Annotated in this window: 49 protein-coding genes and 1 pseudogene (2 of these 50 cut by a window edge); 17 read left to right on the top strand and 33 right to left on the bottom strand. The window is 72.7% G+C overall.

The window, feature by feature from the left end:
* Positions 1-424: the final stretch of an ABC transporter substrate-binding protein gene (locus IE251_RS06505; protein ID WP_189751926.1), read on the top strand. Its footprint begins 911 nt before the window's first position; 424 of the gene's 1,335 nt are visible here — the last part of the coding sequence; the start codon falls outside the window, past its left edge; it ends in the stop codon at positions 422-424.
* Between the two features lie 31 nt (positions 425-455).
* Here IE251_RS06505 and IE251_RS06500 read toward each other — a convergent pair whose 3' ends face one another.
* Positions 456-2,219 (bottom strand): hypothetical protein, encoded by a 1,764-nt coding sequence (locus IE251_RS06500; protein ID WP_189751925.1) that lies wholly within the window; start codon positions 2,217-2,219, stop codon positions 456-458.
* Positions 2,220-2,419: 200 nt separating this feature from the next.
* The gene (locus tag IE251_RS06495; protein WP_189751924.1) at positions 2,420-3,805 is read right to left on the bottom strand and encodes an NsdA family TPR-like regulatory protein; all 1,386 of its coding nucleotides are present in this window, start codon (positions 3,803-3,805) and stop codon (positions 2,420-2,422) included.
* Between the two features lie 307 nt (positions 3,806-4,112).
* Between IE251_RS06495 and IE251_RS06490 the strand changes: the two genes are divergently transcribed.
* A complete protein-coding gene (locus IE251_RS06490) occupies positions 4,113-4,778 on the top strand; it encodes a bifunctional DNA primase/polymerase (protein ID WP_229896636.1) in 666 nt (221 codons plus the stop codon).
* 246 nt (positions 4,779-5,024) lie between these two features.
* On the opposite strand, the gene IE251_RS06485 is transcribed toward IE251_RS06490, so the two are convergent.
* Positions 5,025-5,717: an iron-dependent transcriptional repressor DtxR gene (locus tag IE251_RS06485; RefSeq protein WP_030611974.1), complete on the bottom strand. Its 693-nt coding sequence runs from the start codon at positions 5,715-5,717 to the stop codon at positions 5,025-5,027.
* A 639-nt stretch (positions 5,718-6,356) separates the two neighbouring features.
* Between IE251_RS06485 and IE251_RS06480 the strand changes: the two genes are divergently transcribed.
* On the top strand, positions 6,357-7,112 hold the full coding sequence (locus tag IE251_RS06480) for an SIS domain-containing protein (RefSeq protein ID WP_189751923.1): 756 nt from the start codon (positions 6,357-6,359) through the stop codon (positions 7,110-7,112).
* 22 nt (positions 7,113-7,134) lie between these two features.
* On the opposite strand, the gene IE251_RS06475 is transcribed toward IE251_RS06480, so the two are convergent.
* On the bottom strand, positions 7,135-8,523 hold the full coding sequence (locus tag IE251_RS06475; RefSeq protein WP_189751922.1) for a PAS domain-containing protein: 1,389 nt from the start codon (positions 8,521-8,523) through the stop codon (positions 7,135-7,137).
* A 391-nt stretch (positions 8,524-8,914) separates the two neighbouring features.
* Complete coding sequence (pdxH, locus tag IE251_RS06470; protein ID WP_189751921.1) at positions 8,915-9,601, bottom strand: pyridoxamine 5'-phosphate oxidase; 687 nt, start codon at positions 9,599-9,601, stop codon at positions 8,915-8,917.
* 175 nt (positions 9,602-9,776) lie between these two features.
* Between pdxH and IE251_RS06465 the strand changes: the two genes are divergently transcribed.
* Entirely contained in the window at positions 9,777-10,877 is a 1,101-nt protein-coding gene (locus tag IE251_RS06465) for a citrate synthase 2 (protein WP_189751920.1), read from the top strand.
* A gap of 27 nt (positions 10,878-10,904) precedes the next feature.
* Here the strand turns inward: IE251_RS06465 and IE251_RS06460 are convergent, their stop codons facing one another.
* The 12 genes from IE251_RS06460 to IE251_RS06405 all read right to left on the bottom strand — a co-directional run bounded on the left by IE251_RS06460 (position 10,905) and on the right by IE251_RS06405 (position 28,262).
* Complete coding sequence (locus IE251_RS06460; protein WP_189751919.1) at positions 10,905-11,930, bottom strand: isopenicillin N synthase family dioxygenase; 1,026 nt, start codon at positions 11,928-11,930, stop codon at positions 10,905-10,907.
* Between the two features lie 242 nt (positions 11,931-12,172).
* Positions 12,173-12,778: a TetR/AcrR family transcriptional regulator gene (locus IE251_RS06455; RefSeq protein WP_189751918.1), complete on the bottom strand. Its 606-nt coding sequence runs from the start codon at positions 12,776-12,778 to the stop codon at positions 12,173-12,175.
* Complete coding sequence (locus IE251_RS06450; RefSeq protein ID WP_189751917.1) at positions 12,766-13,512, bottom strand: enoyl-CoA hydratase family protein; 747 nt, start codon at positions 13,510-13,512, stop codon at positions 12,766-12,768. Before IE251_RS06450 ends, IE251_RS06455 begins: the two co-directional genes overlap by 13 nt.
* 25 nt (positions 13,513-13,537) lie before the next feature.
* Positions 13,538-15,106: a 4-coumarate--CoA ligase family protein gene (locus IE251_RS06445; RefSeq protein WP_189751916.1), complete on the bottom strand. Its 1,569-nt coding sequence runs from the start codon at positions 15,104-15,106 to the stop codon at positions 13,538-13,540.
* A gap of 23 nt (positions 15,107-15,129) precedes the next feature.
* Entirely contained in the window at positions 15,130-16,290 is a 1,161-nt protein-coding gene (locus tag IE251_RS06440; RefSeq protein WP_189751915.1) for an acyl-CoA dehydrogenase family protein, read from the bottom strand.
* 7 nt (positions 16,291-16,297) lie between these two features.
* The gene (locus tag IE251_RS06435; protein ID WP_189751914.1) at positions 16,298-18,151 is read right to left on the bottom strand and encodes an acetyl/propionyl/methylcrotonyl-CoA carboxylase subunit alpha; all 1,854 of its coding nucleotides are present in this window, start codon (positions 18,149-18,151) and stop codon (positions 16,298-16,300) included.
* Positions 18,152-18,159: 8 nt separating this feature from the next.
* A complete protein-coding gene (locus IE251_RS06430; RefSeq protein WP_189751913.1) occupies positions 18,160-19,758 on the bottom strand; it encodes an acyl-CoA carboxylase subunit beta in 1,599 nt (532 codons plus the stop codon).
* Positions 19,755-21,509: an acyclic terpene utilization AtuA family protein gene (locus IE251_RS06425; protein ID WP_189751912.1), complete on the bottom strand. Its 1,755-nt coding sequence runs from the start codon at positions 21,507-21,509 to the stop codon at positions 19,755-19,757. Before IE251_RS06425 ends, IE251_RS06430 begins: the two co-directional genes overlap by 4 nt.
* Positions 21,506-22,363: a TIGR03084 family metal-binding protein gene (locus IE251_RS06420; RefSeq protein WP_189751911.1), complete on the bottom strand. Its 858-nt coding sequence runs from the start codon at positions 22,361-22,363 to the stop codon at positions 21,506-21,508. Before IE251_RS06420 ends, IE251_RS06425 begins: the two co-directional genes overlap by 4 nt.
* A gap of 84 nt (positions 22,364-22,447) precedes the next feature.
* Complete coding sequence (locus tag IE251_RS06415) at positions 22,448-24,127, bottom strand: NAD-dependent malic enzyme (protein ID WP_189751910.1); 1,680 nt, start codon at positions 24,125-24,127, stop codon at positions 22,448-22,450.
* A gap of 68 nt (positions 24,128-24,195) precedes the next feature.
* On the bottom strand, positions 24,196-25,155 hold the full coding sequence (locus tag IE251_RS06410) for an EamA family transporter (RefSeq protein ID WP_229896635.1): 960 nt from the start codon (positions 25,153-25,155) through the stop codon (positions 24,196-24,198).
* A 146-nt stretch (positions 25,156-25,301) separates the two neighbouring features.
* Positions 25,302-28,262, bottom strand: a complete 2,961-nt coding sequence (locus IE251_RS06405) for an FAD-binding and (Fe-S)-binding domain-containing protein (protein WP_189751909.1) — start codon at positions 28,260-28,262, stop codon at positions 25,302-25,304.
* 156 nt (positions 28,263-28,418) lie between these two features.
* On the opposite strand from IE251_RS06405, the gene serC reads away from it, so the two are divergent.
* On the top strand, positions 28,419-29,537 hold the full coding sequence (serC, locus tag IE251_RS06400) for a phosphoserine transaminase (protein ID WP_189751908.1): 1,119 nt from the start codon (positions 28,419-28,421) through the stop codon (positions 29,535-29,537).
* A gap of 64 nt (positions 29,538-29,601) precedes the next feature.
* Here the strand turns inward: serC and IE251_RS06395 are convergent, their stop codons facing one another.
* On the bottom strand, positions 29,602-29,781 hold the full coding sequence (locus tag IE251_RS06395; protein WP_189751907.1) for a DUF397 domain-containing protein: 180 nt from the start codon (positions 29,779-29,781) through the stop codon (positions 29,602-29,604).
* Positions 29,778-30,647: a helix-turn-helix domain-containing protein gene (locus IE251_RS06390; RefSeq protein WP_189751906.1), complete on the bottom strand. Its 870-nt coding sequence runs from the start codon at positions 30,645-30,647 to the stop codon at positions 29,778-29,780. The genes IE251_RS06395 and IE251_RS06390 overlap by 4 nt, the downstream gene beginning before the upstream one ends.
* A 138-nt stretch (positions 30,648-30,785) precedes the next feature.
* Here IE251_RS06390 and IE251_RS06385 point away from each other — a divergent pair, with 138 nt between their 5' ends.
* Complete coding sequence (locus tag IE251_RS06385) at positions 30,786-31,205, top strand: ATP-binding protein (RefSeq protein ID WP_189751905.1); 420 nt, start codon at positions 30,786-30,788, stop codon at positions 31,203-31,205.
* Between the two features lie 14 nt (positions 31,206-31,219).
* Here the strand turns inward: IE251_RS06385 and IE251_RS06380 are convergent, their stop codons facing one another.
* Together IE251_RS06380 and IE251_RS06375 are read right to left on the bottom strand one after the other, a co-directional pair.
* On the bottom strand, positions 31,220-32,068 hold the full coding sequence (locus IE251_RS06380) for a helix-turn-helix domain-containing protein (RefSeq protein ID WP_189751904.1): 849 nt from the start codon (positions 32,066-32,068) through the stop codon (positions 31,220-31,222).
* Positions 32,069-32,086: 18 nt separating this feature from the next.
* Positions 32,087-32,854: a DUF6879 family protein gene (locus tag IE251_RS06375; RefSeq protein ID WP_189751903.1), complete on the bottom strand. Its 768-nt coding sequence runs from the start codon at positions 32,852-32,854 to the stop codon at positions 32,087-32,089.
* A gap of 175 nt (positions 32,855-33,029) precedes the next feature.
* Between IE251_RS06375 and IE251_RS06370 the strand changes: the two genes are divergently transcribed.
* Together IE251_RS06370 and IE251_RS06365 are read left to right on the top strand one after the other, a co-directional pair.
* Positions 33,030-33,320, top strand: a complete 291-nt coding sequence (locus tag IE251_RS06370; protein ID WP_189751902.1) for a hypothetical protein — start codon at positions 33,030-33,032, stop codon at positions 33,318-33,320.
* A gap of 439 nt (positions 33,321-33,759) precedes the next feature.
* Positions 33,760-34,491: a hypothetical protein gene (locus tag IE251_RS06365; RefSeq protein ID WP_189751901.1), complete on the top strand. Its 732-nt coding sequence runs from the start codon at positions 33,760-33,762 to the stop codon at positions 34,489-34,491.
* A gap of 70 nt (positions 34,492-34,561) precedes the next feature.
* Here the strand turns inward: IE251_RS06365 and IE251_RS06360 are convergent, their stop codons facing one another.
* Complete coding sequence (locus IE251_RS06360) at positions 34,562-36,106, bottom strand: cellulase family glycosylhydrolase (RefSeq protein ID WP_189751900.1); 1,545 nt, start codon at positions 36,104-36,106, stop codon at positions 34,562-34,564.
* Between the two features lie 224 nt (positions 36,107-36,330).
* Positions 36,331-37,308, bottom strand: a complete 978-nt coding sequence (locus IE251_RS06355; protein WP_189751899.1) for a WD40 repeat domain-containing protein — start codon at positions 37,306-37,308, stop codon at positions 36,331-36,333.
* Positions 37,309-37,406: 98 nt separating this feature from the next.
* Between IE251_RS06355 and IE251_RS06350 the strand changes: the two genes are divergently transcribed.
* Together IE251_RS06350 and IE251_RS06345 are read left to right on the top strand one after the other, a co-directional pair.
* On the top strand, positions 37,407-38,081 hold the full coding sequence (locus IE251_RS06350; RefSeq protein WP_189751898.1) for an SGNH/GDSL hydrolase family protein: 675 nt from the start codon (positions 37,407-37,409) through the stop codon (positions 38,079-38,081).
* Positions 38,082-38,177: 96 nt separating this feature from the next.
* Positions 38,178-38,759: a Uma2 family endonuclease gene (locus IE251_RS06345; protein ID WP_229896634.1), complete on the top strand. Its 582-nt coding sequence runs from the start codon at positions 38,178-38,180 to the stop codon at positions 38,757-38,759.
* On the opposite strand, the gene IE251_RS06340 is transcribed toward IE251_RS06345, so the two are convergent.
* On the bottom strand, positions 38,756-39,862 hold the full coding sequence (locus IE251_RS06340; protein ID WP_189751897.1) for a hypothetical protein: 1,107 nt from the start codon (positions 39,860-39,862) through the stop codon (positions 38,756-38,758). The two genes, IE251_RS06345 and IE251_RS06340, sit on opposite strands and share 4 nt — an antisense overlap.
* A gap of 250 nt (positions 39,863-40,112) precedes the next feature.
* On the opposite strand from IE251_RS06340, the gene IE251_RS06335 reads away from it, so the two are divergent.
* Positions 40,113-40,604: a carboxymuconolactone decarboxylase family protein gene (locus IE251_RS06335; protein ID WP_189752164.1), complete on the top strand. Its 492-nt coding sequence runs from the start codon at positions 40,113-40,115 to the stop codon at positions 40,602-40,604.
* 86 nt (positions 40,605-40,690) lie between these two features.
* Positions 40,691-41,686 (top strand): aldo/keto reductase, encoded by a 996-nt coding sequence (locus tag IE251_RS06330; RefSeq protein ID WP_189751896.1) that lies wholly within the window; start codon positions 40,691-40,693, stop codon positions 41,684-41,686.
* Positions 41,687-42,070: 384 nt separating this feature from the next.
* On the opposite strand, the gene thpR is transcribed toward IE251_RS06330, so the two are convergent.
* Positions 42,071-42,643 (bottom strand): RNA 2',3'-cyclic phosphodiesterase, encoded by a 573-nt coding sequence (gene thpR, locus IE251_RS06325; protein WP_189751895.1) that lies wholly within the window; start codon positions 42,641-42,643, stop codon positions 42,071-42,073.
* A gap of 40 nt (positions 42,644-42,683) precedes the next feature.
* Between thpR and IE251_RS06320 the strand changes: the two genes are divergently transcribed.
* The gene (locus IE251_RS06320; RefSeq protein ID WP_189751894.1) at positions 42,684-43,205 is read left to right on the top strand and encodes a GNAT family N-acetyltransferase; all 522 of its coding nucleotides are present in this window, start codon (positions 42,684-42,686) and stop codon (positions 43,203-43,205) included.
* A gap of 38 nt (positions 43,206-43,243) precedes the next feature.
* Here the strand turns inward: IE251_RS06320 and IE251_RS06315 are convergent, their stop codons facing one another.
* From IE251_RS06315 to IE251_RS06305, 3 genes are all read right to left on the bottom strand, one after another.
* On the bottom strand, positions 43,244-44,593 hold the full coding sequence (locus tag IE251_RS06315) for an MFS transporter (protein WP_189751893.1): 1,350 nt from the start codon (positions 44,591-44,593) through the stop codon (positions 43,244-43,246).
* Positions 44,594-44,620: 27 nt separating this feature from the next.
* Positions 44,621-45,058, bottom strand: a complete 438-nt coding sequence (locus IE251_RS06310; protein ID WP_189751892.1) for a MarR family winged helix-turn-helix transcriptional regulator — start codon at positions 45,056-45,058, stop codon at positions 44,621-44,623.
* A gap of 154 nt (positions 45,059-45,212) precedes the next feature.
* The gene (locus IE251_RS06305) at positions 45,213-46,664 is read right to left on the bottom strand and encodes an NCS2 family permease (RefSeq protein ID WP_189751891.1); all 1,452 of its coding nucleotides are present in this window, start codon (positions 46,662-46,664) and stop codon (positions 45,213-45,215) included.
* A gap of 150 nt (positions 46,665-46,814) precedes the next feature.
* Here IE251_RS06305 and IE251_RS06300 point away from each other — a divergent pair, with 150 nt between their 5' ends.
* The 3 genes from IE251_RS06300 (at position 46,815) to IE251_RS06290 (ending at position 49,856) form a co-directional block, all read left to right on the top strand.
* Complete coding sequence (locus tag IE251_RS06300) at positions 46,815-47,078, top strand: DUF2530 domain-containing protein (protein WP_078844333.1); 264 nt, start codon at positions 46,815-46,817, stop codon at positions 47,076-47,078.
* A gap of 140 nt (positions 47,079-47,218) precedes the next feature.
* Positions 47,219-49,615: an HAD-IC family P-type ATPase gene (locus IE251_RS06295; protein WP_189751890.1), complete on the top strand. Its 2,397-nt coding sequence runs from the start codon at positions 47,219-47,221 to the stop codon at positions 49,613-49,615.
* Between the two features lie 61 nt (positions 49,616-49,676).
* Positions 49,677-49,856, top strand: coding sequence for a hypothetical protein (locus tag IE251_RS06290; RefSeq protein ID WP_189751889.1), 180 nt, complete (start codon positions 49,677-49,679; stop codon positions 49,854-49,856).
* A gap of 52 nt (positions 49,857-49,908) precedes the next feature.
* Here the strand turns inward: IE251_RS06290 and IE251_RS06285 are convergent, their stop codons facing one another.
* The 3 genes from IE251_RS06285 to IE251_RS06275 all read right to left on the bottom strand — a co-directional run bounded on the left by IE251_RS06285 (position 49,909) and on the right by IE251_RS06275 (position 54,859).
* Positions 49,909-50,691 carry a DUF5707 domain-containing protein gene (locus tag IE251_RS06285; protein ID WP_189751888.1) on the bottom strand — a complete coding sequence of 261 codons (783 nt, stop codon included), beginning with the start codon at positions 50,689-50,691 and terminating at the stop codon, positions 49,909-49,911.
* 155 nt (positions 50,692-50,846) lie between these two features.
* Complete coding sequence (locus tag IE251_RS06280; protein ID WP_189751887.1) at positions 50,847-51,605, bottom strand: calcium-binding protein; 759 nt, start codon at positions 51,603-51,605, stop codon at positions 50,847-50,849.
* A gap of 125 nt (positions 51,606-51,730) precedes the next feature.
* Positions 51,731-54,859: a sacsin N-terminal ATP-binding-like domain-containing protein gene (locus IE251_RS06275; protein WP_189751886.1), complete on the bottom strand. Its 3,129-nt coding sequence runs from the start codon at positions 54,857-54,859 to the stop codon at positions 51,731-51,733.
* A 324-nt stretch (positions 54,860-55,183) separates the two neighbouring features.
* Here IE251_RS06275 and IE251_RS06270 point away from each other — a divergent pair.
* Positions 55,184-55,579 (top strand): annotated as a pseudogene (locus IE251_RS06270) (ATP-binding protein); the annotation flags it as partial.
* Positions 55,580-55,585: 6 nt separating this feature from the next.
* Here the strand turns inward: IE251_RS06270 and IE251_RS06265 are convergent.
* Both IE251_RS06265 and IE251_RS06260 read right to left on the bottom strand, forming a co-directional pair.
* Positions 55,586-56,053 carry a GNAT family N-acetyltransferase gene (locus IE251_RS06265; protein ID WP_189751885.1) on the bottom strand — a complete coding sequence of 156 codons (468 nt, stop codon included), beginning with the start codon at positions 56,051-56,053 and terminating at the stop codon, positions 55,586-55,588.
* 29 nt (positions 56,054-56,082) lie between these two features.
* Positions 56,083-56,534, bottom strand: the end of a protein-coding gene (locus tag IE251_RS06260) for a DUF3027 domain-containing protein (RefSeq protein ID WP_189751884.1). It continues 475 nt past the right edge of the window; only the last 452 of its 927 coding nucleotides appear in the window; the start codon falls outside the window, past its right edge; the stop codon is at positions 56,083-56,085.

The raw sequence follows: 56,534 nt of genomic DNA, 5'->3' as shown, positions 1-56,534 counted from the left end.
CATCACCGGCTGGTACCCGGCCGCCTCCGATCCGCGCTGGGCCCCGATGCGGAAGGTGATCAGCGAGGCGGCCTTCGACGACGACCGCATCGACCCCGCCGACGCCGGGGTGCAGACCACCTGGATCGCCTACACCGTGCTCCGGGCCGTCCTGGAGAGGATCGGCGACGGCGAGGTGAGCGCCGACGCCGTGCGGCGCACCCTCAACGACGGGCTGCGGGTCTCCACCGGCGGCCTCACCCCCACCCTGATCTGGCCCTACGCGGGCAGGCTCGCCGCGGTCGGCTTCCCGCGGCTGGTCAACGCCGACGTCACCCTCCAGGTGGTCCGGGGCGGCCGGCTGGTCGCGGCCGGACAGCGCGTCGGCGACAAGAAGGGGGTCGCCGACATGACCCCGGTCCTGGCGCGGGCCGAGGTGCCCTGACGGGCCCCGGCGCCGGGGCCCGCCGGGGGCGTCACAGCTGGGTGGGCTGGCGCTGGGTCAGGCCGTACTGCCGGGCGATCGCGTTCCACAGCGGGGCCGCCTTGCCCTTCTGCTCGGTCGCGGTCTTGCTCTCCCGGTTGCCCGCCTGGGTCTCGCCGGTGGAGCGGGCCTGCCCCTTGTGGCAGCCCTTGTGCCCCTTGACCTGGTCGGCCCAGGCCGCGTAGTGGTTGTCGGCCGCGGCGGACGCCTGCCAGGCCCTGGTCAGGGCGTCCCTGAGCTGGCCCTGGGAGTGCAGCTTGTCCGTGGGCAGCTTGTTCAGCCGGGTGACCAGCTCACCGCGCTGCCGGGCCGCGTCCCGCAGGTCGGCCGCGGCCTGGTCGAGGTTGTCGCACTTGCGGACGTCGGCCACCGCCTGGATCACCGCGGCCCGGCTGCTGCCGCTGTCCGCGAGCAGCTTGTCCAGCTCCACCGCCTGCTGCCGGGCGGGGTCGGCGCTGGGCGAGGCGGAGGCGGAGTCCGTACCGGCCGGGGACGCGGCCACGACCGGCGTGTCGTCCCCGCCCGCGTCCTTGCCGTCGCCGCCGCCGGCGCTGAGCAGGGCGCCGGCGCCCACGCCGACCACGATCAGGCCCACCGCGGCGGCGGCGATCAGCGGCACCCGCGACCGGCCGCCGCGCCGCCCGCCGCCGTCGTCCGGCCCGTGGTCGTACGACGGCTGCGCCGGGCGGTACGCGGACGGCTCCGGGCCGGGGTAGGCGTCCGGCCGCTGGACGACCGGGAGCTGCTGGGTGGAGCCGGCCGGGCCGTCGCCGCCCGCGGGGCCGCCGCGGAAGAGGTTGTCGAACTCGGCGGGCGGCTGCCGGTCCGCGGCCGGCACCGGCGCCTGGATCTGGGTCTCGGCCGCGTAGGGCGGGATGTACTGCGTGGCCTCCGCGTCGGCGGGCGCGGGCCCCGGCTGCCGGGGCGTCCGGCCGAGGTAGCGGGTCTCCTCGGCGCCCGACTCCGGCGGGAGCGCGCCGGAGGCCACCGGCGGGATGTACTGGGTGGCCGCCTCGTCACCGGGGCCGGCGGGACCCGCGCCGACCGGCGGGAGGTACTGCGTGGCACCGTCGGCCGGCGCGGCCTGCACGGGCGGTATGTACTGGGTGGCGCCCTCGTCGGCGCCGCCCTGGGCGCTGACCGGCGGGAGGTACTGCGTCGCGGCGTCGGCCGGCGGGGGCAGCGGGGCGCCCGCGGCGGACGGCGTCGGCGCGCCGGGCGACGCCTGATACGGCTGCCCCGGGTACGGCTGCTGGTTCTGCTGGGGCTGGTACGGCTGCTGGGAGTGCTGCCCGGGATGCGGCTGCTGTGCCTGGTACGGCTGCTGGGACTGCTGTCCCGGATACGGCTGCTGGGGCTGCTGGTACGGGTCGGGCGCGCCGTAGCCGGGCTGCGGGGGCGTGCCGTAGGCGCCGGGGCCGGCGGCGTGGGTGTCGCCGTAGCCGGGTGCCTGGCCGCCGTACGACGGGGCCGGGGCGCCCTCCGGGGGCAGCGGGCCGGGGCCCGCGGCGGACGGGGACTGCTGTCCGGGGCCGGTCCACTGCTGGGCCGCCGCCGGGGGCCAGCCCTGGCCCGGCGGGGGCGTCTGCTGCCCGGGGCCCCGGGAGCCGTCCCAGGACTGTCCGCCGGCCGGGGCGGCGGGCTCGGGCGGCGCGGTCGTGCCCGGCAGCAGGGGCTCGCCTCCGTCCGAGGGCAGCACGATGCCTTCGCGCGCGGGCCGCGCCGAGGGCTCCTCGCCCTGTCCACTCTGCGTCACCGGGACTCCTACTAATGGGGGACCTTGTGAATCGTCGGCACACGCTACCGGGTCCCCCGAGCCGGGTGCCACGCAGCTCAGGACGTGATCTGCCGTGCTGTGACGGCGATAACAGGGCCGGCCCCGCGGCGCGCCGCGCACGGCACCCGGCACCCACCGGGTGCCGTTCCCGTGCGTTCACCTTGCCGCGGGGCCGTTGTTCACGCGGCCTGCTGGAGTTCGAGGCGGGCCCCGAACTCCCGTACCACCGCCTCCTCCCGGAACGGCTCCAGACGCTGCTGGAGGTCGTCCAGATACTCGGCGCCCCGGTTGGAGCGCAGTGTCTCCAGCAACTCCACCGCTCTCAGGCCGGTGTTGCAGGCCTGCTCGATCTCGCGCTGCTGCACCTGGGCGGTGGCGAGCAGCACATAGCCGATCGCGCGGCGGCGGGCCCGGGAGGCGGGGTGCCCGGCCAGCGACTGCTCGGCGTACCGCGCCGCCTGCTCGGGCTGTCCGAGGTCACGGTGGCAGTGCGCCAACTCGTCGGCCAGGTATGCCTGGTCGAAGTGCGCGATCCACGCCGGGTCGTCGCCGTCGGCGGCGTCGGCGCGCTCCAGCGCGGTCACCGCGCGCCCGCCGGCCGCCTGTGCCGCGCGCGCGTCGCCGAGCAGGGCGTGCCCGCGCGCTTCGGCGGCGTGGAACATCGCTTCCGCGCGCGGGGTGACATGCCCGCGCGCGCCCTCCTGCGCCGCCCGCGCCAACTGGGCGATCTCGCGCGGGTTCCCGAGCTGCGCGGCGAGGTGGCTCATGGAGGCGGCCAGGACGTACCCGCCGTACCCGCGGTCGCCGGCGGCCTGGGCGAGGCGCAGCGACTGGATGTAGTACCGCTGGGCCAGGCCCGGCTGGCCGGTGTCCACCGCCATGTACCCGGCCAGTTCGGTCAGCCGGGCGACGGTGGCGAAGAGTTCGCGGCCGACCGCCTCCCGGTAGGAGCCCGCGAGCAGCCCGGACACCACGCTGTTGAGGTAGTGCACCACGACCGGGCGGACGTGCCCGCTGCCGTACTGGTGGTCGAGGTCCACCAGCGCCTGGGTCATGGACCGCACGGCGGCCACGTCGGACTGGCCCACGCGCGGGCCCGCCTGCCGGGCCACCTGGGTGTCCGGCGCCGAGATCAGCCAGTCCCGGCTGGGCTCGACCAGCGCGGAGGCGGCGACGGAGGAGCCGGACAGGAAGTCCCGGCGCCCCACGTCGCTGCGCCACAGCTCGCAGACCTGCTCGATGGCTCCCAGTACCGTCGGCGAGAACTGGAGGCCGACCCCCGAGGCGAGGTTCTTGCCGTTGGCCATGCCGATCTCGTCGATCGTGACCGTCCGGCCGAGCTTGCGCCCGAGCGCCTCGGCGATGATCGCCGGGGCCCGGCCCCGCGGCTGCTGTCCGCGCAGCCAGCGGGCCACGGACGTCTTGTCGTAGCGCAGGTCGAGGCCGTGCTCGGCGCCGCACATGTTGACCCGCCGGGCCAGCCCGGCGTTCGAGCACCCCGCTTCCTGGATGAGTGCTTGCAGCCGTTCGTTCGGCTGCCTCGCCACGAGAGGCCTTGCGGCCATGTGTGTACCCCCTGCGTTGCGGTCCCCTTGGAGCGTGTTGTCCGACCCTGCGGAGCCCGCGGCTCCGTCCCGGTCGGTCCGGTCGGGACGATCACTGCCCAGTAGACATACCGTCAATGCGCGACATATGCGGTTTGCCGGAAGTAATGGAGGATGCCGGCCCACTCCCTGGCTACCCCGCCCACGCCCGGCTCCCTCGTGCGCGCCCCCGGCCGTGCCTCCATGCGCCCCGACCGCCGGAACGATGCTCCTCCCCGCGCGCGCCCCGGGGCCGTAACTCCAGGTGGGCAGGGGAGTTGAGAGGAGCGTGGAAGAGACGATCGCGGGCGCCGAGAACACGCAGATGGCCGGTCAGATTCCGCGGCAGCGCGGGACATCGCTGCTGGAGACCGCCGTACGCTACGCCGAGGAGCGGCACTGGGACGTGGTGCCGGGCACCTGGCTGGAGACCGCCGGCGGCACGCAGCGCTGCTCTTGTGGTGAGGCCGCCTGCCCCGCGCCGGGCGCGCACCCCGCGCGCCCCGACTGGGCGACCCACGCGACCGGCAGTGCGACCGTCGCGCGCCGGATGTGGCAGCAGCAGCCGGCGGCGTCGATCCTGCTGCCGACGGGCCGGACGTTCGAGGCGTTGTCCGTCCCGGAGAGCGCCGGGTTCCTGGCGCTCGCCCGGATGGAACGGATGGAGCTGACGCTCGGTCCGGTCACGCTGACCCCGGACCGGCGGATGCAGTTCTTCGTGCTGCCGGGGGCCTCGGCGAAGGTGGCGGACCTGGTGCGGCGGCTGGGCTGGTCGCTGCCGTCGCTGGACCTGGTGGCGCTGGGCGAGGGCGCGTACGTGGCGGCGCCGCCCACCCGGTTCGGGTCCCGGGGCGCCGTGCAGTGGGCCCGCCGCCCGACCCCGGCGAACCGCTGGCTGCCGGACGTGGAGGAACTGATCTCGCCGCTGGCCTACGCCTGCGGAAGGGACCGCTGACCCGTTCCCCTGTCGAACACGCGCCCTGAAAGTCCGTTTTCGCGGTCAACACCCCTCATATGAGTGACACCGCGCGATGAATGATCGCCGTGTGTGAGGGGATCTTCCTGGCAGGAGGCGGACCGCTCGGGGAAAAGCCGGTCCGAGGGGGATGACCCTGAGAGCTCGGGGCTCCGGGTCAGCAACAGGGGAGGACAGGCCCCGGCGCCACACGGCGCCGGGGCCCCTGCTCGTACCGGACCCGGCTCAGCGCTTGGCCACGAACACATGGGAGGCGACGTCCGCCTCCAGCTCGGCCGCCTCGCCGCCGCTGCCCACGAGCACACCGCCGGGCGACTCGGTCACGCTCACCACCGAGCCGGGCTGCACGCCCGCCCGCCGCAGCGTGTACATCAGCTGGGCGTCCGTCTGGATCGGCTCCCCGATACGGCGTACGACGACCGTCTTGCCGTCCGTGCCCGCGTCCAGGTCGGCCAGCGAGACCATGCCCTCGTCCAGGAACGGGTCGGCGCCGTCCTTCTCGCCCAGCTCCTCCAGGCCCGGGATGGGGTTGCCGTACGGCGATTCGGTGGGATGCCGCAGCAGCTCCAGCACGCGCCGCTCCACGGCCTCGCTCATCACGTGCTCCCAGCGGCAGGCCTCCGCGTGCACCTGCTCCCACTCCAGCCCGATCACGTCGACGAGCAGGCACTCGGCCAGGCGGTGCTTGCGCATCACGCGCGTCGCCAGCCGGCGCCCCTCCTCCGTGAGCTCCAGGTGCCGGTCGCTGGCCACGGACACCAGGCCGTCGCGCTCCATGCGCGCCACCGTCTGGCTCACCGTCGGCCCGCTCTGGTCCAGCCGCTCCGCGATGCGGGCGCGCATGGGGACGACGCCTTCCTCTTCGAGTTCGAGGATGGTGCGGAGATACATCTCCGTGGTGTCGATCAGTCCGGACATACGTGCCCCTCGATTACCTCTGCCGGCAGCCCCGGCGCGTGCGCGGCCCCCCTGTACATCAATTCTGCCGGATCCCACTGACAACCGGGCGGCACCAGGGAAACGGGGCTGTTCGAAGGGGGCACGGGCCGTTGTCGGAGACGAGCGCGCGGGGCGGTCGCGCCCACGCGGGCCGATCGTAGCGCGGCGCCGTCCCCGTCGCCGGGTCCGGTCACCCGGCCGACTACGGGCACGGGGACGCGGGTCGCCACCGCGAAGCCACCACCGGGTCCGGGCCCGGGACCGGACGCCACCGCGCGGGGCGGCCGTCGGACAGCGGACGCGGGGGCAGGCACCCGGCGTGCGGACGGCACTGCTCCCGCCCCTGGGGCGCGGGGCCCGGAACCGTTCGCCACCGCGCGGGACACGACGTCGGACGGCCGGGCTGTCCCGGCGGGCGGGGCCGTCGTACGCCGGTGCGGGCCCATGGCCGGCTGCCTGCGCGCAGGGCAGGCGTCGGGCGGCCGGACGCCCACGGCAGGCAGGGCCGTGGGGCGCCGTCGTGGGTCCCCGCCGGGCGCGTGCCTTCGGCCGTATTGACACCGCGATGGTCCAGACCGCACCGTGATCCGCGACACAGACGCTGCGAAGGGGCACCGCATGAGCGACGGCACGCCTGCCGACCTGTTCTTCGACGCCGCCATCGGCCTGCTGCAACGGGTCCGCGACGAGGAGGCCGAGGCGATCGCCGCGGCCGGCGCCCTGCTCGCCGACACCGTCGCGGCCGGCGGCCGCCTGTTCGCGTTCGGCGCCGGGCACTCCTCGCTGGCCGCCCAGGACGTCGTCTACCGCGCGGGCGGCCTGGCCCTGATGAACCTGCTCGCCGTCCCCGGAGTCGTCGGCGTCGACGTCACCCCGGCCACCCTCGGTTCCGCCCTCGAACGGGTCGACGGCCTGGCCGGTGCCGTCCTGGACACCTCACCGGTGCGCCCCGGCGACGCCCTGGTGATCATCTCCCTCTCCGGCCGCAACGCCCTGCCCGTGGAGATGGCCCTGGGCGCCCGCGCCCACGGTCTGAAGGTCATCGGCGTGACCTCGGTGGCGTACGCCGCCGAGACCACGTCCCGGCACGCCTCCGGCACCTTCCTGAAGGACCACTGCGACATCGTCCTGGACTCCAAGATCGCCGTAGGGGACGCGGAACTCACCCTGGACACCATCCCGGCGCCCTTCGCCCCCGCCTCCACGGTCGTCACCACCGCCCTGCTCCAGGCCGTCATGGCGACCACCGCCGCCGCCCTCGCCGACCGCGGCATCGAGCCGCCGCTGCTGCGCTCCGGCAACGTCGACGGCGGGCACGAGTGGAACGGCCGGGTGATGGCGCAGTACGGCGACCGGATCTTCTACCGCCGCTGACCCCCGGCTCACCCGGGGTGGCCTACCCGCGCACGGCCTCCGCCAGGTCCAGGGCCGCCGCGATCCGTACGGCGACGTCCTCGGCGTAGGCCGTGTCGGCGCGCTCGAAGCGGCTGCGGCCGGCGCCGCGCAGGAAGGTCAGCACGCCCAGTGTCCGACCCCGGCTGCGCAGCACCGCGCACAGCGCGTGCACCGCGTCGTCGGGCCACTGCCGCTCCAGCGCCCACTCGCGGGCCCGCTCGGCCGGCACCTCGCCGGCCTCCGCGCGCACGGTCCCGGCGCGCCGCACGCACTGCCGCGCCGGGTGGTCCTCCGGGTAGCGCACGGGCAGTCCGGCCGCGCCCGTCAGCAGGCTCGGACCCGGCGCCCCGGCGGGCGTGGCGGCGAGCCGGACCAGCCGGACCGGCTCCGCGTCGCCCTCGCCCGGCGTGCTCGGGCCGTCCGCCAGCCGGTCGACCAGGGCGTGGTCGGCGAACCCGGCGAGGGCGAAGTCCAGATGGACGGTGGCCGCCTCCACCGGGTCCTCGCACTCGGCGGCGGCCCGGGCCGCGCGGTGCAGCTGGTTGGAGCGGAACCGCAGCAGGGCCGCCTCCTGCTGGTCCTGCCTGGCCTCGGTGACGTCCTGGAACAGCCAGCCGACGCCGAGCGGCACCGGCTCCTCGGCGAGCGGCGAGGCCAGCCGCAGGAACCCGTTGCGCCAGCAGCGGCGCCGCTCGCCCTCGGGTGTGCGCACGACGACCCACATCTCGGCGGGGGCGGGCGGCGCGCCTTCGGCCAGGACGTGCGTCAGCGCGGCCTCCAGCTCCTCCGCGCCCTGCGCCAGCAGTTCGCCGAGCGGCCGGCCCAGCGCCGAGGTCCGTCCGACGCCCAGGGCACGTGCCGCGTAGGCGTTGACCACGGCGGGCCGCAGATCGGCGTCGACGAGGACGACCCCCCAGGCGGCGTCCTCGAACAGCGCCTCGCTCAGCGCGATGGACCGCTCCAGGTCGATCTGCGCGTGCACCTCGCTGAACGCGCAGTACACCCCCGCCGGTTTCCCGTCGGGCCCGCGCACGGCGGCCGACTGGGTGCGCACGAGGATCCGCCCGCCGTCCTTGGTCACCAGCGCGAACTCGTGCACCTGACGGCCCGGCGCGTGCATCGCCGACATCAGCCGGGCCTGCACCTCCTCGGCGTCGGCGCTGCGCACCGCCCACCCGGCGAACCCGTGCCGCCCGACGGCCTCGTCGGCCGTCCAGCCGAGGATCCGCTCGGCCTCGCGGTTCCAGTGCGTGACGACCCCGTCGGCGTCGAACGCGCACAGCGCCGCGTCCATCCCGTCGAGCAGTGCGGCCAGCAGGTCGGAGCCCGGCTCACCCGGCTCGTCCGGCCCCAGCTCGTCCGTGGCCCCACTCCGCCGCGAAGCACTCACCTGGACCCCCTGGAAACTGCCTGCGCGCCTGTGCATACGGCGCCCGGTTCCCTCACCGGCCTTCATTCAACTGGAACGTGACCCAGCCCACACCCTGTTCCCGCAAGAAAAAACAGTTGAGTGCGTCCCGGGTGCTTCCTAGGCTGTCGGTACACGAGAAGGGAGGTGGTTCGGCAGATGTATGAGAACCGGACGCGTGAGGTGGCTGCGGGCTAGCGGCCCGACACCACAGCATGTGCGGTGCCGGACCAGCGTGTGAGAGATACGCGCAGCCGGCCCAATCCCAAGCAGTCACCCGACCCGCGGGCTGCCGGTACGTCCGGCCGGCTCCTCCTCGGAGGAACCCAGCCCGCGGGTCGTCTGCGTTTCCCGCGTACGTCGCCCCCGGGGGTCAGGGGCTGAGGCGCTCCACCGTCCAGGTGCCGTCCGGCCGGGCGGTGTAGCGCAGCCGGTCGTGGAGGCGGTTGGCGCGGCCCTGCCAGAACTCGACCGTCTCCGGGATGACCCGGAAGCCGCCCCAGTGCGGGGGCACCGGGACCTGTTCGCCCTCCGGGTAGCGGGCCTCGAGTTCGGCGTAGGCCGCGTCCAGTTCCGAGCGGGAGGCGATCACCGTGGACTGGGCACTGGCCCAGGCGCCCAGCTGGGAGCCGTGCGGGCGGGTGCGGAAGTAGGCGGCGGTCTCGTCGCGGCCGGTGCGCCGGGCGGTGCCGGTGACGATGACCTGGCGGGCCAGCGGGTGCCAGGGGAAGAGCAGCGAGACGTGCGGGTTCCCGGCGAGGTCGAGGGCCTTGCGCGAGCCGTAGTTGGTGTAGAAGACGAAGCCCTCGGTGTCGTACTGCTTCAGCAGGACCGTGCGGGCGCTGGGGCGGCCGGCCGCGTCCACCGTGGAGACGACCATGGCGTTGGGCTCGTAGAGCGTGCCGTGCAGCGCAGCCCGGGCCGCGTCCTCGAACCAGCGGGCGAACTGGTCCATCGGATGGGTGGCGAGGTCCTCCTCGGCGAGGCCGTCGGCCCGGTACTGCTTGCGCATGGCAGCGGGGTCGAGAACGGGGTCCGGAAGCGGGTCGCGATCGGTCACGCGGTCATCTTGCCGTATAGAACGGGTATGGCACTCGGTGTCGTGTGGTCTCCCCAACCGTGGCACCGGGCGTTATCGTGCTGCTCCCTTTGCGGTTGGGTTGACCATGGGTGACCGTCGGCGCGCCGAGGCATCAACGGGATGACCGCCGCCACACTTCACGAGGAGCCGCCTGATGTCCGATTTCGTACCCGGACTCGAAGGAGTCGTCGCGTTCGAGACGGAGATCGCCGAACCGGACAAGGAGGGCGGCGCCCTGCGCTACCGGGGCGTCGACATCGAGGACCTGGTCGGTCACGTCTCGTTCGGCAACGTGTGGGGACTGCTGGTCGACGGCGCCTTCAACCCCGGTCTGCCGCCCGCCGAACCGTTCCCGATCCCGGTGCACTCCGGTGACATCCGGGTGGACGTGCAGTCGGCCCTCGCCATGCTCGCGCCCGTGTGGGGCCTCAAGCCGCTGCTCGACATCGACGAACGCCAGGCCCGCGAGGACCTGGCCCGGGCCGCGGTCATGGCCCTGTCCTACGTCGCCCAGTCCGCGCGCGGGCAGGGCCTGCCGATGGTGCCGCAGCGGGAGATCGACAAGGCGGCCTCGGTGGTGGAGCGGTTCATGATCCGCTGGCGGGGCGAGCCGGACCCCAAGCACGTCGCCGCCGTCGACGCCTACTGGACCTCGGCCGCCGAACACGGCATGAACGCCTCCACCTTCACCGCCCGGGTCATCGCCTCCACGGGCGCCGACGTCGCCGCCGCGCTGTCGGGCGCGGTCGGCGCGATGTCCGGTCCGCTGCACGGGGGCGCGCCCTCCCGGGTGCTCGGCATGATCGAGGAGATCGAGCGCACCGGCGACGCCCAGGCGTACGTCAAAGGGGCCCTGGACCGGGGCGAGCGGCTGATGGGCTTCGGGCACCGGGTGTACCGGGCCGAGGACCCGCGGGCCCGGGTGCTGCGGCGCACGGCGCGGGAGCTAGGGGCGCCGCGGTTCGAGGTGGCCGAGGCGCTGGAGAAGGCCGCGCTGGAGGAGCTGCACAACCGGCGGCCGGACCGGGTGCTGGCCACCAACGTGGAGTTCTGGGCGGCGATCGTGCTGGACTTCGCCGAGGTGCCGGCGCACATGTTCACCTCCATGTTCACGTGCGCCCGCACCGCGGGGTGGTCCGCGCACATCCTCGAGCAGAAGCGCACGGGACGGCTGGTGCGGCCCTCCGCCCGGTATGTGGGGCCGGGGCCGCGCAGCCCCCGGGACATCCAGGGGTACGGGGACATCGCCCACTGAGCCGCGGCCCCTGCCCCGGGGAACCGGTCAGGCGGGCGTCAGCAGGTTCCCGTGGTGGCGCTCCGCCACCAGCGGGTGGGCCCTCAGCTTGCCCTTGAGTTCGTTGTAGCCGTACTCGGCGTACAGCGGGTTCGCCGGGTCGGTGGTGATGCCGGGGGCCTCGGCGGCGTGCGGGAAGGGCAGCGGGTCGATCCGCGCGTCCAGGCGGGGGTTGTAGAAGAACGGCACCGAGTAGCGCTCGGTGGCGCCGGGCGGGCTGACGACGCGGTGGTTGGTGGCCAGCAGATAGCCGTTGGTCGCCACCTCCAGCAGTTCGCCGAGGTTGACGACGAAGGCGCCCTCGATGGGCGGCACGTCGTGGAAGCGGCCGTCCTCGCGCTGGACCTGGAGGCCGCCGACGGTGTCCTGGAGCAGCAGGGTCAGGAAGCCGTAGTCCTTGTGGGCGCCCACGCCCTGCTCGGTGCCGTCGGCCGCGCTGCCGGGGTAGCGGACGAGCTTGAGGTGCGGGTGGGCGTGCTCGCCGAAGACCGGGTCGTAGAAGCCGGCCGGGGCGCCGATGGCGGTCAGCAGTTCGCGCAGCAGCCGGTGGGCGACCCCGCTCAGCCGGTCGATCCAGGCGAGCGCGGCCGTGCGCAGTTCGGGCAGGGCGGCGGGCCACTGGTTGGGGCCCTGCAGCCACCAGTACGGCGGCTCGTCCGGTCCCGGTGTCCGGGCGGGGCGCTCGGCGCCGATGTCGAGCTGGTCGCGCCAGTCGCGGGCGCCGCCGGTGCGCTCGTCGCCGGTGCGGGTGTAGCCCCTGAAGTGCGGGGAGTTGACGTTGTCGAGGGCGAGCCGGTCGGCCTCGGGGAGGGCGAAGAAGGCGCGCATGGCGGTGAGCAGCGCGTCCGTCTCGGCCCGGGTCACGCCGTGCCCGACGAGCTGGAAGAAGCCGACGTCGTGGGCGGCGCTGTGCAGCTGGGCGTGGAGCAGGGCGCGGGCCTGGGGGCCTCGGTCGGCGGCCGACAGGTCGATGATCGGGAGCTGGTCGTACGACATCGCTGTGTGCGTGGTCATGGTGCGTCCGCGGGTGTACGGGGCACGGCCGGCCGCCGAGGGGTACGGGCGGCCCCCGGTGCCGGAAAAAGGGAGAAAAAAAGGGAGATACAGGGGGCTGTCAGGCGGAGAGGTGCCGACAGCCCATGCTCGTGACGCGCACGTAGTCCACGTGGCGGCGGCGGACGAGCATCGGAAGCATGGGCCAAGGGTAACGCGCCGCGTGAGAAGTGCCGCCGTACGGTCTTCTCGGCCCGGCCTGCTCAGTCCAGCGCGCCGTCCAGCAGCGCCGCCCACTGCGCGACGACCCGTTCGCGGCGGGCGGTGTCGTCGGTGAGGAGGTTGGCCAGGCCCAGGCCGCGGGCCATGTCGAGGAGGCCCTGGACGGTCTCGCGGACGCCGGGGCGGGACTCGTCGGCGCCGAGGAGTTCGACGGCTATGCGGTGGGTCTCGCGGCCCACCCGGGCCTCCAGCTCGGTCACCCGCGGGCGCAGCTGCTCCTCGTCGGAGGCGGCGACCCACAGGTGCAGGGCGGCGCGGAAGAGCGGGCCGGTGTAGAGGTCGACGAGGGCCGACACGACGGCCCGGCGGTCGGCGGGGCCGTCCGGGAACAGGGCGCGCAGCGCCAGCGAGCGCTCCTCGGAGACGTACTCGACGGCCGCGGTGAAGAGGTCTTCCCGGGTCGGGAAGTGGTGCTGGGCGGCGCCCCGGGAGACACCGGCGCGTTCGGCGACGACGGCGACCGTGGAGCCCGCCCAGCCGCGCTCGGCGAGGCAGGCCACGGCGGCCTCCAGGAGCCGCTGCCGGGTGGCCCGGCTGCGGTCCTGCTTGGGTACGCGCTCGCGTTCGGTCGTACTCACACCACCCATGCCGCATCACGTCTTTCCAGGAAGGCCGTCATCCCCTCCCGGGCCTGGCCGGAGGAGAACAGCCGGGCCGTCAGCGCGGTCAGCCCGTCCGCGTCCCGGTCGAATGTCTCCAGCACCCTAGCCGTGAGCAGCCGTTTCGTCTCGGCCAGGGCCTCGGGGGAGGCCCGGCGCAGGCCGTCCAGGACGGGGGCGAGGGCGTCGTCCACGTCGTCCGCCGCCGTCGTCAGCAGGCCCAGCGTCACGGCCTCGGCCGGGCCGAAGCGTTCGCCGGTGAGGTAGTAGCGGGCCAGGGCGCGGGGGTCGGCGCGCGGGAGCACCGGCAGGGAGATCACGGCGGGGGCGACACCGATGCGCACCTCGGTGAAGGCGAAGGTGGCCGCGGCGGAGGCGGCGGCGATGTCGCAGGCGGCGAGCAGGCCGAGGCCGCCGGCGCGGACATGGCCGGTGACCCGGGCGACCACCGGTTTGGGCAGCTCCACGATCCGCCGCAGCAGGGCCACCAGGGCGGGCGGGGCGGGCGGGTCGCGCAGGTCGGCGCCGGCGCAGAACGTCGTACCGGTGTGGGTGAGGACCACGGCCCGCACCCCGGGGTCCTCGCCGCAGTCGGCCAGGGCGTCGGCGAGCCCGGTGACGAGGGCCGCGGACAGGGCGTTGCGGGTCTCGGTGGCGTCGAGGCTGAGCGTCTCCACGGCACGCGCGCGGGTGCGGCCGATGGACACGGCGGGGTCGGTCATGTGCGCTCCCTGAGCTGCCGGCCGGTCATGTGTACTCCCTGAGCTGCCGGCGCAGGATCTTGCCGGAGGCGGCGCGGGGGACGGTGTCGGTGAAGGTGATCCGGCGGACGCGTTTGTAGGGGGCGACGCGTTCGGCGACGAACTCCAAGACCTCGTCCTCGGCCGGGCCGTCGGCGCCGGGGCGGCGGACGACGAAGGCGTGCGGGATCTCGTTGCCGTCCTCGTCGCGGGCGCCGATCACGGCGGCGTCGGCGATGCCGGGGTGGGTGAGCAGCAGGGCCTCCAGTTCGGCGGGGGCCACCTGGTAGCCCTTGTACTTGATGAGTTCCTTCACCCGGTCCACCACGAACAGCCAGCCGTCCGCGTCGGTGTGTCCGACGTCCCCGGTGTGCAGCCAGCCGTCGGGGTCGATCAGGGCGGCGGTGGCGTCGGGGCGGCCCAGGTAGCCCTTCATCACCTGCGGGCCGCGGATCAGGATCTCGCCGGGTTCGCCGGGGCCGAGGTCGCGGCGGGGGTCGTCCAGGGAGACGATCCGCATCTCGGTGCCGGCGATGAGCCGTCCGACCGTGCCGGCGGGGGCCTCGCGCAGCCGGTCCAGGGGGACGGCATGGGTGCCGGGTGACAGCTCCGTCATGCCGTACGCCTGGCCGATCGGGGGCAGGCCGAGCCGTTCGGAGCAGGCGTGGGCGAGCCGGGCGTCCAGCGGGGCGGCGGCGCTGATGACGTACTTCAGGGACGAGAGGTCGTAGCGGCCGACCGCCGGGTGCTTGGCGAGGGCGAGGACGATCGGCGGGGCCACGTACAGGCTGGTGATGCGGTGCTTGTCGATGGCGGCGAGGAAGGTCTCCAGCTCGAAGCGGGGCAGGACGACGACGGTGGCGCCCTTGCGCAGCGGCCCGTTCATCAGCGCGGTGAGGCCGTAGATGTGGAAGAACGGCAGGACGGCGAGGACGCGGTCGCCGGGGCCGGCCGGGATGGCGGAGTCCAGCTGGGCGAGGTTGGTGGCGATCTGCCGGTGGGTGAGCAGCACGCCCTTGGGGGTGCCGGTGGTGCCGGAGGAGTACGGCAGTACGGCGATGTCCTCGGCCGGGTCGATGGCGGCCCGGGGTTCGGGGGCGGTGGTGTCGAGCAGGCCGGTCAGCGAGCGGTGGCCGGGCGCGCTGTCGCACACGAGGATCTCCCGGACGCCGCCCGCGAGCCCGGCGGCCCGGCGGGCGGTCCGGAGCAGCGTGGAGACGGTGACGATCCAGCGGGCCGCGCTGTCGCGCAGCTGCCGGGCGAACTCCTCGGCGGTGGCGAGCGGGTGCGCGGTGGTGACGGTGGCACCGGCGCGGGTGGCGGCGTAGAACGCGAGCGGGAAGGCGAGGGTGTTGGGGCTGTGCAGGGCGAGGACGTCGCCCTTGCGCACGCCGGTGCCGGCGAGGGCGGCGGCCAGGCGCCGGTGGAACCGGTCCAGCTGCTCGTACGTGAGGGTGGTGCCGTCCGTGCCGTCGACGAGGGCGGGCCGGTCGCCGAAGCCGGCGGCGTGGCCCAGGACGGCGTCGTGGATGGGGAGTTCTACGGGCGGAACGTCTGCGTACTCGCTGCGGAACACGGTTCCTCCTCGCGCGGGGCCGCTCAGTACGACTTGGGCAGGCCCAGGCTCTGGTGGGAGACGTAGTTGAGGATCATTTCCCGGCTCACCGGGGCGATACGTGCCACGCGGGCGGCGGTTATCAGCGAGGCGAGCCCGAACTCCCGGGTGAGGCCGTTGCCGCCGAGGGTGTGCACGGCCTGGTCCACGGCCCGCACACAGGCCTCGCCGGCCGCGTACTTGGCCATGTTGGCGGCCTCGCCCGCGCCGATGTCGTCCCCCGAGTCGTAGAGAAGGGCCGCCTTCCGCATCATCAGCCGGGCCAGCTCCAGGTCGATGTGGGCCTGCGCCAGGGGGTGGGCGATGGCCTGGTGGGCGCCGATGGGGGCCTTCCAGACCGTACGCTCGCGGGCGTACTCGACGGCCCTGGCGAGGGCGTAGCGGCCCATGCCGATCGCGAACGCGGCCGTCATGATCCGCTCGGGGTTCAGTCCGGCGAACAGTTGCAGCAGCCCGGCGTCCTCGTCGCCCACGAGTGCCTCCGCGGGCAGCCGGACGTCGTCCAGGGTCAGTTCGAACTGCTTCTCGGCCGCGTTGAGTTCCATGGCGATGGGGTGCTTGCCGAAGCCCTCGGCGTCCGTGGGGACGATGAACAGGCAGGGCTTGAGGGTGCCGGTGCGGGCGTCCTCGGTGCGGCCGACGACGAGGACGGCGTCGGCGATGTCGACACCGGAGATGAAGACCTTGCGGCCGGTGAGCAGCCAGTCGGTGCCGTCCCGGCGGGCCGTGGTGGTGATGCGGTGGCTGTTGGAGCCGGCGTCGGGCTCGGTGATGCCGAAGGCCATGAGGCGGGTGCCGTCGGCCAGCCCGGGCAGCCATTGCCGCTTCTGCTCCTCGGTGCCGAAGCGGGCGATCACCGTGCCGCAGATGGCGGGTGACACGACGAGCATGAGCAGGGGGGAACCGGCGGCGCCCAGCTCTTCGAGCACGATGGAGAGTTCGGTTATGCCGCCGCCCCCTCCCCCGTACTCCTCGGGGAGGTTGACGCCCAGATACCCGAGCTTGCCCGCGTCGGACCAGAGTTCGGCGGGGGGTTTGCCTTCGGCGACCGTGCGGGTGACGTAGTCACGGCCGTAGCGCTTGCCGAGTGCGGCCACGGCGGAGCGCAGGGCCTTGTGCTCTTCGGACTCGATGACGGCGGTCATGGGGCTCCTAGGAAGGGTTTTCCTGCACTACTGCCAGGACGGTGCCCGGCTCGACCTGCTGTCCGGGCCTGGCGTGCAGGGCGGTGAGGGTTCCGGCGGCCGGTGCCGAGATCAGGTGCTGCATCTTCATCGCCTCCACCCATATGAGTCCCTGGCCGGCTCGAACCGTTGCCCCTTCCGCCAGGCCCTCGGCGATCCGGACGACCGTGCCCGGCATCGGGGCCACCAGCGAGCCGGGGGCGAGCCGGGCGACCGGGTCAGGGAAGCGGGGCAGGGCGGTGAGGCGGGTGGCGCCCACGTGGACCTGGTCGCCGTAGCGGGCGACGGTGAACTTCCGCCGTACGCCGTCGATGTCCAGGACGACCAGCCGGGCGTCGGCGTGCACGACCCGCACCCCGTCGGCGGCGAGGCCGTCCCGGGTGTGCCGGTAGCGGACCTCGTGTTCCTCGCCGCCCATCTCGTACCGCTTCACCTGCGGCTGCGAGGGGACGTTGCGCCAGCCGCCGAACCGGGAGCGGCCGTGGGCGTCGGCGAGGGCGGCGGCCAGGGGGGCGTACGGGTCGTGGGCGGGCGTGGTCAGCGCGCGGAGGTGGCGGTCGTAGAAGCCGGTGTCCATGCGGGCCGAGGTGAACTCCTCGTGCCGCAGCGAGCGCACCAGCAGGTCCCGGTTGGTGACCGGGCCGTGGAGCACGGCTGCCTCCAGCGCGCCGGCGAGCCGGCGGATCGCCTCGGACCGGGTGGGGGCGTGGGCGACGACCTTGGCGAGCATGGCGTCGTAGTGGACCCCGATGGTGTCACCGTCGGCGCAGCCGGTGTCCAGGCGGACGCCGTCCGGTACGGCGATCCGGTACAGGGTGCCGGTCTGGGGGGCCCAGTCGCGGGCCGGGTCCTCGGCGTAGAGGCGGGCCTCGACGGCGTGGCCGCGCGGGTGCGGGGGCTCGGTCCCCAGGGCGTGGCCCTCGGCGATCCGGATCTGCTCGGCGACCAGGTCCAGCCCGAACACGGCCTCCGTGACGGGGTGTTCCACCTGGAGGCGGGTGTTCATCTCCAGGAAGTGGGCGCGGCCGTCGGCGACCAGGAACTCGACCGTGCCGGCGCCGGTGTACGACACGGCGCGCGCGGCGCGTACGGCCAGCGCCCGCAGTTCCTCCGCGAGCCCCTGGGTGAGCCCGGGCGCCGGGGCCTCCTCGATGACCTTCTGGTGCCGGCGCTGGAGGGAGCAGTCGCGGGTGCCGAGCGGCCAGACGGTGCCGTGGGCGTCGGCGAGGATCTGCACCTCCACATGGCGGCCGTGCTCCAGGTACGGCTCCACGAACACCTCTCCGTCGCCGAAGGCGCTCGCGGCCTCGGCACGCGCGCCCTCCAGGGCGGCCCGCAGCTCGTCCAGGCGGCGCACGATCCGCATCCCGCGCCCCCCGCCGCCCGCCGCCGCCTTCACCAGGACCGGCAGGTCGGCCTCGGTCACCTCGTCCGGGTCCAGCGGGGCGAGGCCCATCAGCCGTTTGGCGCGGGTCTTGGACGCCATGGCCTCGATGGCCTCCGGCGGCGGGCCGATCCAGACCAGCCCGGCGTCCCGCACGGCGCGGGCGAAACCGGCGTTCTCGGAGAGGAAGCCGTAGCCCGGGTGCACGGCGTCGGCCCCGGCGGCCAGGGCCGCCTTCACCACCAGGTCGCCGCGCAGGTAGGTGTCGGCGGGCGCCGCGCCCGGCAGCCGTACCGCCGTGTCGGCCACGCGCGCGTGCAGCGCGTCCGCGTCGGCGTCGGAGTGCACCGCGACCGTGCCGATGCCCAGCTCACGGCAGGTGCGGAAGACCCGGCAGGCGATCTCGCCCCGGTTCGCGACGAGCACACTGGAAATCATGTGATCCCTCACATCCGGAAGACGCCGAAGCCGCCGCGCGCGCCCTCGTAGGGCGCGGTGTGCAGGGCGGACAGGCACAGGCCGAGGACGGTGCGGGTGTCGCGCGGGTCGATGACGCCGTCGTCGTACAGCCGCCCGGACAGGAACATCGGCAGCGACTCGGCCTCGATCTGCTGCTCCACCATCGCGCGCAGGGCCGCGTCCGCCTCCTCGTCGTACGGCTGCCCCTTGGCCGCCGCCGACTGCCGGGCGACGATGGACAGCACGCCCGCGAGCTGCTGCGGGCCCATGACGGCGGACTTGGCGCTGGGCCAGGCGAACAGGAACCGGGGGTCGTAGGCCCGGCCGCACATGCCGTAGTGCCCGGCGCCGTACGACGCGCCCATGAGCACCGAGAGGTGCGGCACCTTCGAATTGGAGACGGCGTTGATCATCATCGAGCCGTGCTTGATGATCCCGCCCTGCTCGTACTCCTTGCCGACCATGTAGCCGGTGGTGTTGTGCAGGAACAGCAGCGGGATGTCGCGCTGGTTGGCGAGCTGGATGAACTGGGCGGCCTTCTGCGACTCGGCGCTGAACAGGACGCCCTGGGCGTTGGCCAGGATGCCGACCGGGTAACCGTGCAGGGCGGCCCAGCCGGTGACCAGGCTCGTGCCGTACAGCGGCTTGAACTCGTCGAAGTCGGAGCCGTCCACGATCCGGGCGATCACCTCGCGCGGGTCGAACGGGATCTTCAGGTCGTCCGGGACGATGCCGAGCAGTTCCCCGGGGTCGTACTTCGGCGGCTCGGCCGGTCCGGGGTCGGGGTGGGCCTTGCGGTGGTTGAGGCGGGCCACGACGCGGCGCGCCTGGCGCAGCGCGTCCGGCTCGTCCAGCGCGAAGTAGTCGGCGAGGCCGGACACGCGCGCGTGCATCTCGGCGCCGCCCAGCGACTCGTCGTCGCTCTCCTCGCCGGTGGCCATCTTCACCAGGGGCGGCCCGCCGAGGAACACCTTCGCCCGCTCCTTGACCATGATCACGTGGTCGGACATGCCGGGGATGTAGGCGCCGCCGGCGGTGGAGTTGCCGAAGACGACGGCGATGGTCGGGATGCCGGCGGCGGACAGCCGGGTGAGGTCGCGGAAGATCGCCCCGCCGGGGATGAAGATCTCCTTCTGGGACGGCAGATCGGCGCCTCCCGACTCCACCAGGCTGACGCAGGGCAGCCGGTTGGCCAGGGCGATGTCGTTCGCGCGCAGCGCCTTCCTCAGGCTCCAGGGATTGCTGGCGCCGCCGCGCACGGTCGGGTCGTTGGCGGTGATCAGGCACTCCACGCCCTCGACCACCCCGATCCCGGTGACGAGGGAGGCGCCCACCGGATACTCGCTGCCCCAGGCGGCCAGCGGGGACAGCTCCAGGAACGGGGTGTCGGGGTCGAGCAGCAGCTCGATCCGCTCACGGGCGAGCAGCTTCCCGCGCCCCCGGTGCCGGGCGACGTACTTCTCGCCGCCGCCGGCGAGCGCCTTGGCGTGCTCGGCCTGAAGGTCGGCGAGCTTGGCGAGCATCGCCTCGCGGCGGGCCCGGTACTCGGGGGCGGCGGGGTCGACAGCGGTCTGCAGGACCGTCACAGCAGGGCCTCCGGGATGTCCAGGTGGCGGGAGCGCAGCCATTCGCCGAGGGCCTTGGCCTGCGGGTCGAAGCGGGCTTGCGCGGCGACGCCGGCGCCGAGGATGCCCTCGACCACGAAGTTGACGGCGCGCAGGTTCGGGAGCAGGTGCCGGGTGACGGGCAGGTCCCGGCTCTCGGGGATCAGCCGCCGGAAGGTGTCGGTCGTCAGCGTGTGGGCGAGCCACCGCCAGGCGTCCTCGGACCGGGCCCACACCCCGACGTTGGCGTTCCCGCCCTTGTCCCCGCTGCGGGCGCCGACGACCAGGCCGAGGGGCGCCCGCCGGGCCGGCCCGGGCGGGAGGGGTTCCGGCAGGGGCGGGTCCGGTACGGCGGCCAGGGGGCGCGTCTCCCGGGGCGGGGGTACGGGGACACGGCGGCCGTCGTGGAGGACGGCCATGTGGGAGACGGACACGTGGGCGGTGGGCACGTGGGCGGCGGGCACCTGGTCGGTGTCCACGTCGGAAGCGCCGGCCCTGTGTGTGGCGCCCACATGGGGCACGTACACATCCTCGAAGACCCCATAAGGTGCGCCCTTTCCGGGTGGGGCCAGCACATGGAAGCCGGGGTAGCTGGCCAGTGCCAGCTCCACCGCGGCCCCGCTCAGCGCGCGCCCCACGACCCGCTGGTCCGGGTCGCGTACGACGAGCCGCAGCAGCGCGCTGGCCGTCTCCTCGGTGTCCGCGTCGGCCCGGTCGGTGCGCACCAGCTCCCAGCGCACCTCGCTGGGCGGCGACTTGGCGAGCGCGTCCGCGAGCTGCTCGCGCACCAGCGCCGCCTTGGCCTCGATGTCGAGCCCGGTGAGGACGAAGACGACCTCGTTGCGGAAGCCGCCGAGCCGGTTGAGCCCGACCTTGAGCGTGGGCGGCGGCGCCTCCCCGCGCACCCTCTCGATCCGCACCCGGTCCGGCCCCTCCTGGGCGAGCCGTACGGTGTCCAGCCGGGCCGTGACATCGGGTCCGGCGTACCGGGCACCGCCGGTCTCGTACAGCAGCTGGGCGGTGACCGTGCCCACGTCCACGAAGCCGCCCGTGCCGGGGTGCTTGGTGATCACGCTGCTGCCGTCGGCGTGGATCTCGGCGAGCGGGAAGCCGGGCCGGTGTACGTCCCCCTCGGTGAAGAAGGCGTAGTTCCCGCCGGTCGCCTGGGTGCCGCACTCCAGCACGTGTCCGGCGACGACGGCGCCCGCGAGCCGGTCGTGGTCGTCCGGCCGCCAGCCGAAGTGCGCGGCGGCCGGCCCGGTGACCAGCGCCGCGTCGGTCACCCGGCCGGTGACCACCACGTCGGCGCCCGCCCGCAGGCACTCGGCGATGCCGAAGCCCCCGAGGTAGGCGTGGGCGGCGAGGGTGCCGGGGTAGGCGGCGGTCAGGTCGTCGCCCTCGACGTGCGCGACCCGCACCGGGATGCCGAGCCGGTCCGCCAGCCGCCGTATCTCCCCGGCGAGCCCGGCGGGGTTGAGGCCGCCCGCGTTGGTGACGATCCGTACACCGCGTTCGTGGGCGAGGCCCAGGCAGTCCTCCAGCCGGCGCGGGAAGGTGCGGGCGTATCCGGCGGACGGGTCCTTCAGCCGGTCGCGGGCGAGGATGAGCATGGTGAGTTCGGCGAGGTAGTCACCGGTGAGGACGTCGACCTCGCCGCCGGTGAGCATCTCGCGCAGGGCGTCGGAGCGGTCGCCGTAGAAGCCGGAGAAGTTCCCGATGCGCAGCGGTCTCACCGGCCGGCCCCCTGCGCCGAGCGGCCGGACTCCTCGGCCGGACGGCCGGTCCCCCGCGCCGGCCCGTCGGCCGCCTTGCGCGGGCGGCCGGTGCCCGGTGGGCCCGCGAAGGCCTGGGCGATGCCGAGCCAGTGGTCGGCGTCCGGGCCGGTGGCGGTCAGGGCGAGGTCGGCGCGGTGGGCGCGCTGGGTGACCAGGAGGCAGAAGTCGAGGGCGGGGCCGGTGACGCGCTGCGCGGCGTCCTGCGGACCGTACGCCCACACCTCGCCGGAGGGCGCGAGCAGTTCGACCCGGAACTCCTCGGCCGGCGGGGTCAGTCCGCGCACCCCGTAGGCGAAGTCGCGGGTGCGTACCCCGAGCCGGGCCACATGCCGGAGCCGGTCGGTGGGTGGGCGCACCACACCCAGGGCGTCGGCGATGTCCAGGCCGTGGGCCCAGGTCTCCATGAGCCGGGCCGTTGCCATGGACGCTGCCGACATGGGCGGGCCGTACCAGGGGAAGCGGGCGCCGGGCGGGGCGCCGAGCAGGGCCTCGTGGAGGGCGGTGCGTCCGGTGCGCCAGGCGGCCAGCAGGTCGGCGGGCGGGAGCGCGGCGCCCTCCTCGGCCCCCTCGTCCACGAACGAGCCGGGCGCGGCGAGCGCCTTCTCCACCAGCGCCCCGAAGGCACCGGGGTCGGTGACGGCGAGCAGTGCGGAGCGGTCGGTCCAGGCGAGGTGCGCGATCTGGTGGGCGAGGGTCCAGCCGGCCGCGGGAGTCGGCAGCTCCCACTGCTCCGGGCTCAACTCGGCCACGAGCAGGACGAGTTCATCACTCTCGGCACGCAGGTCGTCGATGACGGGCGTCGGGTCGGCCATGGGGGGAGCATGGCAGCGCCGCCAGAAACAATCAAGCGTGCTTGCATGAATTAGGCCGCCGACATACCGCTTCCAGCGCCGCCGTCACACCGCTTCCAGCGGCGGATAGACCGGCTCCCAGCGGGCCGCCCGTACCGCCGCCTCGACATCGTCCAGGGCGGCCCGGGCGACCCCTTCGTCCACCGCGGCGCGGGCCACGGCCACCGCGACCGCCTCCGAGGTGGCGCGCAGCTCGCGGATCGGCGGGAGGAGCGGCGCGTCCAGCCGGGAGACCTCCGCGTCGGCGGTCCGGCGGGCCACCGCGTCGGCCGCGGCGCGCAGCATGCGGTCGGTGACCCGTGAGGCGCGGGCGACGATCGTGCCGAGTCCGAGGCCGGGGAAGACCAGCGCGTTGTTGGCCTGGCCGATCTCGTACGTCGTGCCGTCCCGCTCCACCGGGGCGAACGGACTGCCGGTGGCCACCAGTGCCTTGCCGTCGGTCCAGTCGAGCAGGTCGGCGGGGGTGGCCTCGGCCAGGTCGGTCGGGTTGGACATGGGCAGGATGATCGGGCGTGCGGTGTGCCGGGCCATCTCGCGGACGATCTCCTCGCGGAACGCGCCGCCCTGGCCGGAGGTGCCGATGAGGACGGTCGGGCGGACCCGGCGGACCACTTCCGCCAGCGGGATGCCGGGCAGGTTCTCGTCCCGGTGCCAGCCGTCGGTCTCGGCGGCGGGACGGGCGTACGGCCGCTGGACGTCGCTGAGCCGATCGCCCTGGTCGTCGGTGAGCAGCCCGTACCGGTCGACGCACCAGAACCGGTCGAGCGCCTCGGCCTCGGACAGGCCCTCGGCGATCAGGGCGTCCCGCAGCTGGTCGGCGACGCCGATGCCGGCGGTGCCCGCGCCGAAGACGACGATCCGGTGCTCGGGCAGGGGCACGCCGGCCGCGCGCACCCCGGACAGGACGGCGGCGAGGTTGACGGCGCCGGTGCCCTGGATGTCGTCGTTGAAGGTGCAGACCCGGTCGCGGTAGTGGTCGAGGATGCGGCGGGCGTTGGCGGTCCCGAAGTCCTCCCAGTGCAGCAGGGCGCCGGGGAAGAGCCGGGTGGCGGTGGTGACGTAGGCGTCGATGAAGGCGTCGTAGGTGTCGCGGTCGACGCGGGGGTGGCGGTTGCCGAGGTAGAGGGGGTTGTCGAGGAGTTCCCGGCGGTTGGTGCCGACGTCGAGCATGACGGGCAGGGTGCGGCGCGGGTCGATGCCGGCGGCGGCGGTGTAGACGGCGAGCTTGCCGACCGCGATGTCGATGCCGCCGACGCCCCAGTCCCCGATGCCGAGGATGCCCTCGCCGTCGGTCGCCACGATCAGGTCGACGTCGTCGGCGCCCAGGCCGCTCGCGCGCAGGGAGCGTTCGATGTCGCCGGGGGCGTCCACGGAGAGGTAGACGCCGCGCGGGCGGCGGTACTCGGTGCTGTAGCGGCGGATCGCCGTGCCCACGGTCGGGGTGTAGACGATGGGCAGCATCTCTTCGAGGTGATCGCCGACGAGCCGGTAGAACAGCACCTCGTTACGGTCGTGCAGCGCGGTCAGGTTCACGCTCTTGGCCAGGTCGTCCGGCTGCTCGCGGAACTGGCCGTAGGCGCGCTCGGCCTGCTGGTCCTGGGTGAGCACGCGGGGCGGGACCAGTCCGACGAGGTCCAGGGCCCGGCGCTCCGCCTGAGTGAACGCCGTACCGCGGTTGATCCGGGGGTCGCCGAGCACGGCGCGCCCGCGGGCGGTGACCTTCATGAGCCCACCTTCGCACAGGCCGGACTCCCGTGCGCAGGCGAACGGCTACGGACCGTGACGCCTCGGGTTTACTGACCCTCGGCCGGCAGAGCCGCCTTGGCCCGGCCCATCTGGGTGCGGACCGCGCCGATGCTCGCGGCGATGACCAGGGCGATGGCCGCCGCCTCGGTGGGGTGCAGGGACTGGCCCAGGATGAGGAAGCCGGCCGTGGCGGCGATGGCGGGTTCCAGGCTCATCAGGATGGCGAAGGTGGAGGCCGGCAGGCGGCGCAGGGCCAGGAGTTCGAGGGTGTAGGGCAGGACCGAGGAGAGCAGGGCCACCGCCGAGCCGAGGGCGATGGTGGTGGGGTTCAGCAGGCGGGTACCGGCCTCCGCCATACCGAGCGGGAGGAAGAGCAGGGCGGCCACGGCCATGGCCAGGGCCAGGCCGTCGGCCTGGGGGAAGCGGCGCCCGGTGCGGGCGCTGAAGACGATGTACGCCGCCCACATGGCGCCGGCACCCAGGGCGAAGGCGACACCTATGGGGTCCAGATTGCCGAAACCTCCGCCGCCGAGCAGGAACACGCCCGCGAGCGCCAGGCCGGCCCAGAGCGCGTTGAGCGCACGGCGGGAGGCCAGGACGGACAGGGCCAGCGGGCCGAGGACCTCGAGGGTGACCGCCGGGCCCAGCGGGATACGGTCCACCGCCTCGTAGAACAGGCCGTTCATCGCGCCCATGGTGATGCCGAAGACGATCACCGTGCCCCAGTCGGCGCGCGAGTGGCCGCGCAGCCGGGGACGGCAGACCATGAGAAGGACGACCGCCGCCGCGACGAGGCGCAGGGTCACCACGCCCAGCGCGCCCGCCCGGGGCATCAGGGTGACCGCCAGCGCGCCGCCGAACTGCACCGAGATCCCGCCGGCCAGCACCAGCCCGACCGGCCCGAAGGAGGTCAGCCGGCCGGGACCGCGCGGAGCGGACGCCCCCGGTGACGGGGAGGACGCCGGTGACGTCGAGTTCGCGGCGCTGGGGGTGTTGACGGTGCTCACGGCGGTCCCGGTGCTGGGTCGGATCAGATCATGTACATCTCCATGTACTACCGAGTCCAGGGTAATGGACTCCGTCAGGAGTGTGAACCCTTGATGGAACTGACCTGGATGGCCGGTCTCCTGGCCGAGGGGGAGCCGGGCGGCGTTCACCGGCTGCCGTCCGCCCGGTCCAGGGCCTCCGCCAGCACCTCCGCCAGATGGCGGCCCCGGACGTCGGCGAGCTGGTCCAGCTGGGTGCGGCAGGAGAAGCCGTCGGCCAGGATCACCGTGTCCTCCGGCGCCTGCCGTACCGAGGGCAGGAGCTGCTCCTCCGCACAGGCCCGGGAGACGTCGAAGTGGCCTTTCCCGAAGCCGAAGTCGCCCGCCAGGCCGCAGCAGCCTCCGCTCAGCTCGCCGGTGAGGCCGGCGGCCGCGCGCAGCCGGCGGTCCGGACCGTCGCCGAGCACCGCGTGCTGGTGGCAGTGGGTCTGGCCGGCCACCGGACGGTCGACGGCGGGCGGGGTCCAGTGCGGGGCGTGCCGCTCCAGGGTTTCGGCGAAGGTGAGAACCGCGGCGGACAGCCGGGCGGCCCGCGGGTCGTCGGGCAGCAGTTCCGGAAGGTCGGTGCGGAGGGCGGCGGCGCAGCTCGGTTCCAGGACGACGACCGGCGCGCCTGCCCGCAGCACCGGTTCCATCAGGTCCAGGGTGCGGCGCAGCACCGTTCGGGCGCGGTCGAGCTGGCCCGTGGAGACGTAGGTCAGGCCGCAGCAGACCCGGGCCCGGCGGGCGGTGAGCAGCGCGGCGGCCGAGCGGGTCCTGCCGTCGCCGACCGCCCCCTTGCGCGGCAGCAGCGTCGGCGGGAGCGCCACCCGCAGCCCGGCGGCCTCCAGCACCCGGACGGCGGCCTGGCCGACGGACGGCGAGAGGTGCTCGGTGAAGGTGTCGGGCCAGAGGACGACGAGGTCGCCGGGGGCGGGTGTGGAAGTGGGCGCGCCGCCGGTCGGCGACGCACCCGGCGTCGTCGGCTTTCGCTTGCGCCACCAGGCGGTGAACGTCCGGGGCGCCAGGCGGGGGATGTCCCGTTCGGGGGCTGTTCCGGCCAGGTGCTTGCCGAGGCCGGCCAGGGGGCGGATGGTGGCGAGGGTGTTGAGCAGCGGGGCCAGGTGTGCGCGGGACGCCCAGCGGAGCCATTCCGGGAGGCGGCCCATGCTGTAGTGGGCGGCCGGGCGGCGGCGGCCGGCGTAGTGGTGGTGCAGGAACTCGGCCTTGTACGTGGCCATGTCGACGCCGGCGGGGCAGTCGGAGCGGCAGCCCTTGCAGGAGAGGCAGAGGTCGAGGGCGTCCAGGACTTCCCGCGACCGCCAGCCGTCGGTGACCAGGTCGCCCGCGAGCATCTCGTGCAGCAGCCGGGCCCGACCCCGGGTGGAGTGCTCCTCCTCGCCGGTCGCCCGGAAGGAGGGACACATCACGGCCGGGCCGGAGACGGTCGTCGTGCGGCACTTGGCCACGCCGACGCAGCGGCGGACGGCGGCGCGGAAGTCGCCGCCGTCGGACGGGTAGGCGAAGGCCACGTCGACCGGCCGGCGGGGCAGCACCGAGAAGCGCAGGTTCTCGTCCAGCCGGGCCGGGCGGACCAGCATGCCGGGGTTGAGGAGGTCGTCCGGGTCCCACACCGCCTTGGCCCGCTCGAACAGCCCGACCATCTCGGCGCCGTACATCCGCGGCAGCAGTTCCGCGCGGGCCTGGCCGTCGCCGTGCTCCCCGGACAGGGAGCCGCCGTGGGCCACGACCAGGCCGGCCAGTTCCTCGGAGAAGCGGCGGAAGCGGCCGACGCCCGCCTCGGTGAGCAGGTCGAAGTCGACGCGGACGTGGATGCAGCCGTCGCCGAAGTGCCCGTACGGCGTGCCGCGCAGTCCGTGGGCGGCCAGCAGCGCGCGGAACTCGCGGAGGTACCCGCCGAGGCGGGCGGGCGGGACCGCGCAGTCCTCCCAGCCGGGCCATGCCTCGGAGCCGTCGGGCATCCGGGTGGCGGTGCCGGCCGCGTCCTCGCGGATGCGCCACAGACTCCGCTGGGCGGCCGGGTCGGTCACCACCAGAAAGTCCACGACATCGGCCGCGCGCACGATCTCCTCCGCACGCGCGCGTGCCCCGGCCGCCGTCTCCCCGCCGGTCTCCACGAACAGCCAGGCGCCTCCCCCGGGCAGCCCGGCCCCGGCCGGGACCAGGTCGGCGGCCATGCCCTCCACCGTGAGCGGGCCGAGCGGCAGCAGGCCCGCGGCGGCCTCGGCGGCGGCGCTCTCGTCGGCGTACGCCAGCACGGCCAGCGCCCGTGCGCGGGGACTCTCGACCAGGCGGACCACGGCCTCGGTGAGGATGCCGAGGGTGCCTTCGGAGCCGCAGAAGGAGCGGGCGACGTCCGCGCCCTTCTCGGGCAGCAGCGCGTCCAGCGCGTACCCGGAGATCCGGCGGGGCAGGTCCGGGAACCCCGTCCGCAGCCGGGCCAGCTCGCCCTCGGCCAGCTCGCGCAGCCCGTCCGGGGCGCCCGCCCACCCCTGCCCGAGCCGCAGCCGCCGCCCGCGCGCGGTGATCACGGACAGCTCCCGCACGCTGTCCGCGGTCGTGCCCCAGGCGACCGAGTGGGAGCCGCAGGAGTTGTTGCCGATCATTCCGCCGAGCGTGCACCTGCTGTGCGTGGAGGGGTCGGGGCCGAACCGCAGTCCGTGCGGGGCGGCGGCCTCCTGGAGCCGGTCCAGGACGAGCCCCGGCTGCACGACGGCCGTACGGCTGCCCGGGTCCAGCTCCACCAGGGCGGTCATGTGCCGGGTGAAGTCCAGCACCACGCCCGTGCCGGTCGCCTGCCCCGCGATGGACGTGCCGCCGCCGCGCGCCACCACCGGCACCCCGCGCTCCCGGCACACCTCCAGCACGGCGGCCACGTCGTCGGCGTCTCTCGGGGCCACGACGCCCAGCGGGACCCGCCGGTAATTGGACGCGTCCATGGTGACCAGGGCCCGGGCGGTCACATCGAACCCGACCTCGCCCCGGACCGCCTTGCGCAGCGCTCCCGCGAGCGCGACGACATCCGTGTCCCCGACGTCCCCCGCGACTTCTTCCCCACGATCCGTCATGCGTCCAGGATGCATCCGGCCACGCTCAGTCACCGAAAGTTTTCCACAGGTGCGCACTAATAGTCGTACGACATCACAAGTCCACGACCCGGTGATCTCGTCTCATCGAACGGACAGAACTCCACCCGGGCTTCTCCCAGCGGCTAACCTCCTCCCGTGGCCGACATCCAGATTCCCGCTGACATCAAGCCCGCCGACGGACGTTTCGGCGCGGGCCCCTCCAAGGTGCGGACCGAGGCGCTGAACGCCCTCGCCGCCACCGGCACGTCCCTGCTGGGCACCTCCCACCGTCAGGCGCCGGTCAAGAACCTGGTCGGCAAGGTCCGCGAGGGCATCTCCGAGCTGTTCTCGCTGCCCGAGGGCTACGAGGTCATCCTCGGCAACGGCGGCTCCACCGCCTTCTGGGACATCGCCACGCACGGCCTGATCGAGTCCAAGTCCCAGCACCTCAACTTCGGCGAGTTCTCGTCCAAGTTCGCCAAGGCCGCCAAGCTCGCGCCCTGGCTGGCCGAGCCCACCGTCATCGCCTCCGACCCCGGCACCCACCCGGAGCCGAAGGCCGAGGCGGGCGTCGACGTCTACGCCTTCACCCACAACGAGACCTCCACCGGTGTCGCCATGCCGATCAAGCGCGTGGCCGGCGCCGACGAGGGCGCGCTCGTCCTCGTGGACGCCACGTCCGGCGCGGGCGGTCTCCCGGTCGACATCGCCGAGACCGACGTCTACTACTTCGCCCCGCAGAAGTCCTTCGCCTCCGACGGCGGCCTGTGGATCGGCGTCTTCTCCCCCGCCGCCATCGAGCGCGCCGAGCGCGTCCACGCCTCCGGCCGCCACATCCCGGAGTTCTTCTCGCTCCCGACGGCGATCGACAACTCCCGCAAGAACCAGACGTACAACACCCCGGCCCTCGCCACCCTCTTCCTCCTCAACGAGCAGCTGGAGTGGCTCAACGGCCAGGGCGGCCTCGCCTGGTCCACGGCCCGTACGAAGGACTCCTCGACCCGCCTGTACACCTGGGCCGAAGAGTCCAAGTACGCCACCCCGTTCGTCTCCGACCCGGCCAAGCGGTCCCAGGTCATCGGCACGATCGACTTCGCCGACGAGATCGACGCCGCCGCCGTCGCCAAGGTGCTGCGCGCGAACGGCATCGTGGACACCGAGCCGTACCGCAAGCTCGGCCGCAACCAGCTGCGGATCGCGATGTTCCCGGCGATCGACCCGGCGGACGTCGAGGCGCTGACGAAGTGTGTCGACTACGTGATCGAGAAGCTCTGACTTCTTCGAGTACGACGCGAAGGGCGCCCGGTGCTTGCCGGGCGCCCTTCGCGTGTACGAGGCGTTACGCGAACTGGCGGATGAAGGCCTGCCAGCTGTCGCGGGAGACGGTGAGGAGGGGGCCGTCGTGTTGCTTGCTGTCACGGACGGCTCGGCCTCCGGGGGCGGTGTCGGCGACCTCTACGCAGGCGTTTTCCTGGCCCGAGTAGGTCGACTTCCAGAAGGGGCTTACGACCTCGGTCACGATGTCTCTTCCTTCAGGCTCCGCAGTATGCCCCGGATGAGCTTCGCACTCGCGTCCGGCGCCAACGCCGCTGATCGTAGTAGGTCGAACGCATTGGCGTAAGCGGCAAGGTCCTCAGGCCCTTCGAGCACCGAGGTGCCTCGCAGATTGTCCATGGCGACTGCTTCTACCGTCGGCTCCTCGTCGAAGCTGAACGAGTAGAAGGGCGCCGAGTAGCCGGCCAGTACTCCCGCACTGAACGGCAGCACCTGCACAGTGACGTTCTTCCGCTTTCCAATCTCAAGGACGGCGGACAACTGCTCCCGGTGGATCTCTGCGCTCATCAGGGGGTGAGTGATGACCGCCTCCCAGAGGATGGCCGTGTACGACGCTCCGCCTTCCTCGATCTTCGCCTGCCGCGCGAGCCGCACCTTCACCAGCTGGGCGACGCGTTCCGAATCGATGTAGTGCGGGCCATCGCCGATGACGGCTTCCGCGTAGGCCGGAGTCTGCAAGAGGCCCGGCACCATGATCGGCTGCCACTCGCGGATGTAGGTCGCGTCGTCCTCCAACGCGATGTGGTCCACGTAGTCCGGCCGAAGATGCTCCGCGTGTTCGAGCCACCAGCCCCGGTTCTTGGAATGCTTGGCCAATTCCTCCAGCTTGGAGCGCACTTCTGGATCAGTGATGCCGTACGCGTCCAGCAGCAGCCGTACTTCGATCACGCGCGGTGTGGCATGCCCGCTCTCAATGCGGCTGATCCTGGCCTGACTCGTGGCAATCACCTCAGCGGCCTGCGGCTGGTCGAGCTTCGCGGCCTGCCGGTACTGCCTGAGTGCCGTGCCAAGTCGCCTGCTGCGTACGGTCGGTCGTCCACCTGCGGGCATCGGATCTCCCCTCTCTTTCCGAAACCCTGCCACACCTATCGACCGGAAGAGGAGTGCATAACTCGATCGAGTGAAACCACTGCATGTATTTCTAGGTTTCCATTGCAAGCGGCTGCATGTATTCCTATGTTCTGCCCCATGCCCTCAACCGAGACCTTCCGCATCCCCACGCACCGGCAGCACGTGCCGACCGCTCGGCACTACGTCCGCAAGGCCCTCGCCGACTGGGGAATCACCGACGAACTCGCCGAGCGAGCCACGCTGTCGGCCAACGAACTCGTCACGAACGCCGTGAGCCACTGCCGGGTTTCCGACGCCCGGGTAAAGGTCGCGCTCGTCCTCTGCCGCTGCGAATTGGTCCTGGAGGTCTCAGACCCGGACCGGGACCGGCTTCCCCTACCCCGATGCCCAGGTCTGGAGGAGGAGGGTGGTCGCGGACTCGCGCTCGTTGAGGCGCTGACCGACTCCTGGGGGACTCGGCAGGGGCCGTACACCAAGACCGTCTGGGCCCGCTTCACCCTCCCGCCCTTGGAGACCCCCGTTTTGGACCACCCGTAACACAACAGGGGGCCTCAGACCTTGATGCTCCGCCGCACCCGGGCGATCACCTGCTGCGCCTCCGCGCCGAACACCGCCGACTCCGCGAAGGTGTCCCACACGCGGCGATACAGAGCGATCGTTTCGGCATCGTCCAGCCAGAGCTCGGCGTGCCAGTCCTCGACCACGACCAGGCGATCATCAAGCATGGAAAAGGGGTTACCCGGCGGGATCCGCAGTTCTGCGTCCAACGGCAGTATGCCGAGGCGCACTGTGTCCATGCCCACCACGCCCAACAGGCGGTCCAATTGAGCGACCAGCACGTCCGCCGGGCACACGCGGGCCCACAGGGCGCCTTCCCACATGATCAGGTTCAGCCGTTTACTGGGCCGGTACAGCCACTCCTGCCGTTTCATGCGCGCCCGCACGGCCTCTTCCACATCCCGGGGAGAGGACCGGAGGTCCGTGTAGCGCTCGAAGACATACCGGGCGTAGTCGGCCGTCTGGAGCATGCCACTGACCAAGCAGTTCTCCCACATGTGCAAGACCCGGGCCTCCGCGACGAGCGCGTTCCAGGTCTCCTGCACAGGGCGATGCCCTGCGACTAGCTGGCGTCGCCAGGAGCGAATATGGCTCTCGAAGCCCCTGAGCCGGGCTCGGAGTTCAGCGAAAGCTGTCGGCTGTCGTACGGCATCGGCCCATGCCCGCAGGTCGTCGTCCGTGGGGGTCTGCCTGCCGTTCTCCAGCTTGCTGACTTTCGACTGAGGCCACCCCAGCCGCTGAGCGAGCTGGCTGCCGGTGAGCCGGCCATCAGGGCTTTCGATACGCAGTTCCCTGAGCCTACGCCCAAGTTCTTCACGTGCCCTCTGATAGTCCGTGCTCACCGGTATCCGCTCTTGCCCCTATGCGCCGCTCTGCATCTCAGCCGTGAACTGCTTCCACGGTACGGCGTGATGCCAAGCAGCATCCCGCACCATGCAGCAGCGCACCACTTCTGCGGGCTCGGTGATCAGGTCCACGTGTGTGAGCTGATCGTCGTCATCGAACCGCAGCAGTGCGATGAGGCGGCTGTCGAACAGCCAGAAATCCTCGGCGGGCAAGCGAAGTCGGTCCGCGTCGGTACGCCACATGTTGCGGATGTCCTCGCCAAGGCCGATGTTCCATCTGGCGCTGTCGAGGAGGTACCGCTGACCGGTGGTGGCGGGCCGGTCCACGATGCGTACCCGCTCGACCCTCCTGCCCTGTGCGGTGTGTGCGCGAATCGTCTCGGTCCACCAGCTGTAGAGCGAGTCCGAATCCTCACCCTCGCCGATCGTTCCGTCCTTGATGAACCGGCTCCACCGGTCGCCCGCTTCGTCACTCGCGTACCGGCGGCGCGTCTCCAACCGCCACGCCGTGTGCTCGAACTTCTCGAACAGGCTGTTGAACTCACCCAGATCGATCGTCCGCACCTGCCGTGTCCGCTCCTTGGGGGTCCAGTCAACCAACAGGTCCCGTGGCACAACCACGGCAACTTCCCCTTCGGAGAGGTGCTGAAGCTGTGCGACGTCCTCCGGGTCGGTGAGCGGAGGGCCATGGACGATCACCTCCCCGCTGTCCAAGTCCTCATGCACTGACGGGCATCCAGTAACACCGCTCCCCGTCCCGTTGAACCGCAACCTGCGCGCCACGAACAACCACCCCCTGGATGTTGACGATGTCGGTGCGCCAAGCATCGCGGTACCTCTGAGAGAAAGTCCATGCATCCAGAGTGACCACACGAGAATAACGAAGAATATTCGCCCCCTTTCTCCATGCCCCCTCCTACGGTCGTCCCGAAGCCACCCACCCCCCTCGGGAGACCCGGTGACCCCCATGGCCGACGCCCAGCCCCGCTCCCCGGCTCAGCTTCCCCCCGGCTTCGACGCGTGGCTGCTCGACTGCGCTCCCGCAGCCGGCTGCGACGTCTGCGGAGCGAACTGGCGGCAGCTGCTCGTCTGCAAGCAGGCCGGGAACATCACCCAGGCCATGCGCCACGCCACCGAGATCCGGGACCACCCCTCGGGCGTGCACATCCGCCCCTCTTCCCCCAAGAACTCCCGCCCACCCCGGGCGGCGACGGCCGGACACGGCCGTGACAGCGGAGCAGGAAGGTAAGTGCGGACAAGCACTACCAGGCCCATGTTCCGAGGCTGCACGAGGTGTTCGGCCCGGAGCAGTCGGTGGCCAAGGTGATGACGGACTGGGCGCACGGTGGGCAGGGATGGCGGGAGGCGTTGCCGTGGGTCCCCAAGCCCTTTCGGTGACGGATCACAGCCACTCTTTGACCGCCGGCAGAAGCGCCTTCACCCTGACTTTCGCATCAACAGGCGCGCCACCATTTTCTGACCTATTTGCCGGGCGTTCACCATAATTTAACTGTGCCTCTGCACCACATTTCCGGGGCCGACAGCGGAGATCAGGGTTCCAGTTCCTGTCGAAATTCCGTGACAATAGGAAGACAGTGGTGTCGTATACGCCTACTTATCGTTTTCTCGTCGCCGCTCCGACGAATCCCGTCTTCCGCTGTTCGCGCACGCTTTGAGGAGCCCTTTCCATGTCCGCGTCCGCACGCCACCGCCGCGCCCTCCTGACCGCCTCGGTCCTCCTGACCGCCCTCGGCACCACCGCCGTCCTGCCGGCGGCGACCGCCTCCGCCGCCCCCACCGTCAAGGCCGCCGAGGCCACCCCCAAGCCCAACCCCGCCGGCCGTTACGCCGGCAAGGCCGTCGCCATCGGCAAGGACATGGTGGCCGTCCTGCGCAACGACCCGAAGGCGGGTGGTCCCGAGGCATGGATCCGCGCCGTCCCGGCGCACTGGCGGTCGGGCGACGCGTACATGGGCCGCACCCTGGCCAAGCTCGACCGCGGCCACGTCACGGCCGCGCAGCGCGGTCTCTCCCTGCGGCTGACCGACGCCAAGGGCGCCAAGCCCGCGCTCCGGGTGACGGGCGCCAAGGGTGGCCCGCGCACCTTCGCGCTCCCCAAGGTCGGCACCCCGGACGCCCGGGGCTGCACGGTCATCACGGAGAGCTTCATCGGAGCCGGGACCGTCGCCGTGCTGAGCAACGGCCTGAGCGGTCCGTCGGCGTTCTTCAAGGACGCCGGCGACGGCACCCGCTTCGCCGGAGTCGTCAACCGCGCCCACCCGTCGCTGCCCAAGAGCGCCGGGTTCCTGGCCCAGATCGTCGACCCGAAGGGAGCGGCGCCGAAGCTCCGCACCAACATGGAGGGTGGCGGTCACCCCGCGTCCACCACCCCGTTCCCGGCTCCCGGGTGCGTGAAGTAACCGCTCGGACCGCAGCGACTCCCCGCCTACGACGACGAAGGGCGCCCGGTGCTCGCCGGGCGCCCTTCTCTCATGCCGCCGTGCAGGTCAGTGCCGGTGTCGCCGCCCCGCCCGGCGCCGCTCCGAAGCCGAAGCTCGCCGAACCCCCGGCCGCCAGGCTCCCGTTGTGAGCCGCGTTCACCACCGTCACGCTCGAGCCGCTCTGGGTGTAACTCGCGTTCCACATGGACGAGATCTTCTGGGCACCGCCCCACGTCCACGTCACCTTCCAGGACTTGAGGGCGACCGTGCCGGTGTTGCTCACCTTCACCTCGGCGTTGAAGCCGCCGCCCCAGTCGCTGCTGACGGTGTAGGACGCGCTGCACGCGGGCGTGCTGCCGCCCCCGCCGCCGTTGTCCCCGCCGCCACCGCCACCGCCACCGCTCCCGCCGCCCGGGAACAGCGGCGCCTTGATGCCCGCCAGATAACCGTCCTTGACCGTGTCGACGGTCGTCCAGTCGTCCTTCAGGATGCCGCCGGTGTCACCGGAGTTGGGGTTCAGCGACCAGTAGGTCCAGTGGAAGGAGTCCGCGCCGTACGTCGATGTCGGCCTCAGGTAGTCCGCCAGCGCGGCCAGCCACTTCTGGTCGACGGCCGACTGGAGCGTCGTACCGAACTCGCCCACCCACACGGGAGCGATGTTCTGCTTGAAGATGTAGCCCCAGTACTTGTCCCAGACGCCCGGCATGTTGGCCGGGAAGGACGGGTCGCTGAACCAGCTCTGCTGGGCCACGCTCGTGGCGTAGTCGTGGGCGGAGTAGACCACCCGGCCCGGCACGCTGAGCTGCACGGGGTACTGGGCGACGCCCATCAGGTTGCCGCCCCACCAGCCGGACACGCCGTTGTACGTCTGCACGCCCTCGACGAAGACGAGCAGGTCCGGGTTGACCGAGAGCACCGCGTTGCCGGCGCGCTGGGCCGCCAGGCGCCAGTCGGTGGCCTGGTCGCCGCAGCCCCAGCACGCCGGATCGTGCGGCTCGTTGTGCAGGTCGATGCCGATCACCGTGTCCTGGCCCTGGTAACGGGCGGCCAGCGACTTGAGGTTGGCGATCCACGTCGACTCCGGGACGGACGCGGTGTACCAGAGCGCCGACTGGCCGGCCGAGTCCGGGCGGTGCCGGTCCAGGATGACCTTCAGCCCGTCCTGGCCGGCGTACGCGACGATCCGGTCCAGCACCTGGAGCGAGGTCAGGCCCTGGAGGTCGGCGTTCTTGCCGCCGGAGACGTCGATGCCGCTGGGCGTGGCACCGGGCTTGAAGATGTCGTCGCTGTAGGGGATCCGGAGGGTGTTGTAGCCCAGCGACCTCACCTGGTCGATCATGCTCTTGTAGTCGCGGGACCACAGCCCGTGGACCACCAGGTTGCTGGTCTCGAAGCCGAACCAGTTGATCCCGGCGATGCGCACCGGCTGACCGGCCGCGTCCAGGATCTGCCGGCCGCTGGTGTGCCAGTAGCCGGCCCCGGGGGCGGCGGCGGCCGTGGGCGCGTCGGCCGCCTGTGCCGCGTAGGCCCCGGTCAGAGGCAGAAGGAGCGCCGCCGCAGCGGTGCACAGCGCTCTTCGGAGGGTGCGGAACATGTGTCGGTTCCTCTCGGCAGGCGCGGCGGCCTACTTGGAATGGGAGCGCTCCCAAGCGCCGCGCACCGCACAGGAAACCCAGATCAACATGAGCACGTCAATACCTGCGGCACACCTCGGTACACACCGACCGACCGCGCCTCACCCGGCGACCGCACCCCCGGCGACCGCTCACCCGACCGCCGTCCGTCCGGCCGCCGTCCGTCCGGCCGCCGCTCGCCCGGTCAGCTCCGCCGCAGCCGCCGCAGCCCCAGGAACGCCGCCACCCCGACGGCCAGGATCACGGCGCCCACCTTCAGACTCGGCGTACCGCCCTTGTCCCCCGAACCGTCGGAACTCCCCTCCCCCGACGGCGACTTGGCAGCGGACCGTTCGGGCGCGTCGGCCGCCTGTACGGAGCTGTCCGCGCCCTCGCTGCCGTACATCAGCTTCGTACCGTCGGCGGAGTACGACACGGACTCGCCCTGCCCCTGGAACGGCACGTCCAGCCGCCCCCGCCGCTTGATCCGGCCGTCGTTCCAGTCGTAGTAGACGCCCCCGAAGTAGCCGCGCACCGCGAGCTGCCGGCCGTCCGGGGAGAACGCGGCGTCGGTCGCCCACAGATCGACGGGCGCGACCTGGCGGAAGACGTTCGCACCGGACGTGGAGAGGGTGGCCGGCCCCTCGTACAGGTGCCCGCCCTCCTCGTTCTTGTCGACGATGTACACGCGCCCGGTCTTCGGGTGGACGAGCAGCGACTCCGCGTCGCGCGGACCGTCGGCGTACTTCACCACGTACTGCGTGGCCGTGACCGTCTGGTCCGTCAGCCGCTTCGGCTCGGGCAGCTTGTAGATCCAGACGTACGGCCACTTCCCGCCGAAGTTGTCGCCGATGTCGCCCACGTAGATCTGGTTGTCCGGCCCGATGGAGATGGCCTCGACATCACGCGGCGCACCGATCCCGCGCAGGGTGATGCGGGCGACGGTCCGGCCGGTGGCGCTGTCCACGGCGTACAGGTACGGCCCGTCGTCGCTGTCGTTGTGCGTCCAGTAGACGCCCGGGTGCTGCCGGGAGGCGGCGAGCCCGCTGGACTCGGTTATCCGAGGGTCCTTGATGGTGAACCCCTTGTCCCCCGCGCCCTCGGCGGTCCCGGTGGCGGAGGCGGGCAGCGCGCAGGCACCGGCGAGCAGCGCCCCGGCGAGTACGGCGAACGATCGACGCATGAGCCAAGCCTGCCATCCCCGGAGGGGGTCCGGGGGAGGTGGTCGGCCTCACACCCCCCGGCGGTCCACGGGCCCCGGCCATCGTCCATGATGAGCCGATGCTTAGGTTCATGCCCGTGGGCGACTCCATGACGATCGGGAGCGCGGGGGAACACACGTGGCGTTACCGGTTGTGGCGACACCTGTGCGAGACGTACGGCGGCCCGTTCACCTTCGTCGGCCCGCGCGAGACGGTCTACGACCAGCAAGCCGGCGAGCCGACGTCCCTCGCCTACGCCGAACCCGGCTTCCCGCGCGGCCATCTGGCGGGCTGGGGCGAGGGCTGGCTGCACATGACCCCGCTGATCGGCGAGGCGGTGCGCGCGCACCGGGCCGACGTGCTGCTGGTCTCCCTCGGCCTGATCGACCTGGGCTTCTACACCAACGCCGAGCAGACGGACGAGAACGTACGGGCGTTCGTCGCTAGCGCGCGGGAGGCCCGCCCGCGGATACGGATGGTGCTGCTGCCGGTCATACCCAACGTGCGGGCCGCGTCGGACGCGCCCTTCGCCGAGCAGGTGGACCGGTTCAACGCCCTGCTCGCCAAGACGGTCGCCGACCTGGACGAGGCACGGTCGCCGCTGCTGCTGGCCTCGCTGCCCGAGGAGTGGGACATCCACACCGACACCTACGACGGCACCCATCCCAACGCGAACGGGGAGCACCGGATCGCGGCGGCGTTCGCGGGGGCGATGTGGGAGGCGTGGGGGGTCGGAATGCCGTACGAGGACTGATCAAGTCGGCTGAAAACCGGCGTTCCGTGGGCGTGGTGCCTATCGTTGTACTGCGCGGCCGCACCTGTTCGTGGGGCGGCCGGGGAGGAGCGCCAAGTGACCGTCCTCGAAGACAGGATCTCGATGGCCGAGCGCGACAACGAGAGCATGCTCGACGAGATGTTCGACCGGCTTGAGCCCACCCCCGAGGGATTCAAGGTCGAGATCGTCGAGGGGAGCGTCTACATGTCGCCGCAGCGGGACACCCATTGGGACATCACCCTGGACATCATCCTGCAACTGACCGCCAAGTTCCCGCGAGGGCGGTTGAAGTCCGACGTACGGATCGACTACCCGGGCCGCCTCAACGGTTTCGCCTCCGATGTGACGATCGTCAGGGAAGGCGCGACCCTGAACGCGAAGGGCCGCTGGCAGCACCAGGACGTCGAATTCGTCGCCGAGGTCATCTCCAAGGGCACCGCGGCGAACGACTACGGCCCGAAGAAGGCCGCCTACGCCGCCGCCGAAGTCCCCCTGTACCTGATCGCCGACCCCTACAAGGGCATGTGCTACGTCTACACGCAGCCCAAGGAAGGCGACTACATCACGCGGACGAAGATCGCCTTCGGCGAGGACATCGACCTGACCGGCACCGTGATCGACCTCGTCCTGAAGACCGACGGCTTCCCCCGCGACTAGTCCCGGCGCCAGACGTACAGTCCCTCCCCCGACTCCGCCTGCGTGACCCACATCCCCCCGCCCAGAGCCGTCGGCGCCCCGTGGCCGACCGGCAGCGGGTAGACGATCTCCACCGGCGTCCGCTCCCCCGCCGTGTCGACGAGCCAGTGCCGCCCCTCCCCCCACTCCTCGTCGCCCTCGACGGTCGAACCGAGCAGCGTCGTCTCGTCCAGGAAGCCCCCCTCCCAGTCCCAGTAGGGCAACGCCTCGTCGTTCTCCGGCTCCGCCCCGGGATGTCGGGGTACGGCCGTCTCCGCCTCCCACTCCAGACCGTCCAGCACCGCGCCCCCGGTGTCGCGCACGGCCAGTACGTCCTGGTCGTGGGTCACGGTCAGCAGCCGCTCCCCCGACGGGCTCACCCCCACCAGCGCCAGGTCCCCCTCCACGTACGCGACGGTCAGCTCCCGCCCGTCCCAGCGGCCCCAGCGCAGCGGCGCCCCGTCCTGGCCCTCCCCGATGCTCAGCCCCATCTGGCCCGGGTCGGACGGATGCGGCAGATGGAAGCTGCCCGCCGCCGCGGCGCGGGCGTCGGCCCGGGCGAGCAGCCGCCCGTCCGCGGCGTCCAGCAGCACCCACTCGTCCACGGCCTCCGGGTCCGGCTCGCCCGCCGCCAGCGGCCCGCGTATGTGCGCCCAGACGAAGGCGCCGTCCGCCGAGAACCCGGCGGAACCGCCGTCCGGGTACCGGTGGTCGGCGCGGTCGCCGTACTCCTCGTACGAGCCGTGCGACTCCTGGCAGGCGCCGTACCAGCAGCCGTGCCGGACCTCCCAGCGGGTCCGTCCCGACGGCTCCACCGCGCGCACGGCGTGCACGCCCGCGAACACGGCCAGGCTCGCGTCCGGCGCCACCGCCCACGTCCCGCGCCGCCGGGGCCAGGGCGCGGGCACCCGCACCGGCTCCCCCACCGGGGCGAAGGCGTCGTCCAGCCGCTGGACCAGCAGCGCGTCCTCGCCGCGCTGGGCCAGCAGGCGGCGGCCCGGCAGGCCGAGCAGCTCGGGGTGGTCCGCCTCCGCCGGGGGCAGTGGCGCGGGAACGTCGGCGACGAGCCGGGCGCGAACAGACATGTCGGTCTCCAGGAGTGATGCTGCTCCGCAGCGTAGGGGACGCCTCTGACAATCCGTCGGGAGTGGACCGCCTGCGGGGATCCGCCGGCGAGCGGGCCGGCCGGCCGGTGACGCGGGTCACACGCCCCGCCCTGTCACACCGGCGGACCGGCCGGCATCTCGTGGGCGACAGGACGCCGCGCCCCACGTCCGCGCGGCACCCACTCCCTCGTGAGGACGACACACCATGACCGGCACCACGACCGACACCATGACCACGGCCCCCCGTATCGACCTGACCGCGAACGACCTCGGCGCCGGGCTCGGCAAGCGGTTCGCCGCCCTCGGCCTCGGCGTCACGCAGTCGGCGCTGCCCCGGAGCACCCAGGAGCTGGTGATGCTGCGCGCCAGCCAGATCAACGGCTGCGGTTTCTGCACCGACCTGCACACCAAGGAGGCGACGGCGGCCGGCGAGACCGCGACGCGGCTGCACCTGGTGGCCGCCTGGCGCCACTCCACCGTGTTCACCGGGGCCGAGCGGGCCGCGCTGGCGCTCGCCGAGGAGGGCACCCGGCTCGCCGACGCCCACCAGGGCGTGTCCGACGCGACCTGGCAGGAGGTCCGCGAGCACTACGACGAGGAGCAGACCACAGCGCTGGTCTACCTCGTCGCCGTGATCAACGCGGCCAACCGGCTCGGCGTGATCGCGCACCACCAGGGCGGCTCCTACGAACCCGGCATGTTCACCCGGCCGCAGGACTGACCGGCTCCTCGCGCGCGCCCGGTGCCGGGCGCGCGCGACGGCAGGGCCTTGCCTGGAGCGCACTCCAAGTCGTTGGCTTGTGGACCATGGAGTACACGCAACTCGGACGCACAGGACTCAAGGTCAGCCGGCTCGTCCTCGGGACGATGAACTTCGGTCCGCAGACCGACGAAGCCGACAGCCACGCGATCATGGACGCGGCGCTGGACGCGGGCATCAACTTCTTCGACACCGCCAACGTGTACGGCTGGGGCGAGAACAAGGGCCGGACCGAGTCCATCATCGGCAACTGGTTCGCCAAGGGCGGCGGCCGGCGTGAGAAGACCGTCATCGCCACCAAGGTGTACGGCAACATGGGCCCGGACGGCGCGCCGGCGTGGCCCAACCACGACAAGCTCTCCGCGGTGAACATCCGGCGCGCGGTGGACGCCAGCCTGAAGCGGCTGCGGACCGACTACATCGACCTCTACCAGTTCCACCACATCGACCGGGCCACGCCCTTCGAGGAGATCTGGCAGGCGATCGACGTCCTGGTCCAGCAGGGCAAGATCCTCTACGTCGGATCCAGCAACTTCCCCGGCTACAAGATCGCCCAGGCCAACGAGGCCGCCGCCCGCCGCGCCGGCACCATCGGGCTGGTCAGCGAGCAGTGCCTGTACAACCTGTACGAGCGGCGCGCCGAGATGGAGGTCATCCCGGCCGCACGGGACTACGGCCTCGGGGTCATCCCGTGGTCGCCGCTGCACGGCGGTCTGCTCGGCGGGATCATCAAGAAGGAGGTCCAGGGCGGTCGCCGTGCCTCCGGCCGGGCCGCAGACACCCTCAAGGACCCGGCGGCCCGCGCGCGGATCCAGGCCTACGAGGACCTGCTCGACAAGCACGGACTGGAGCCCGGCGAGGTGGCCCTGGCCTGGCTGCTCACCCGCCCCGGCGTCACCGGCCCGATCGTCGGCCCGCGCACCGCCGGACAGCTGGAGTCGGCCCTGCGCGCCGTCGAACTGGAACTGAGCGAGGACCTGCTGACCGGCCTCGACGAGATCTTCCCGGGCCCGGGCCCGTCCCCGGAGGCCTTCGCCTGGTAACCCCCGAGGGGCCAGCGCCCCGAAAGGGGCGCGGGGAACTGCGCGCCCAGCCACGAACGCCCCGCAGCCGAAGAACAGGCCCGCAGTTCCCCGCCCCTCTCCCCCCACGCCCACCAAAGGCGCCCCGTCAGGGGCGCGGGGAACTGCGCGACAAGCCACAGACAACCCGCACCCGAAGAACAGCCCCCACCGGCAAAGGCACCCCGCAGGGGCCCGCGGGGAACTGCGCGACAAGCCACAACCGGCCCGCAGCCGAAGAACGGCCCGCAGCTTCCGTCGGCGTACTCCTACCGCATGGCCGACGCCACAGCCACCACCACGAACATCAACACAAGCGCACCGGCCATGATCCGGTTCCGGGTTTTCGGGTCCACGTATTCGAGACTAACCGCCCCCGCCCAGCGCCCACCGCCCGACCACCTCGTACCGCGGCTGCTCCCCCGGCACCCCGGACGCCGGCAGACGGCTGCGCATCAGCGCCAGGTCGGCCACGGCCCAGCTGCCGCCGGCGAAGTCCGCGAGCGCGGCGACGTACGGCCGTACGTCCAGCGCGTGCCGGCTGCGGGCCAGCGTGAGATGGGCCTTGTAGGGCCGGTGTTCCCCCATCGGCAGCCCCTCCTTGCGCGCCGCCGCCTCCGCCCGCCCGGCCAGCAGCCGCAGCTGCGCCACGTCTCCCCGGGCGCCCACCCACAGCGCGCGGCCCTGGCCGAACTGGCCGCCGCCGGCGAGGGCGAGGGTGAACGGCGCCGCCCGGCGGGCCGCACGGGCCAGCCGGTCCGCCAGGGCGGGTACGACGTCGTCGGGGACCTCACCGTAGAAGGCGAGCGTGAAGTGCCAGCCGGGGCGGCCCGTCCAGCGCAGCCGGCCGGCCCCCGGCAGCTGCCGCAACCGGTCCACCTCGACGGCGAGTTCGTCCGCGATGTGCTCCGGGGGCAGTACGGCGGCGAAGAGTCTCATGCCCCTCACGATCCCAGACCCGAACGGGCATGATGGGGCGATGACGATCACCATCCGGGAAGGCGGCCCCGACGATCTGCCCGCGATACTCCGCATGCTCGACAGCAGCGTGGAGTGGCTGGTCTCACAGGGCCGCACCCGCCAGTGGGGCACCGAGCCGCTGTCGGGGACCAGGACCGCCGAGGCCGTCGAGCGGGCCATGGCCGAGGGCACCACGTACATCGCCGAGATCGACGGGGAGCCGGCGGCCACCCTCACCCTCACCGACGGACCCGGCGCCTATCTGTCGCACCTGCCGGCCCCCGGCGAGCCCGAGCGGTACATCCACTGGCTCGCCTCCGACCGCCGCTTCAAGGGCCGGGGCGCGGGCGGCGCGCTGCTGGCGCACGCCGCCGAGGTGACCAGGAGGGCGGGCGTGGGCCTGCTGCGGGTGGACTGCTACGCCGGTGACGACCGCAAGCTGGTGGCCTACTACGAGTCCCACGGCTTCACCCCGACGCACGCCTACGCCCACGGCCCGGACGCCTGGCCGGGACAGGTGCTGGCCCGGAGGGTCGACTAGCCCCTCCGGGACCGCGGAACCTCGTGCCCGCGTGAGAGCTACGCGGCCGTGGCCAGCCGCTCCCGCTCGCGCGGGACGAAGCGGACGCTCGGGTGGCCGTGGTGCCAGCCCACCGCCAGCCGCAGGCCGCCGATGCGGGCCAGGACCAAGCCGATGACGCCGGCCGCGAGCACCGACACCACACCGCCGGCGGCGAAGCCGGCCCGGGCGCCGTAGGTGTCGGTGATCCAGCCGACCACCGGCGCGCCCAGCGGCGTACCGCCCATGAACACCATCATGAACAGGGCCATCACCCGGCCGCGCATGGCCGGGTCGGTGCCCATCTGCACGGCCGTGTTCGCGGTGACGTTCACCGTGAGGCCGAACACCCCGATCGGCACCATGAGCAGTGCGAACAGCCAGTACGACGGCGCGGCCGCGGCGACGATCTCCAGCGTGCCGAAGGCCAGCGCGGCGGCGATCAGCACGCGCAGCCGGGCCGTGCCGCGCCGGGCGGCCAGCAGGGCGCCGACCAGGGAACCGACGGCCATCAGGGTGTTGAAGAGGCTGTAGGCGCCGGCGCCCGCGTGGAAGACGTCGTCCGCGTAGGCGGTCAGCCACACCGGGAAGTTGAAGCCGAAGGTGCCGATGAAGCCGACCAGGACGATGGGCCAGATCAGCTCCGGCCGCTTGGCGACGTAGCGCAGGCCCTCGCGCAGCTGGCCCTTGCCGCGCGGCGTGCGCTCGACCACGTGCAGTTCGCGGGCGCGCATCAGCAGCAGGCCGGTGATGGGCGCGGCGAAGGACAGACCGTTGGCGAGGAACGCCCAGCCGGTGCCCACGCCGGTGATCATCAGGCCGGCCACGGCGGGGCCGACGAGCCGGGCGGACTGGAAGTTCGCCGAGTTCAGGCTGACCGCGTTCTGGAGCTGGTCGGGGCCGACCATCTCGGAGACGAAGGACTGGCGGGCCGGGTTGTCCACCACCGTGGCGAGGCCGACGGCGAAGGCGGCGACGTAGACGTGCCAGACCTGGACCTGTCCGGAGAGGGTCAGCGCGGCGAGCGCGAGCCCGGTGACGGCCATCGCCGTCTGGGTGACCAGCAGGGTGGGCCGTTTGGGCAGGCGGTCCACGAGGACCCCGCCGTACAGGCCGAACAGCAGCATCGGCAGGAACTGCAGGGCCGTGGTGATGCCGACGGCGGCCGAGGAGCCGGTGAGGCTGAGGACCAGCCAGTCCTGGGCGATGCGCTGCATCCAGGTGCCGGTGTTGGAGACGACCTGGCCGGCGAAGAAGAGGCGGTAGTTCCGGATCCTCAGCGAGCTGAACATCGAGGACTTGCCGGAAGCGGGCGTGGGGGTGGTAGGGGTCGGTGCGGGGGCGGAAGGTGTTCCGGATCCCGTACTCAAAAGGGTTCGCCTCCTCGGGTGGTGCGCTTACAGGTGTGCGAGTTTCTCCAGCACGGGGGCGGCGGTGCGCAGGGCTGCCCACTCGTCCTCGTCCAGGCCCTCGGCCAGGCCGGCCAGGAAGGCGTTGCGCTTGCGGCGGCTCTCTTCGAGCATCGCCTCGGCCTGTTCGGTCTGGGTGACCACCTTCTGGCGGCGGTCCTCGGGGTGCGGCTCCAGCCGGACCAGTCCCTTGGCTTCGAGCAGCGCGACGATGCGGGTCATCGACGGCGGCTGGACGTGCTCCTTGCGGGCCAGTTCGCCCGGGGTGGCCGAGCCGCAGCGGGCGAGGGTGCCGAGCACCGACATCTCGGTGGGGCTCAGCGACTCGTCCACCCGCTGGTGCTTGAGCCGACGGGACAGCCGCATCACGGCGGAGCGGAGAGCGTTCACGGCGGCAGCGTCGTCGCCATGGGTAAGGTCCGGCATGTTCTTTAGCGTAACTCATTACTCTTACTAAAGACCACTTGGGCGGGCCCGTCCCGCCCGTGACGCCCACCACTGGTTCCGCCACCGCCCGGCGGAAAAGGAAGGAGCGCCCGGACCGTGGTCCGGGCGCTCCTTCGGAGGGGGTTCTACGGGGTCACGTGAGCCCCAGGGCCGGCATCAGGTAGTAGAAGGCGAAGACGGCCGAGACGACGTACATCGCCGACGGGATCTCCCGGGCCCGCCCGGCGGCCAGGCGCAGCACCGTGAAGGCGATGAAGCCCATGCCGATGCCGTTGGTGATCGAGTAGGTGAACGGCATCATCAGCATCGTCACGAAGGCCGGCATGGCGATGGTGTAGTCGGCCCAGTCGATCTCCTTGATGGAGTTCGACAGGATCAGGAAGCCCACCGCGAGCAGCGCCGGGGTGGCCGCCTGGGACGGGACCATCGTGGCGATCGGCGTGAGGAACAGCGCGACGGCGAAGAGGCCGCCCGTGACGACGTTCGCGAGGCCGGTGCGCGCGCCCTCGCCGACGCCCGCCGTGGACTCCACGAAGGCGGTGGTGGCCGAGGCGGAGCTGGCACCGCCGGCCGCGACCGCGAGGCCGTCCACGAAGAGGACCTTGTTGATGCCCGGCATGTAGCCCTGGGCGTCGGTCAGCTTGGCCTCGTCACTGATGCCCATGATCGTGCCCATCGCGTCGAAGAAGCACGACAGCAGGACCGTGAAGACGAAGAGGATGCCGGTCAGGATGCCGACCTTGTGGAAACCGCCGAACAGGCTGACCTGGCCGAGCAGGCCGAGGTCGGGGGTGGAGACCGGGTTGCCCGGCCACTTCGGGACGGTCAGACCCCAGGACGGGACGGTGGCCACCGCGTTGATGATCATCGCGACGACGGTCATGCCGACGATGGAGAGCAGGATCGCGCCCGGCACCTTGCGGACGATCAGCGCGAAGGTGAGCAGCGCGCCGAGGACGAAGACCAGCACCGGCCAGCCGGTGAGGTGGCCGCCGACGCCCAGCTGGAGCGGGACGGTGGTCTGGGCGGCGTCCGGCATCCGGGTGACGAAGCCGGAGTCGACCAGGCCGATCAGCATGATGAACAGGCCGATACCGATCGAGATCGCCTTGCGCAGGCCGAACGGCACGGCGTTCATCACCCGCTCGCGCAGGCCCGTGGCGACCAGCAGCATGACCACGAAACCGGCCAGCACGACCATGCCCATGGCGTCCGGCCAGGACATGCGCGGGGCGAGCTGGAGCGCGACGACCGAGTTCACGCCGAGGCCGGCGGCGAGCGCGATCGGCACGTTGCCGATGACGCCCATCAGCAGCGTGGTGAACGCGGCCGACAGCGTCGTGGCCGTCACCAGCTGGCCGTTGTCCAGCTGGTGACCGTACATGTCCTTCGCGCTGCCGAGGATGATCGGGTTCAGCACGATGATGTACGCCATCGCGAAGAAGGTGGCGAGACCGCCCCGGACCTCACGGGCGACGGAGCTGCCGCGCTCGGAGATCTTGAAGTAGCGGTCGAGGAAGCCGAAGGCGGGAGCGCCACCCGGCCTCTCGGGGGTGGGGACCTTGGCAGGTGCCGAGGTGGACATGCGTGACCTCATCACCAACGGGGTTCCCCCGAGCCCTGTTGGAGTTTCATACGAGCGGAAGCGGCCAAAGACAAACGGCTCCAGTATGAACGTATGAGTCATAGATCGCTATCTCCGCGCGTAGACAGCGGCGGCGCATAAGCTGTGCGCATGGCTAAGTGGACCCCCAAGCACGAGGCGCCGGAGCCCCTGGAGGGCCCCGTGGTCGCCACCATCACCGGCGGCACGATCGTGTGGTTCGTCCTCTTCCTGGTCCAGCTGCCGTTCTACGGCTGGTTCGACGAGCACGGCCACACCTGGTGGCTGTGGACCTGCCTGGCCGGGGGCGGGCTGGGGCTGATCGGCGTCTGGTACGTCCGCAAGCGGGACGCGGCGATCAAGCGGGCCGCTTCCCTGGATCCGGCCGCCCGGTAACACCCGGCGAGCGGCCGACGTCACGGACGGGCGGCGAGCGGCCCGGCGCGGACAGACGGCGAGCGGCCGACGGCGCGGACGGACGGCGAGTGCCCGGCGCCGGTGGGCGGGCGGGCGCGTCCGCACGTACCGTCGAATGCATGAGCCACATACGCGCGGGCGCGGAACTCGATCCGGCGCGTCCGGCGCCGTCACCGAGAACCCGCCCGGCCGGGCTCGGCCCCGCCGAGGTCGCCGAACGCGTCGCGCGCGGCCAGGTCAACGACGTACCCGTGCGCAGCAGCCGCTCGCTGGGGGAGATCGTCCGGGCGAACGTCCTCACCCGGTTCAACGCGATCATCGGCGTGCTCTGGCTGATCATGCTGTGCGTCGCGCCGATCCAGGACAGCCTGTTCGGCTTCGTGATCCTCGCCAACACCGCCATCGGGATCGTCCAGGAGTGGCGGGCCAAGCAGACCCTGGACTCCCTCGCGGTGATCGGGGAGGCCCGGCCGACGGTACGGCGGGACGGCGTGGCGGTCCAGGTGGCCACCCATGAGATCGTCCTGGACGACCTGATCGAGATCGGCCCCGGCGACAAGGCCGTGGTCGACGGGGTGTGCGCGGAGGCGGACGGGCTGGAGATCGACGAGTCGCTGCTCACCGGCGAGGCCGACCCCGTCGTCAAACGCCCCGGCGACCAGGTCATGTCCGGCAGCTTCGTGGTCGCGGGCGGCGGCGCCTTCCAGGCCACCAGGGTAGGCCGCGAGGCCTACGCCGCCCAGCTCGCCGAGGAGGCCTCCCGCTTCACACTGGTCCACTCCGAGCTGCGCGGCGGCATCTCCACCATCCTCAAGTACGTCACCTGGATGATGGTCCCGGCGGCCGCCGGGCTCGTCGTCACCCAGCTCGTCGTCAAGAACAACGACCTCAAGGACGCCGTGGCCCGCACGGTCGGCGGGATCGTGCCGATGGTCCCCGAGGGGCTGGTGCTGCTCACCTCCGTGGCCTTCGCGATCGGCGTCATCCGGCTGGGCCGCAGACAGTGCCTGGTGCAGGAGCTGCCGGCCATCGAGGGCCTGGCCCGCGTCGACACCGTCTGCCTGGACAAGACCGGCACCCTCACCGAGGGCGGCATGGACGTCACCGAGCTGCGGCCGCTGGACGGGGCGGACGAGACGTACCTGCGCAAGGTGCTCGGCGCGCTCGGCGAGTCCGACCCGCGCCCGAACGCCTCCCTCCAGGCGATCATCGACGCCTTCCCGGACAGCGAGGAGTGGCGCTGCGTGGAGTCGCTGCCGTTCTCCTCCGCCCGCAAGTACAGCGGGGCCGCGTTCAGCGAGGGCGACGGCGAGACCAGCACCTGGCTGCTGGGCGCCCCGGACGTGCTGCTCGCCCCCGACGACCCGGCCCTCGCCGAGACCGGGCGGCTCAACGAGCGGGGGCTGCGGGTGCTGCTGCTGGCCCGCGCGCACCGGGACCTGGACGACCCCGAACCGGCCCGGGGCGCCCGTGCCACCGCCCTGGTCGTCCTCGAACAGCGGCTGCGGCCCGACGCCTCCGACACCCTGCGCTACTTCGCCGAGCAGAACGTGCGGGCCAAGATCCTCTCCGGGGACAACGCGGTCTCGGTCGGCGCCGTCGCCGCGAAGCTCGGCCTGGAGGGCACGGCGGTGGACGCGCGGCGGCTGCCCGCCGACCCGCCGGCGATGGCCGAGGCGCTGGACGCGGGCACGGTGTTCGGGCGGGTCACCCCGCAGCAGAAACGGGACATGGTGGACGCGCTCCAGTCCCGTGGCCGTACGGTGGCGATGACCGGGGACGGCGTGAACGACGTGCTGGCCCTGAAGAGCGCGGACATCGGGGTCGCCATGGGCTCCGGTTCCGAGGCGACCCGGGCCGTCGCGCAGATCGTGCTGCTGGACAACAGCTTCGCGAGCCTGCCCTCGGTGGTGGCCGAGGGCCGCCGGGTGATCGGCAACATCACGCGGGTGGCGACGCTGTTCCTGGTGAAGACCGTCTACTCGGTGCTGCTGGCGGTGCTGGTGGTGTGCGCGCGCGTGGAGTACCCCTTCCTGCCCCGGCACCTGACCCTGCTGTCCACGCTCACCATCGGCGTCCCGGCCTTCTTCCTGGCCCTCGCGCCCAACACCGAACGGGCCAGACCGCACTTCGTGCGCCGGGTGATGCGGTACGCGGTTCCCGGCGGGGCGGTGGCCGCGGCGGCGACCTTCCTGACGTATCTGCTCGCCCGGCACCACTACTCCGGCCCGGGCGCGCTGGACGCGGAGACCAGCGCGGCCACCCTGACCCTGTTCCTGGTCTCCATGTGGGTACTGGCGATCATCGCCCGCCCCTACACCTGGTGGCGGGTGACCCTGGTGGCGTCGATGGGCGTGGCCTTCCTGCTGGTCCTCGCCGTCCCGGCGCTCCAGGACTTCTTCGCGCTGAAACTGGTCGGCGTGACGATGCCGTGGGCGGCGGTCGGCGTGGCGGCGGTGGCGGCGGTGGCGCTGGAGTACCTGTGGAGAGGGGTCGGCCGCCGTTTCCCGGTGTAGGCCTCGCCGGCCGATGGCCGGAAATCTCCTCACCGGAATCACCTATCAGGGTGACGGCCGTATGAGTGACCCCGCGGGCTGGGCAGAGCGTCCGGCGCCATGCACGTCCGGCATCCGGCTGCACGACGTCAACCACCAGGTTTTCCTGATCCGCTTCAACGAGCTGAACCTCAACGCCACCACCCGCAGCGACGGCCGCCACACCACGGAGACGGTCGGCTGGATCGCCGGCACCGTCTAGCGCACGCGCACGGGTGCCCCGGCCGCCGCCGGGGCACCCGTGCGCGCGGCTCTCACCGAACGTCGACGTGATCGGCCGGGGCGCTGACGGCCGAGGTGGTGGACGTGCCGGCGAAGCGGTAGCGGTAGGACCCGGCGGAGCCGGCCGTCACCGTCGTCCTCAGGGCGCCCGTGGCGGAGGCGGTGAGGGTCTTGACGGTGGTGTAGGCGCTGCGGCCCGCCTTGCGGAACTGGAGCTCGACGGGCCGGCCGCCGAAGGCGACCCAGGTGCCGTGCGGCCAGTCGGCGCGGGTCAGCCTGCCGGCCACGGTGATCGTCCTGCCCTTCCTCACCGGCTCCGGGGCGGCGTCGGTGGTGAGCTGGGCGGCGCGACGGACCGGGAGGGTGCCGAGGTCGTTCTGCCACCTGTCGGCGCCGGTCTTCTTGTCGACCGCGACCCCGCCCTTCTTCCAGGTGCCGGCGTCGGAGTCGTACAGCTCGCGGGCGGGGACGGTGATCGTGGCCGAGCAGTTCGCGGTGGTGGCGTCCACCTTGGCGCAGGTGCCCGGGTCGTCGCCGGCGACCTGGGTGTCGGCGTACTTCGCCGAGTCGCCGCGGTAGAGCACCGGGCCGGTGAGGACGTCGGACATCGACACGGTCGCGGGGTGCGTCACGGTGTAGGTCGCCTTGACCTTCACGGTGGAGGTGGCACCGAGGGTGATCGCCTTGCCGCCGTTGACCTTCATGTGCGAGAAGGTGACGTTCGGCGCCGCGGGGGCCGCGTGGGCGGCGGGCACGGCGAGGGCGGAGAGGGCCAGGGCGCCGGAGACGGCGGCTGCGGTGGCACGGATGCGCATATGTGTTCCCTTGGAGGGAGAAGTGATCGCGGAGTCGGTCGACTCACGCGATCAGATCCCCGCCACAGACCCCGGTTTCCACGGGTCAGGGCTCTTCCCGGCCGGGTTCGGCCCACCGAATACCCCCGGGTGGCGCAACCCGGGGGTACGGCGGCTTACTTCACGTCGATGAAGTCGGCGACGGAGTTGACCGCGGCGGTGCCGGAGTTGCCCGCGTAGGAGAAGCGGTAGTAGCCGTCGGCCGAGGCCTTGACCGTCGTCTTCAGGTTGCCCTTGGAGTCGGCCTTGATGGTCTTGACCGTGGTGTAGCCGGTGGTGCTCTTCTTGCTGTACTCGAGCTTCACGGACTGCGAGCCGTAACCGGCGTACTTCAGCGACTCCCAGTCGGCGCGGGTGAGGGCACCGGTGACGGTGATCGTCTTGCCCTTCTTCACCGGCTCCGGGGTGGCGTTGGCGGTCAGCTTGGCGGCGCGCTGGAAGGAGAAGGAGCCGGCCTTCTCCTTCCAGATGTAGTCGCCGTCCTTGGCGTCGATCCACGCGTCCACGTACCAGGTACCGGCGCTCTTGTTGCTGAGGTAGTCCGTCCTCGGGTCGATCTTCACCGAGGCGGTGCAGGTGGAGGTGGTGGCGTTGACCTTGGTGCAGGTGGGCTTGCCGGTGGTCTCGATGCCGTTGTCCGGGCCGTAGAGGTCGAACTCGTCGGCGCCCTTGATACCCGAGTTGTCCGTCGCGGTCACGCTGACCTTGACGGTCACCGCGCCGGAGGTACCGATCTGCACCTTGTTGTCACCGTCCACGACCACCTTGGTGATCTTGACGTTGCCCTCGACGGCGTCGGCCTGGGCGGCCGGCACGGCGAGGGCGGACAGGGCCAGAGCGCCGCTCACGACGGCGACAGAGGCACGGATGCGCATGTGTTTCCCCACGTTCAGATCAGGGAGTCGGGATGACTCCGCTGATCTGACCGGGGAGAGATGTGAAAGGTTGTACTACTGATGTGAACTTTCCGGGGAGTCGGTGGACAGGGCCACTCCCGGGGTCAGTCGAACCACCGGTCGCGGGCCAGCTCCTCCGTGCGCGACGGGTCCTCCAGCAGCGCGGCCACCTCGAACCGGCGCGGCCACTGGCCCGCCGCCCAGGCCAGCCCCGCGGCGACCCCCTCCAGGGTGGCCGCGTGCAGCACGCCGTCGTCGGTCAGCCGCCAGTCGATCTCCACGCCGTCCACGACGAGTTCCTCGTGCTCGACGTAGGCCGCGGGCGTACGCGGCCCGAGCAGCACCCGCACCGACTCGGGCACATCGTGCTCGGCCCCCTCGGAGTGCACCTCGCCGGTGACGGACTCGCTGAGCCGGCGCACCTGGAACAGCTCGGCCAGCTCGGCGGCGCGCGCGGGCCGCACCGGCAGCAGCGGCACCCCGGAGGTGAACGGCAGCAGATCCGGGGAGTCGACCACCACGGCCGAGGCGGCGTCCACGACCTCCACCCGCCCGTCGACCACGGCCCGCAGCTCCTCCGGCAGGGTCACCCGCTCGGGGTCCAGCTCCGCCAACGCGCTGTACAGCCCGTGCAGTTGGGCGGGCGTGACCGGGCGCTCTGGGTCGGCGAGCCGGTCCAGCAGCTCGGCCGCGCCGCCGGGCTCGTCCAGCAGCGCGCCGACGGAGGTGCGTACCCCGAGCGCCCGCAGGACCTGCTCGTCCTCGAAACCGGTCGCGTCCGCCTCGTCGTACAGCCCGCGCAGCAGCGGGTCCCCGCCGGCCGCGAGCAGCCCGGCCGGGCGCCGCCCGTCGAGCACCGGGTGCCCGCGCAGCCACCACGCGGTGTACGGCCGGACGACCTCGTGGGTGCCGTCGGGCAGCAGGATGCGCACGGGCTGGGTGAGGGCGTCCCGCAGCGGCGGCCGGGCCAGCAGGGCGAGCGCCTCGGGCCAGTGGTCGTCGTCCACCAGCTCCAGGTCGCGTACGGCGACGAGTTCGGTGGCGACGGGCGGCACCGGGCTGTCCGGGAACCGGTCGAGGATGTCCTCGCACCACACGTCCACGGCGTCCAGCAGCCCCGCGTCGTCGGGTTCGGCGAAGTCGCCCTCGCGGGGCTCCAGTTCGTCCGGGTCCAGGACGACGTCGGTGGCGCGGACCAGCGCGAAGTCCGCCAGCACGCCGCACGCGGTCAGCGGCTGCTCACCCCATCGCTCGGCCAACTCGGCGTCCACGGCCGCGAGTTCGCCCTCGCGGATGATCCGGGCGAAGGGGCTGCCGGGAAACACCAGTTCACCGGCGGGCGCGAGTTCGCCGTCCTCGTCGGGCAGTGCGAGCGCGCCCAGCCAGGGCTCGTCGCCCGGCTCCAGTCCCGCGTCGCGGACCAGGGCGAGCACGGTCTCGGCCAGTTCCTCGGCGTCCGGCGCGTCCTCCTCCCAGCCCAGAGCGCCGTCCTCCTCCAGGGAGCCCGCCACGGCGGCCCGCACCTGCGGGGTGGTCAGCACGGCACGGGGGGTCGCGGGCAGTGCGCCCAGCTTCTCCAGCAGCGGGTGCGTGGCGTCCGGGTGGGCGACCTTCAGCCCGAGCCGCCCGAGCAGGTCCGGGTCGATCCGGGTGGCGTCGGGGGTGGGCAGCAGCACCTGCCGGGGCCCGATGGTGGTCCGGTTGTCGGCGAGCGGCACCGGCAGCCCGGTCAGCCGCTCCGGGTCGACCCCGGCGAGGCTGTCGTACAGCCGCCACCACCACCGCGGCTCCTTCTCCAGCCCGGCGAGCCGGTCGACGGCGTCGGCGAGCGGCAGCCGGGCGACACCGAGGGCGCGCAGCTCGGCGCGGCGCTCCAGCCCGGCCGGCAGCAGGGTGGGCAGCACCTCGGCCAGCACCCGTACGGTGTCGGCGCCGGCGCCCTCCACGATCTCGGCGTCCCGGGGGCGCAGCGCCTCGGGAAGCTCCTCGTCGCCCTTCGGCGCGACGGCCGGCGGCAGGAAGGCGGTACGCGGCAGCCGCTCCAGCACGGCCTGCCGCAGCGCCCCGTCCAGCGCGCCCTTGCCGAGCGGCCCGGGCACGAGGTCGATGATCCCCTCCCCGACCGGCCGCCACTCGGCGAGCAGGGCGGCGTAGGCGTCGGCCGCGCGCTGCACCAGGAAGTCGGTGAGCGGTCCGGGCGCCGCGTGCCGGCGGGTGGTGTCCAGCGGGAAGGAGGCGATGAGCAGCGCGGGCACGCCCAGCGGCTCGTCGCTCGGGGTCGGCGCGTGCACGACCGGGCTGGTACGGGGCCGGGCCGGGGCGCCGTACGTGTCGACGGGTACGGCCCAGGTCACCGACCAGTGGGGGCGCAGCCGCTCCTCCACGGGCCGGTCGGCGAGCAGGTCGGGGGTCAGCGGTCCGTGCGCGGACGCGGTGCGCCAGTGGGTGATGCCGTCCCGGGAGTCCTCCACGACCGTGAAGGCACCGTCGGTACGGCGGCTGAGGGTGCGCGGCTCCTGCCCCTCGATCTCCACGACGACCTCCGTCAGCCCCGGCAGGGCGAGCAGCAGGGCGTCGTCCACGCCGGCGAGCAGCCGCTCGGCGAGATCGGCGGCGGCGGCGTCGCGCAGGGGCAGGATGACGGCGGTGTCGTACGGCTCGGGGGCGGTGCCCTCGGCGGCGAAGGGCAGCCGCAGCAGGGGCACGTGGCCCTCCCGGCGGCGTACCTCGTCACCCAGTCCCGGGCTGTGCCGGGCGACGTCGGCCGCCAGCTCCCGGGCCTCGGCGAGGGACCACCGGACGCCTCCGTGCCGCCCCACGATCGCCGGTTCGTCGGTCACGGCGAGTACGGCGGCGAAACCGACCCCGAACCGGCCGACGGCGGCGTGCGTGGCCGCGGCGTCCCGTTTCGCGGAGGCGCGCAGTGTGGACAGCGACTCGACGCCGGCCGCGTCCAGTGGGGCGCCGGTGTTCGCGGCCACGAGCACGCCGTCGCGGAGGGTGAGCCGAAGCCGCCCGGCCGTCCCGGCGCGTGCGGCGGCGTCGGCGGCGTTCTGCGCCAGCTCGACGACGAGCCGGTCCCGGTAACCGCCGAGGGCGAGATCCTCCTCGGCGTTGGCGTCCTCCCGGAACCTGGCGGGACTGGTCGCCCAGGCGTCGAGGACCCCGCGCCGCAGCCGGGCCGTCCCGAACGGATCGGCCCCCTCCACCGCCGGCCGCACGAACTTGCTCACGATCACTCTCCATCCTCCGCGTGAGGACGAAGGTACAGCGCGGAGGGGTCGGGGGCCGAAGGGAAGGTGGGTCGGGGTGCTTGCTCGGGGAGGGAGTCGGAGTGGGCGGTGTGATGACGTGGCCGTCGGACCGCTCGCTTCCCGGCCAGTGTCGTGTCACGGAAGCACGACACTCACCGAGAAGCGGGCGGCCCCACGGCAACCCCCCGACACCGGTCCGTATACGACCCCAACTCCCGGACACCACCGGACATGCGCGGACAGTGACTCTACGCAACCGCTCCGTCACTCTTCAGAAGCGTCGGAAACGGACACGCTGAGTACGTGACCCACGAATCCCCCACCCCTGACCGGAACTTCTCGATACAGCTGTCCACCACCCCGCGAGGGGCCCGGCTGGCCCGCCTCCTCGCCACGGAGCAACTCCGCTCGTGGGGCCTGCCCATGGACCCCGCCGCCCTGATCGTCGCCGAGCTGGCCGCCAACGCCGTCGCCCACGGCCGCACGGCCGGGCGGGACTTCCGGCTGACGCTGTACCCCGTAGGGGACGTGCTGCGGATCGAGGTGACCGACACGCGGGGTGACCGGCTGCCGGAGCGGGTCCGCCCCGCGCCGGACGCCGACTCCGGACGCGGGCTGCTGCTCGTGGACGCGTTCGCGGACCGCTGGGGTACCACGCCGGGGCCCGAGCCCCGCAAGACCGTGTGGGCCGAGGTGCGGCTCGGCTCAGGGGACGTGGCGGCGGTACACCTGCCGGGAGCCGCCCTCCGGGCCGGGGGCCGCCGGCTCGGCCGGAGTGAAGCCGAGCCGCTCGTAGAACACGCGCGCCCCACTGGCCACCGCACCGGGGTGGTCCGCGCCGAACGTGACCACCTCGACGGTGGCCGGCCCGCGGACCCATCTGCGGAACGCGTCCGACAGCAGCGCGCTCCCGACGCCCCGCCCCCGCGCCCCGTCCGAGACGACCAGCCAGTGCACATGGTGGACCGGCGGGGCCGCGCCGAAGAGGACGGCGCCGAGGAGGCCGGAGGAGGTCTCCTCCGACGCCACCAGCGCCGTACCCGTGCCGATGCTCTGCCGTACGGCCCGGGTGAAGCCGGGGTCCGCCACCATGGACCCGAACCAGTGCTCCACCTGGGCCGCCAGCCCGAGGAAGCCGGGAAGGTCCTGTTCCTGCGCCGTTCTGATGATCACCGGGGCAGTCTGGCAGCGGAGGCCGCCGTTCAGGAGTGGCCCAGCTCCGCCGTCTCGTCGTCGCCGGTCTCCGGGACCGAGCCGGAGTCACGGGCCGGGCGGAGCGGGAAGGGATCGACCCGGGTCTCGTCGACGACCGGCGCGGCGGGCTGCGGGGGCTTGGGCATGACCGCCGCCTCCGAGTGGCCGCCACAGCCGTAGGCCAGGGAGACCACCCGGCCGTCCGCCGGCGAGAACTCGTTGGCGCAGACACCGAAGGCCTGGCCGAGGGAGCCGCCGATGCGGGCGAGGAAGCCGCAGGACACACAGGTGGCGGGGGCCGCCTGGGCCATGGGGGACTTGGGGCCGAACTCCTCCTCCCAGCGGTCGGCGGCGATGCGCAGGCCGTAGCGGGACAGCACCCGCGCGCGGCGCAGGCCCAGTTCCTCGGCGACGGACGCGATCGTGCCCCGGGAGGGCGTCCCCGGCTGGACGGCCGAGG

This window comes from Streptomyces eurythermus, from assembly GCF_014649115.1.
GTDB classification, from domain to species: domain Bacteria; phylum Actinomycetota; class Actinomycetes; order Streptomycetales; family Streptomycetaceae; genus Streptomyces; species Streptomyces eurythermus.
The sequence above is the reverse complement of the archived record's forward strand: the minus strand, read 5'-3'. Positions and strand labels throughout refer to the sequence as shown.

What these genes read in the sequence shown, in the direction of transcription:
- IE251_RS06405 (WP_189751909.1), bottom strand. Translation starts at nt 28,262, where the DNA reads ATGACGGATCGTGGGGAAGAAGTCGCGGGGGACGTCGGGGACACGGAT.
- IE251_RS06310 (WP_189751892.1), bottom strand. Translation starts at nt 45,058, where the DNA reads ATGCCGGACCTTACCCATGGCGACGACGCTGCCGCCGTGAACGCTCTC.
- IE251_RS06480 (WP_189751923.1), top strand. Translation starts at nt 6,357, where the DNA reads ATGAGCGACGGCACGCCTGCCGACCTGTTCTTCGACGCCGCCATCGGC.
- IE251_RS06440 (WP_189751915.1), bottom strand. Translation starts at nt 16,290, where the DNA reads ATGACCGCCGTCATCGAGTCCGAAGAGCACAAGGCCCTGCGCTCCGCC.
- IE251_RS06290 (WP_189751889.1), top strand. Translation starts at nt 49,677, where the DNA reads ATGAGTGACCCCGCGGGCTGGGCAGAGCGTCCGGCGCCATGCACGTCC.
- IE251_RS06340 (WP_189751897.1), bottom strand. Translation starts at nt 39,862, where the DNA reads ATGTCTGTTCGCGCCCGGCTCGTCGCCGACGTTCCCGCGCCACTGCCC.
- IE251_RS06465 (WP_189751920.1), top strand. Translation starts at nt 9,777, where the DNA reads ATGTCCGATTTCGTACCCGGACTCGAAGGAGTCGTCGCGTTCGAGACG.
- IE251_RS06295 (WP_189751890.1), top strand. Translation starts at nt 47,219, where the DNA reads ATGAGCCACATACGCGCGGGCGCGGAACTCGATCCGGCGCGTCCGGCG.
- IE251_RS06360 (WP_189751900.1), bottom strand. Translation starts at nt 36,106, where the DNA reads ATGTTCCGCACCCTCCGAAGAGCGCTGTGCACCGCTGCGGCGGCGCTC.
- IE251_RS06320 (WP_189751894.1), top strand. Translation starts at nt 42,684, where the DNA reads ATGACGATCACCATCCGGGAAGGCGGCCCCGACGATCTGCCCGCGATA.
- IE251_RS06435 (WP_189751914.1), bottom strand. Translation starts at nt 18,151, where the DNA reads ATGATTTCCAGTGTGCTCGTCGCGAACCGGGGCGAGATCGCCTGCCGG.
- IE251_RS06420 (WP_189751911.1), bottom strand. Translation starts at nt 22,363, where the DNA reads ATGGCCGACCCGACGCCCGTCATCGACGACCTGCGTGCCGAGAGTGAT.
- IE251_RS06485 (WP_030611974.1), bottom strand. Translation starts at nt 5,717, where the DNA reads ATGTCCGGACTGATCGACACCACGGAGATGTATCTCCGCACCATCCTC.
- IE251_RS06305 (WP_189751891.1), bottom strand. Translation starts at nt 46,664, where the DNA reads ATGTCCACCTCGGCACCTGCCAAGGTCCCCACCCCCGAGAGGCCGGGT.
- IE251_RS06450 (WP_189751917.1), bottom strand. Translation starts at nt 13,512, where the DNA reads ATGACCGACCCCGCCGTGTCCATCGGCCGCACCCGCGCGCGTGCCGTG.
- IE251_RS06460 (WP_189751919.1), bottom strand. Translation starts at nt 11,930, where the DNA reads ATGACCACGCACACAGCGATGTCGTACGACCAGCTCCCGATCATCGAC.
- IE251_RS06390 (WP_189751906.1), bottom strand. Translation starts at nt 30,647, where the DNA reads ATGCCCGCAGGTGGACGACCGACCGTACGCAGCAGGCGACTTGGCACG.
- IE251_RS06300 (WP_078844333.1), top strand. Translation starts at nt 46,815, where the DNA reads ATGGCTAAGTGGACCCCCAAGCACGAGGCGCCGGAGCCCCTGGAGGGC.
- IE251_RS06285 (WP_189751888.1), bottom strand. Translation starts at nt 50,691, where the DNA reads ATGCGCATCCGTGCCACCGCAGCCGCCGTCTCCGGCGCCCTGGCCCTC.
- IE251_RS06455 (WP_189751918.1), bottom strand. Translation starts at nt 12,778, where the DNA reads ATGGGTGGTGTGAGTACGACCGAACGCGAGCGCGTACCCAAGCAGGAC.
- IE251_RS06385 (WP_189751905.1), top strand. Translation starts at nt 30,786, where the DNA reads ATGCCCTCAACCGAGACCTTCCGCATCCCCACGCACCGGCAGCACGTG.
- IE251_RS06495 (WP_189751924.1), bottom strand. Translation starts at nt 3,805, where the DNA reads ATGGCCGCAAGGCCTCTCGTGGCGAGGCAGCCGAACGAACGGCTGCAA.
- IE251_RS06330 (WP_189751896.1), top strand. Translation starts at nt 40,691, where the DNA reads ATGGAGTACACGCAACTCGGACGCACAGGACTCAAGGTCAGCCGGCTC.
- IE251_RS06365 (WP_189751901.1), top strand. Translation starts at nt 33,760, where the DNA reads ATGTCCGCGTCCGCACGCCACCGCCGCGCCCTCCTGACCGCCTCGGTC.
- IE251_RS06355 (WP_189751899.1), bottom strand. Translation starts at nt 37,308, where the DNA reads ATGCGTCGATCGTTCGCCGTACTCGCCGGGGCGCTGCTCGCCGGTGCC.
- IE251_RS06415 (WP_189751910.1), bottom strand. Translation starts at nt 24,127, where the DNA reads ATGAAGGTCACCGCCCGCGGGCGCGCCGTGCTCGGCGACCCCCGGATC.
- IE251_RS06350 (WP_189751898.1), top strand. Translation starts at nt 37,407, where the DNA reads ATGCTTAGGTTCATGCCCGTGGGCGACTCCATGACGATCGGGAGCGCG.
- IE251_RS06280 (WP_189751887.1), bottom strand. Translation starts at nt 51,605, where the DNA reads ATGCGCATCCGTGCCTCTGTCGCCGTCGTGAGCGGCGCTCTGGCCCTG.
- IE251_RS06335 (WP_189752164.1), top strand. Translation starts at nt 40,113, where the DNA reads ATGACCACGGCCCCCCGTATCGACCTGACCGCGAACGACCTCGGCGCC.
- thpR (WP_189751895.1), bottom strand. Translation starts at nt 42,643, where the DNA reads ATGAGACTCTTCGCCGCCGTACTGCCCCCGGAGCACATCGCGGACGAA.